Raw genomic sequence first — 57,671 nt, 5'->3', positions numbered from 1 at the left:
TCGACAGCAGGAACCTGCGCCGCCCCGGTGCGACCGCGGGCGCCGCCGCCAGGGACCACAGCCAGCGGAAGGCGGTGACACCGGCTACCAGGCTCGCCAGCGGGGCGAGCACCGACCACGCGGTCGTCGTCGGCCTGGCCAGCACCGCGGCGATGCCGAGGAGGCCGAGCAGCGCGGCGGCAGCGATGCCGGGCCACGGACTGCGGCGCGACAGCAACCCCGCCACCACGCCGAGGCCCGCGAGCACGACCGCCATGCCACCGAGCAGCACCAGCTTGTCGTTCTCGCCGAACGTGCGGATCGCGAAGTCCTTGACCGGATGAGGGGTCAGGTCGATCGCGGTGTTGCCGACCGCGAGGAACGGCGAGGCCAGCGGACTCACCAGTCCCGCGACGAGATGCCCTGCCGCCAACGCCACGGCCACCGACACAAGGCCGATGAGGACGGATCGTGTTGCCTTCACATCTGTTGTTCGGAGCAGACCGCTGCGTGGATTGGCGCACACGCAAGGGTTTGTCGAAGTCCGCAGTAGACGCACACAGCACTGGGCACCCACGCCGGAGACGTGGGTGCCCAGTTGTCCTGCGGGTGATGTCAGGCAGGCATCAGAACCGAGTCGATCAGGTAGACGGTGGCGTTGGCGGTCTTCACGCCACCACAGATGACGTTGGCGTCGTTGGCCTTGATCGCGTTGCCGGAGCCGGTGACCTTCACGGTGCCGGTCTGCACGGTCTTCTGGTCACCGGCGATCTTGTCGGGCGAGATCTGGCCGGGGACGACGTGGTACGTGAGGATCTTGGTCAGCAGCGCGTCGTCGGTCTTGAGCTTCTCGATGGTCGCGGCGTCGATCTTCGCGAACGCCGAGTCGACCGGCGCGAAGACCGTGAACTCGGCGCCGTTGAGCGTCGAGACCAGGTTCACCTTCGGGTTCAGCTTGCCCGACACCGCGCTCACGAGCGTGGTGAGCAGCGGGTTGTTGCTCGCGGCGACGGCGACCGGGTCGGCGGCCATGCCCGACACCGAGCCGGCACCGGACGGAACCTGCTTCGCGTAGTCAGCACAGCCGGGACCGACGAGGTCCTTGGCCGGGTCGGCCATCGCGGCCGAGGACTGGGTGGTCGTGGTGGGCGCGGCGGCGCTGGAAGTGCCGCCGCTGCTGGCCATGTCACCCGAGCCGCACGCCGCGCCGAACAGGGCGAGCGAGACGGCGCCGACGGCCAGGACGGTGTTGCGGACGGTCATGTTCATGACGAGACATCTCCAAGGGGTGATCGAGCAGTTGCTACCGGTGATTCGCCGCCCCCCGGGAAACGGATGGGTGTGGTTATGAATCCGTTACCAACCACACCGTCCACAACAGACTGACGAGCGGTTTTCCAGGGCGGTTGGAAGAAGTTCCGCCGGCTTTCGACGTGATGACGCAGTCCGGACCGATCCATCGGCGCCCCTGCTGCGAACACCTATAGGACAACAGCCGAGGAGAGGACCTGGGATGCCAGAGCGTGAGCGGGCACTGCAAAGCCTGCAGAGCACCCCTCGTGACGTCGGCCCGACCGCCGACGACCTGCTCGCGCTGGTCGCACGGGGCGACGAGGCCGCGTTCGAACGGCTCTACGACGTGATGGCCGGTTCGGTGTTCGGGCTGATCAGGCGTGTCGTGCGGGACCAGGCGCAGTCGGAGGAGGTGTTCCAGGAGGTGATGCTCGAGGTGTGGCGGACCGCGACCAGGTTCGACCCCGACCGGGGCAGCGCCAACACCTGGATCCTCACGCTGACCCACCGCCGGGCCGTGGACCGCGTCCGGTCCGCCCAGGCCGCCACGCACCGCGAGGACCGGGCGGCCCGCCTCGACCCGGCCAGGCCGTTCGACGAGGTGAGCGAGCAGGTCGACGGACGGCTGGAGCAACGCCAGGTGCGCCGCTGCCTGAGCTTCCTGACCGAGCTGCAGCGCGAGTCCGTGCTGCTCGCCTACTACCAGGGCTACTCCTATCCGGAGGTCTCGAGCCTGCTGGGCATTCCGCTCGGCACGGTCAAGACCCGGATGCGCGACGGCCTGATCCGACTGCGGGACTGCATGGGGGTGACCGGATGAGGACCACATCCGCTGATCTGCACACGCTCACCGGCGCCTACGCCGTGAACGCTTTGTCGGACCTCGAACGGACCGCTTTCGAGGCCCACCTGACCCGGTGCCAGAGCTGCGCGGTCGAGGTCACCGAGCTCGCGGCCACGGCCGCGCGGCTGGGCGCCGCGGTGGAGTTCCTGCCACCGCCCCAGCTCCGTGCCCGTGTGCTCGCGGCAGCGGCCGAGACCCGCCAGCTGTCCCCGCACACGGCACGCGTGCCGGACCCGCGCCGCAAGCGCTGGGCGGGAGGGCTGCTCGCGGCCGCCTGCCTCGTCGCCGCGGTGTTCGTGACGGTGGACTACTCGCAGTCCGGCCAGGAACGGCAGCTGGCACAGCTCTCCAGCGAGTACAGCCGGTTCTCCGACTTCCTGTCCACGCCGGACGCGAAGCTGATCAACGGCAGGGCACCGAACGGCGCCACCGGTACCGCCGTCGTGTCGGCCAGCCGCGACGAGGCGCTGTTCCTCGCCAAGGACCTGCCGCAGGCACCCGACGGTCACACCTACCAGCTCTGGCTGATCGGCGCCGACGGGCCGCACTCGGCCGGGCTGCTCGACTCGCGGTCGTCACCGGTCGTCGTCAGCGGCCTGACCGGTGCGCAGGAGGTCGCGCTGACCGTGGAGCCGTCGGGAGGGTCGAAGGCGCCGACCACACCGAAGGTGATGGCGATGCCGCTCGCGTGAACCAGGGCGCCGGTTGTCCTGGATCCGTGTCAGCATCCCGCGCATGATCGGACGCTGGCACGGCCTGGTGGTGGACTGCCCTGATCCGCGGGGCCTCGCGGAGTTCTACGAGAAGCTGCTCGGGATGGTCCGGGTGCAGGACGACGGGAAGTTCGTCGTCATCGGTGACGCCCCGGACCGGCCTGGCGTGGCGTTCGCACGGGTCGAGGGCTGGCGACCGCCGACGTGGCCGGACGAGACCGCGCACATGCACTTCGACGTGCGGGTGGACGACCTCGCGGCGGCGGGCGAGGAGGTGCTGGCCCTCGGTGCGCGCAGGCTCGAAGGCGGTGGCGAGCGGTTCCACGTCTACGCGGATCCCGCCGGCCACCCCTTCTGCCTCGTGAGCTGGTAGGGCTGCCGACGCCCGTGTGACCCGCCTGGTTGGTAACGACTTCATGGGCCGTGCATGACTTAGTCGCCGCGATCAGGCATTCTGCGGAAATGGCACTCCGGCAGGCGAGCGACTTCGCCCAGTTGTCCACCGAGATAAAGCAGGCTGGCCTGCTTGCTCGGCGGCGCGGTTACTACTTCATCCGGATCGGCGTGAACCTCGTGGTGTACGCGGCGGCCTGGGTGGCGTTCGCGCTGCTGGGCGACTCGTGGTGGCAGCTCGCGGTAGCGGTCGTGCTGGCCGTGATGTCCACGCAGCTCGCGTTCATCGGGCACGACGCGGGCCACAAGCAGATCTTCGCCTCGAAGAAGTGGAACGAGATCACCGGCTACGCCCACAGCGGCCTGGTCGGTGTCAGCTACGAGTGGTGGGTGGGCAAGCACAGCCGCCACCACGCCAACCCGAACCACGAGGACGAGGACCCGGACGTCGACATCTCGGTGCTGGCGTTCACGCAACGGCAGGGAGCGGCCAAGCGTGGACCGCTGCGGTGGATCGCCTCGCACCAGGCCGTGTTGTTCTTCCCGCTGCTGTTGCTGGAAGGCTTCGCACTGCACTGGCACTCGATCAAGTACGCGGGCCGCGAGCGGACCGTGATGATCGCGAACGTCGTGGTGTACCTCGCGGTCGTGTTCTGGGTCCTCTCCCCCGTGTACGCCGTCGCGTTCGTCCTGGTGCACCAGGCGTTGTGGGGCTTCTACATGGGATGTTCCTTCGCCCCCAACCACAAGGGCATGCCCGTGCTGTCGGCGGGGCACTCGCTCGACTTCCTGCGCAAGCAGGTGCTGACCTCGCGCAACATCCGTGGCGGCTGGTTCACCGACATCCTGCTCGGCGGGCTGAACTACCAGATCGAGCACCATCTGTTCCCCAGCATGCCGCGACCGAACCTGAAGCACGCGCAGGCGATCGTGCACAAGTTCTGCGAACAGCACGGGATCTCCTACGCCCAGTGCGGCCTGTTCCGCTCCTACGGGTACGTGCTGCAACACCTGCACGAGGTCGCTCAACCGATGCGCAAGGCCACGGTCTGATCCACGGATGTCCTGAAGTGGACGAAGGCTGACCAAAACGCTCGCCCGGCCCGCACGACGCTGGTTTCCTCGGTTGAAGGACCGAACTGGGGGAACTGGACATGCGGAAACATCTGTTAGGCGTGCTCACGGCAGGTATGGCACTGGCTCTGGTCGCCGGCGGGCAGTCGGCGGCCGAGCCCGCCGCACCGCTCTTCCAGCCCGACCCGATGCTGGCGTTCCTGCCGGCGGAGGCGAAGGTCGACTGGGCGGCGGTGCAGCGGAACCGGGAGTCGCGCAAGCAGTCGCGGGTGGCCGCGAAGAGCGCGGGCCAGCCGTTGACGTACTCCGAGAAGGAGACCGGGCAGGGCGCCAACGACGTGCCCTCGCAGGCCGAGCACGTGGCCGGGTTCGGGACCGGCAGGGGCAAGAACCCGAAGCTCACGCTCACCGGTGACCTCGCGGGCGACCCCACGATCCCCGTGGCGGCTCCGTTCGCCGAGACCAACGACGCCGTCCCGCTCGCGAGCGGCACCGGTGTGCCCGCCCGTGAGAGGGCCGTGCGCACCAGCGGCAAGATCGGCGACGGCCCGTACGGCAGCGGTGGCGACGGCAGCGGTGACCACGACTTCTACAAGCTGTCCGGCGGCGCCGAGGGGCGGATCGTCCTGCTCGAGACGGACACGCCGTCGGGCGACCTGGACACCCTGCTCGCCGCGTTCGACGCGACGGGGCAGCTCCTGGACCAGCACGACAACCTCGCGGGCAGCACCGACAGCAGGCTGCGGGTCCCCGTGGCCGCCGGGCAGGACGTCTACGTGATGGTCGCGGCGGCCGGACCCGGCGGGATCCCGGCCGACCCGATGAAGCCCGGCACCGGCAAGCGCGTCCTCACCGAGGGCGCGTACGACCTGACCATCGCGACCGGCGGGGGCCCCGCGGACAGGGACCACTTCTCCGTCGACCTCAAGGCCGGTGACGTGCTGGGCGCGTCGGCGGCGGGCAAGGCGACGAGGGTCGTCGTCCACGACCCGGCCGGGCGCGAGGTCTTCGGTTCGTCGCAGGACTTCAGCTTCCTGTACGCCGAGAACTCCCCGATGCCCGCCGGTGGCAACGCCGTCGCGGACTTCGTGGCGCCGAAGGACGGCCGCTACACCGTCGGCGTCGAGAACGGCACCGGCCGCTACGACGTCACGGTCGAGGCCTACCGTCCCGGCTCGGAGCTCAACCAGCGTCCCGAGGTGCTGACGGTCTTCCTCGACTTCGACGGCGCGCGGGTCAACACCCGGATCTTCGGCGTCGACCCCGCGGGCAACAAGGACCTCTCGCCGCTGCGGAAGTTCCTGCCAGGCTGGGGTCTCACCGGCGCGGACGAGAACGCCGTGATCGACGGCGTGGTCGCGACCGTGCGCGAGAACATCGAGCACGACCTGGCCGCGAAGGGCACCAACAGGCGGTTCGCCGTGCGGATCCTCAACAGCCGTGACCACGCCGACCCGTGGGGCCAGAAGAACGTCAGCCGCGTGGTCGTCGGCGGCTCGATCGCCGAGTCCGGCATCCAGACCGTCGGCATCGCGCAGTCGATCGACGCGGGCAACTTCGGCAAGGAGGAGACCTCGCTGGTGCTCCTCGACGTCCTCAGCGCGCCGGCCGCCCAGACGCGCACCTCGCTGAACGGCTACATCACACCGGCCAGCGACAAGATCGCGTTCATCGGCCGGGCGATCGGCAACATCACCGCGCACGAGGCGGGGCACATGTCGGGCAGCTGGCACCAGGACCAGTTCAACGCGCTCGACGCCATCATGGACCAGGGCGGCAACCCGAAGGGCATGTTCGGCGTGGGCCCGGACGGCATCGGCGGCACCGCGGACGACGTCGACGTCGACTTCCACGAGGACGTGCTCAACCCCAACGAGGGCTTCACGGGGATCGAGGACTCCCTCAACCGCACCGCGTGGGCGTACACCCGAGGCGCCAACTGACGGTCCGATTCCCGCCAGAATCCCGGCCGCGGTTCCAGCAGGCTGATCGGCATGGGATCACTTGAGGGGAAAGCGGCTCTCGTCACCGGCGGGAGCCGCGGCATCGGGGCCGCAGTGGCCGAGAAGCTCACGGCGCTGGGCGCGCGTGTCGCGGTCACGTACCAGAACACCAAGCCGGACAACGGTTTCGCGATCCGGGCGGACAGCGCCGACCCGGACGCCGTCGTGGCCGCGGTCGAGGAGACCGCGGTCCACTTCGGACGGCTCGACGTACTGGTGAACAACGCGGCGGTCTTCCAGGTCGGACCGCTGGAGGAGATCGGCCGGGAGGAGTTCGACCACACGATGGCCGTGAACGTGCGCGCGCCGTACCTGGCGGCGCGCGCGGCGGCACGGCACATGCGTGAAGGTGGCCGGATCATCAGCATCGGCAGCAATGTCGCCGTGTACGCGCCGTTTCCCGGCTTCGCCCTGTACTCGGCCAGCAAGACCGCGCTGATCGGGATGACGAAGGGCCTGGCGCGTGAACTGGGTCCGCTGGGCATCACGGCGAACATCGTGAACCCCGGCCCCACCGACACCGACATGAACCCGGCCGACGGGCCGATGGCGGACACGATCCGCGGCCTGACCGCGTTGGGGCGCTACGGGAAACCAGCGGAGATCGCCGCTGTCATCGCGGCTCTGGCTGGTGAGGCCGGTGCGTACGTCACCGGCGCCAGCATCAACGCAGACGGTGGCTTCACCGTCTGACGGGCAATCAGGCCCAGGTGACCGGCAGGGCGTGCACGCCGTAGATGTTCATGTCGGTCCTGAGCTTCACCTCACCGGCCGGCACGGCGAGTTCCAGTGAGGGGAAGCGGCGCAGCAGTCCCTCGAACCCGGCGCGCATCTCGATGCGGGCCAGCTGCTGGCCGAGGCACTGGTGCACACCGTGCCCGAACGCGAGGTGACCACGGGCGTTGCGGTGCACGTCGAGCGTGCCGGCGTGCTCGTAACGCTCCGGGTCGTGGTTGCCCGCCAGCAGCGACAGGACGACCATCGAACCCTCGCGGATCGTCTCGCCGAAGAACTCGATGTCCTCTGCGGCGTAACGGAAGAAGACGTCGGCGACGGCGAGGTAGCGGAGCAGTTCCTCGACGGCGTCGGGGATCAGTTCCGGGTTCGACCGCAGTGCCGCCAGCTGGTCCGGGTGCTCCAGCAACGCGAAGGTGCCCAGCGCCAGCATGTTCGCGGTCGTCTCGTGGCCCGCGAGCAGCAGCAGGAACGCCATGCCGGTCAATTCCTCGAGGCTCAGGTCCTCGTCCTGCGCTAGATCGGACAGCAGGTCGTCCCCCGGTTCGGCGCGCTTGCTGGTGACGAGCTCGTACAGGTACGTGTTCATCGCCATGTACGCGGCCATCTTGTCCTCCAGGGTCACCTGCCTCTCCATGAACTTGGAGGAGTTGTGCTGGAACGTGTCGCGGTCGGCGTACGGCACGCCGAGGATCTCGCAGATCACCAGTGACGGCACCGGGAGCGCGAACTCCTTGACGAGGTCGACCGGCGGGGTGAGCTCCGCCAGCAGGTCCAGCTGCCGTTCGGTGATCTCGACGATGCCCTCTTCGAGGGCCTTCATCCGCTTGACGGTGAACGCTCCGGTGAGCTTGCGGCGCAACCGGGTGTGGTCCGGCGGGTCCATGCTGATGAACAGGCCGGGCGTCTGCGGGACCGGTTCGGTCATCTCCGGCATGCCGGGCGTCGGGAACGGCACGTGGATGATGCCGAGGTCCTGCCTGCTGCTGAACCTGGTGTCCGCCAGCGCCTGCCGGACGGCCTCGTAGCCGGTGACGAGCCACCCCTCGTGGCCGTCGGGGAAGAGCATCGGGCTGACCGGGCGGGTCTCGCGCACCAGCGAGATCTGGCTGGGCGGGACGAACGGCGTGACGTCGCGCTCCATGGGAAGGCCTTGCAGCATGATCGGTATCTCCTTCAGCGGGTGGATTCGCGGTTGAAGAGCTTCTTGGACCAGAGGTAGCCGCCGACCCCGATGACGAGGCACCAGGTGAAGGCGAGGTAGCCGCTGTTGCCGATCGGTGTGCCCATCAGCAGACCCCGCAGGGCGCTGATGAACGGGGTGAACGGCTGGTACTCGGCGAACCAGCGCAACACGGCCGGCATCGAGTCGGTGGGCACGAAACCGTTGCCGAAGAACGGGAGCAGGATCAGCGGCAGGCCGACGTTGCTCGACGACTCGACGGACTTGCTGGCGAGGCCCAGTGCGGCGGACAGCCAGATCATCGCGAACGACATGGAGACCAGCAGCCCGATGATCGCGAGCCAGCCGAGACCGCTCGCCTGCGGGCGGAACCCGATCGCGACCGCGACGCCGAAGACGACGGACATGGCGAGGACCGTCTGGACCAGGCTGCCGACGACGTGTCCGGTGAGGACGGACACCCTGGCGATCTTCATGGTGCGGAACCGGTCGACGATCCCCTCGGTCATGTCCATCGCGATCGAGATGCTCGTGCCCTGCACGGCCGCGGTGATCGACATCAGGATGATCGTCGGCGTGACGTAGTTCAGGTACTCCCCCCGCCCGCCGCCCGGTCCGCCGAGCCCGGCGCCCAGCGTGCCGCCGAAGACGTAGACGAACAGCAGCAGGAACACGACCGGCATGATCAGGAGCTGGAACGTCAGCGACGGGTAGCGGATCATCCGCGTGAGGTTGCGGCGCACCATCGTCGCCGAGTCGGTCAGGACGTAGCTCATGACTGGACCACCTTGTCGGGGCTGCCGGTGAGGGCGAGGAAGACGTCGTCGAGGTCGGGCGTGTGGGTGCTGAGCGAGTCGACCAGGACCGAGTTGTCGTCGAGCCGGTCGAGCAACGCCTTGAGCGAGCGGACACTGCCGTCGCTGGGCACGCGCAGGGCGAGCGCCTCACCGTCACGGGAGGAGTCGCCCACGATCCGGATGGCGGCTTCGAGGTGCCGGGGATCGGTGAACTGCAACAGGACGTGACCGCCCGGGATGCGGCGCTTGAGCTCGTCCGCGGTCCCCTCGGCGACGATCTTCCCGTTGTCCAGCACGGCGATCCGGTCGGCGAGCTCGTCGGCCTCCTCCAGGTACTGGGTGGTGAGGAAGATCGTGACGCCGCTCGCGACCAGTTCCCGCACGATCTGCCACATCGTGCGGCGGCTGCGCGGGTCGAGGCCGGTGGTCGGCTCGTCCAGGAAGATCACCTGCGGCGACCCGACCAGCGTCATCGCGAGGTCGAGCCGGCGCCGCATGCCACCGGAGTAGGTCGACGCGGACTTGTCGGCCGCGTCCACCAGGTCGAACTGCTCCAGCAACTGCTCCGTCCTGCGCTTGCCGTCCACCTTGCCGAGGTGGTGCAGGTCGGCCATGAGCTTCAGGTTCTCGCGGCCGGTCATCAGGTTGTCGACGGCGGAGAACTGGCCGGTGACGCCGATCGCGCCACGAACGGCGTCCGGGTCGCCCGCCACGTCGTGACCGGCGACGGACGCGCTGCCGCCGTCCGCGCGGATGAGCGTCGAGAGGATCTTGACGGTGGTGGTCTTGCCGGCGCCGTTCGCGCCGAGCAACGAGAAGACGGTGCCGCGCTGGACGTTCAGGTCGACGCCTTTGAGCACCTCGTTGTCGCCGTAGGAGCGGCGCAGGCCGGTTGCCTTGATCGCGTTCATGGTGTTCCCCTCAGCTGCGGCGGACGGTGATGTCGCCGAAGGACGTGTGGGCGGTGACCTTGACGGTCTCCGTGGAGCCGCCGGGGCCGTCGCTGCCCTCGAGCGTGTTGGTGACGCGGCCGAACGAGGTCTTGGCGTCGATCCACGCGGCGGTGCCCTGGGCGATGCCGATCTCGATGCCGCCCATCGCGGTGTTGAGCGTGACGGTGTCGCGGACGACCTCGCCGACGTTGATGGAACCCATCGCGGTCCTGGCCTCCGCCGGCCCACCGGCACGTTCGACGGTGATGTCGCCGTTGGCGGAACGCGCCTTCAGCTCGCCCCCGACCGTGCCGGCGTCGATGTGGCCGTTGGAGTTCTTGGCGACCAGCGCGCCGTGGACCGTGCCGATGCGGATGTGGCCACTGCCGGTCTTGACGTCGGCGTTGCCCCTGACCTCGCCGACGTTGACCACTCCGGCGCCGGTGTCGGCCTTGAGCGGCCCGGTCCGGTCGAGGTGGATGTTGCCCGCGGACATGTCGACGTCGGTCACGCCGAGCACCCCGGAGGTGCGGACGCTGCCCGCCGACACGTCGGCGTCCACCTTGGACCCGGCCGGCAGCTCGATCACGACGTCGACCGCCCTGGTCTTCTTGGAGAAGTCGAACGTCCGCTTCGGCCCGCGCACCGTCAGCGTGCCGTCGGCGTAGTCGACCTTGGTCTTCTGCGCGGCTTCGACGTCCGAGGAGTCGGCCGGGTCGGAGGGCCGCACCTCGACGTTCGTGTCGGTGCGGTCGCTCGCGACGATCTGGACGTACCCCGCGTAGACGTCCAGCAGTACGGAAATCGGTTCTGGCGTTTCGTAAGAAGGCATGGCTGTCCCCTCAGAAGGTGTCGGTGGAACATCCCCGCAGGTCGGGGCGAAGTGAAGGAGAGGTGGAGCTATCGGACCCAGCCGACGAAACGCTGCGGGGCCGGGAGGCCGCCCGTCAGCGTTTCGGCGGTGGTGTCGCGCTTCGGGTTCAGCTGCGCCGACGCGGCACGTACGAGCCACGCGTTGACCGAGCGGCCCTCCTTGGCCGCGGCCTCGTCGATCGCGGCCTTGAGCGGTTCGGGCAGCCGGACGTTGATGCGCACGGTGGTGCCGTCGTCGAAGCCGGCCGCCACGTCCTCGGCGGGGGCGGCAGGGGCGGGCTCCGGCGCGACGGCGGCGGGCTGCTCCGGCGTCCGGCGCGTCACGACGAACTTCGGATCACGGCCCCGCAGCAGCACCTGCACCGAGTCCGGTGCCAGGTCCGCGGTGATCTCGTCGGCGGCGGCGGACAACGCTTCGAGCAGCGCCAGCCGGATCGCCGACTCCATCGTCACGGTCAGCCGCTCGACCAGTGCGCCCGCTTCCTCGCCACCGGTTTCGACGGCGGTGAGCAGCTCGCGGCCGAGAGAAGCCACATACGGGGTCAGATCCATGGCATCACTATGGCACACGGTGGTGCCACCAGCAAGTAATTCTGGCTCAGATTGATGCCACTTTGGCTCAGTGCAGGTCAGAGGCCTTCTTCACCGAGCAGAGGTGAGGGCGTCGGCGAACGCGGCGAACGTCGGCGTCCCCTTCTGCCCGTCCAGCACCGCGAAGACGACGTGGTCGAAGAAGCGGTTGTCCCGCAGCGCGATGCGGAAGACCTGGGCGACGGTCGCGGGGTCGTTGCCGAAGACCCCGCATCCCCAGGCGCCGAGCACGAGCCGGCGGTGGCCGTGCGCCGCCGCGACGTGCAGCACGCGGATGGCCCGCCGCAGCAACGCGAGCGGGATGTCGTCGGTGCGTTCGGGCTGGTTGCGCAAAATCGCAGACCGGTTCGGCGCCGCGGCGGTGAGGAACGAGACCTCGTACGGCTGCGGCAGCAGGGTGCCCTTGTCGTCCTTGAACACCGGCACGCGCGGCGAGTAGATCACGCGGTCGCTGTAGGTGAGGTCGTCGTGGGCGCGGTGGTAGGCGTAGAAGTCACCCGCGGCGCGCAGGCAGGGGTAGATCGCCGACGCACGGGCGATGCTCTCCTCCTGCGCCTGCGCGCCGTTGAGGAACCCGCCCCCGGCGTTGCGCGCGGAGGCGAAGTTCAGTGCCGCGACGTCACCGCCGAGGCGCCGGGTCGCCTCCAGCGTAGACTCGTTGGTGACGTCGATGTGCACACCGGAAGTCTCCGCGGGCAACGACAGCACCTCGTCCGGCAGGTGGAGCCGGGTTCCCGCGACGGCGGGAGCGACGGCGATCGAGACCTCGCCCGAGGCGGTGGAGTAGGAGCCTCGCTCCGCGATGGCGACGGTGTCGTGGGCGATCGCGCGCAGTCTGCTGCTCATGGTGCCCCCGAGTCTGGCTGGCGGCACCACGCGCGCCAAGCGGTTAAATCCGGGCGTAGACCTCGGCGACCGCACCGAACGCGGCCTTGGGCTCCCACGACAGGTCCTCGAAGACCTTCACGATGCCGGGGCTCGCCATGTCGAGGTCGCGGCTCGGGTCGTGCGGCCGGTGCGTGTAGTTCTTCAGCGCGAACAGGTATATGAACGCGCCGTCGACGCCCTCGGCTTCGAGGGTCTCCAGCACCTCGCGCAGGTAGGTGGCCTGCTCGGCCTCGTCGCGGACGTAGCCGTCCTTCACCCGCACCGGCAGCCCGGCCTCGTCGTGTTCGACGATCTCCATGCTGCGCGGCGCCACGGCGCCGGAACCGCGCCAGGCCGCCGTGGTGAAACCCGTGATGGCGACCGGCTTCCCCTGCGCCACCACGTTCCTGATGCTCGCGGCGTACACGTCGGCGACCTCGGCGGAGCGGATCAGCTCGAACGACCTGATGTCGAACAGGTCCCAGTCGGGGTTCTCGAACGGGATGCAGGCGTAGGTGAGCCTGCCCCCGAAGCGTTCCCGCACCAGCGCGACGGCCTCGGCGAGGAACTCGTTGAGCCTCGCGCCCGCCTCCCGCATACGTTGTGGCTGCCCCAGCAGCTGCGACAGGCGATCCGTGACGTCGTCGCCGGGCAGGAAGCCGGAGTTCATGATGCTGAGCTCGACGCCGGTCACGAACACGACCTCGGCACCGGCCAGCCGGATCCGCTCGGCTCGTCGCGCACAGTCGGCGAACAGGTCCAGGACCTCGGCAGGCGTCAGTTCCAGCGGGTAGGGCGAGAACCAGATCTCCAGCCCGAGCCCGGCGGCGATCTCCGCGGCCCGCTCGAGCCGTTCCGGATCACCGCCGACCAGGTGGACGGCGTTGCAGTGCAGGTCGTCCCTGATGACGGTCAGGTCCCGCCTGACCGCGTCCAGGTCGAACTCCTGCAGCGAGATCTCTCCGTGGCGCACGAAACCGGTGTCGTACGCGATGCCTTTGGCGCGCATGCCACCGACAGTAAGCGTCAAAAGTGCGTGCGCGCAAGTTTGCGTCTACGCAGTTACGATGGCCAGACGAGCAGCACCGGGCAGAGCGCGTGGTCGACGACGAACCGGGTCGCCGGACCGAGGCTGCGCGGACCGGCGTGGCTCACGTCGCCGTCGCGGCAGAGGACGAGCAGGGACGCTTCCCGAGCAGCCGCAACGACTTCGTGCTCGACGCGGCCGATGCGCGCTTCCGTCGCGCACGGAAGCCCCAGGCGTTCCGCGGCCGCGTCCAGGAGCCGCGCGGCATGGCCAGCGGCGAGGTCGTCCACGCGGGCGCCGGGGTCACGCGAGGGGTGGCCGCGGCCGAACAGCCCGGCGAACGCGCCGTGTGCCGCGCCGGGCACGTCGTGGTCGCTGACGTGCAGCAACAGGAAGTCGCCCGAGTAGGTGCGGGCCGCGTCGACGCAGTCCTGCCAGGTGTCGTCGGCGATCCACACGACCACCGTCATGGTCATCCTCCGATCACGTGCAGGGACGCCCACAGTGCCACGACGGCGCCGACCAGGGTGGCGGGCACGGCGAGCAGACCGAGCTTCGTGAACTCCGGCAGGTTCACCTCGGTGTCGTGGTCGTGCACGATCCGCCGCCACAGCAACGTGGCGAGCGACCCGGCGTAGGTGAGGTTCGGGCCGAGGTTCACGCCCAGCAGCACCGCGAGCACCACACCCGGCCCCATCGGCGCGACCAGCGGCAGCAGCACGAGCACCGCGGGCAGGTTGTTGATCACGTTGGCGAGCACGGCGGCGACCGCGGCCACCCCGAGCAACGCCGGCAGGCCGTTGCCACCCGGGATCGCGAGCCGCAGGACATCGTCCAGCCCGTTGTCGACCACCGCCCGCACGACGACGCCGAGGCCCAGCACGAACGTGAGGAACGGCAGCGACGCCGCCCGCACGACCTCGACCAGCGTGGTGCGGCACCGGACGAGCGCGCGCACCGCCATGACGAGCGCACCGGCGCAGGCCGCCCACGCCGGGTCGACACCGGTGGCGGACGCGACCACGAACCCGGCCAGCGTCAGTCCGACCGTGGCCAGCGCGAAGACCGGCAGCTCCTGGTGCGGCTGCTCCTGGGGCGCGTGCACGGGCGCGTCGAGATCGGTGCGGAAGAACCGCCGGAACACCACGTACTCGGCCGCGATCGCCACGACCCACGGCAACGCCATCAGCGCCGCGAACCGCGTGAAGCTCAGCCCGCTCGACGCGAACGCCAGCAGGTTCGTCAAGTTCGACACGGGCAGCAGCAGCGACGCGCTGTTGGACAGGTGCGTGCACGCGTAGACGTGCGGCTTCGGCCGGACACCGAGCTGCGCGGCCGTCACGAACACCACCGGTGTCAGCAGCACGACCGTCGCGTCGAGACTCAGCACTGCCGTCGTCACCGAGGCCGTGACGAACACACCGCCCAGCAACGTCTTCGGCCTGCCGCCGGACGCGCGTGCCATCCAGGCACCGCAGGCCTGGAAGAGTCCCTCGTCGTCGCAGAGCTGCGCGAGCACGAGGATCGCGGCCAGGAACCCGATCACGGGTCCCAGCCGCACCGCCTCGTCCACCACGTGGTCGAGGGGCAACGCCCCGGCCAGCACGACGATCACCGCCGCCGGTACCGCGACCGCCGCCTCCGGCCAGCCCCACGGCCTGACGACCGCGCAGACCAGCACGGCGACCAACAGCAGAACGGACAGTGCCAGCACGGGATCCTCCTGCGCCGGCACCCATCCGGCTGACTCCTACATCTTGGCCGCCGCCGACTTTATGGCCTGCCGGATGCGGAAGTACGTACCGCAACGGCACACGTTCGCGATCCGGTCGACGTCCTCGTCCGAAATCTCCTTCTTCGTCCGGAGCAACGCCGCCGCGGCCATGATCTGGCCCGGCTGGCAGTAGCCGCACTGCGCGACGTCCTGCTCCAGCCACGCCTCCTGGACCGGGTGCAGGTCCTCACCGGACGCCAGTCCCTCGATCGTGGTCACCTCCTGCCCGGCGCACTCGGCCACCGGCGTGACGCACGGCTGGATCTCCGCACCGTTCAGGTGGGACGTGCAGGCGCGGCACACACCGATGCCGCAGCCGAACTTCGGGCCGCGCACGCCGAGCTTGTCGCGCAGCACCCAGAGCAGCGCCAGGTCCGCGGGAGCGTCGACGGTGACCGGCTTCCCGTTGACGACGAACGTGTAGGTAGGCACAGGGGACGCTCCTTCAGCGCGGGAACGGCTCGAAGTCGACCGGGAAGATGATCGGGAAGCTGCGCGGCACCACGCCGGTCGCCCGCGCGTAGGCGTTGGCGATCGCACCGACCGCGGCCGGCACGCCCAGTTCGCCCGCGCCACCCGGTTCGCCCGTCGCCGGCATCACGAAGATCCGCACGTCCTTCGGCGTGTCCTTCTGGCGCGCGTAGTGGAACTGCGAGTACGAGCCCTCCAGCGGCAGGCCCTTGTCGATGTGCAGGCCGGCGCGCAACGTGGTGGAGATGGCGTCGGTCAGGCCGCCGAGCATCTGCGCTTCGAGACCGCGCGGGTTGATCGGGCGGCCGACGTCGACCGCGATCACCGCCTTGACCACGCGCGGGTTCTGCGGGTCGCGGGCGTCGATCTCTACCAGGCAGGCCGTGCACGACTTGTACTCGTCGTGGAAGGCGATGCCCTGCGCGAAGCCCTTGGGCATCGCACGGCCCCAGTCGCCCTCCGCCACGACCTTGTTGAGCACGGCCCGCTGACGGGCCGTCTTCAGATACTCGCGGCGGAACGCGACGGGGTCCTTGCCCATCTTCGCCGCGAGCTGGTCGACCAGGACCTCCTCCGCACCACGGGTGTTCGCCGAGTAGACCGACCGCCAGGACCCGGTGTGCATGCGCAGCGGCACCTCGTTGAGCAGCGAGGTCACCACGCCGAAGTTGTACGGCACCTTGCACGTCGTGAGGAACACCGTCTGCGCGAACGACAGGTTGCCCGCGACCGGCAGTGACGCGGCGGTGGCGGTGAGGACCTCGCCGAGGCCGTGCCGGAAGTCCGTCTCGACCGAGGCGACGCGGTGCTCGAACGTCAGCACGTTGCCGAGCGCGAACGTCGCGCGCAGCTTGTGGTGGCTGGCGGCGCGCGCCCGGCCGTGCCGCATGTCGTCGGTGCGGCTCCACATGAGCTTCACCGGGCGGCGCAAAGCTTTGGAGATCTGTGCGGCCTCGATCGCGGCGTCGAAGAACAACCTTCGCCCGAACGAGCCGCCGCCCTGCATCACGTGCACCGTCACCGCGGACTCGGGCAGGCCGATGGCCGCCGCGATGGTCTGCCGCGCCACGATCGGCGACTTCAACCCCGCCCAGATCTCGGCACGGTCGTCACGAACGTCCGCGATCGCCGAGTTCGTCTCCATCGGCGCGTGGCTGACGAACGCGAAGTCGAACTCCATGTCCAGGTGCTGGGTCAGCAGCGGCGGCACCACGAACGGCAGTGTGGCGGCCTTCAGCTTTGCGCGGATCTCCTTGTCCGACAACGCGTCGATCGTGCCGGGGTTCCAGGTGACCTTCAGCGCGTCCCTGGCGGCCATGGCCTGCCCGAACGTCTCCGCGACGACCGCGACTCCGGTCGGCACGACCCCGATCGCGAGCACGCCGGGCATGGCCCTGGCCACCGCCGAGTCGACCGACTTCACCGAGCCGTTGATCGTCGGCGGCCGGCGCACGACCGTCGGCATCGCGCCCGGCACGTCCTGGTCGAGCGTGTACCGGAACTGACCGGTGACCATCGCGCGGGCGTCGATGCGTGACTGCGGCGTGCCGACGAGCCGGTGTTCCGAGGCCGGTTTCGGTTGCGCGGCGAAGACTCCGGTGAGCTGCGCGGCGGCGGACGTCAGCAGTCCGTACAGGACGGGCCGTCCGTCCGGGAGGATCACCGCACCGTCGCGAGTGGACAGTCCGGAGACCTCCACGCCGTGCTGCTCCGCCGCCGCCGCGAGCAGCCGGGCCCGTGCGGCCGCTGCGGCCTGACGGATCGGGCCGTACACCGACCGCATCGTGTTGGAACCGCCCGTGAGCTGGTTCATCAGCAACTCGGGCCGCGCGTCGGCGAGCGTGACGCGGACCTGGCCGAGGGGAAGGTCGAGCTCCTCCGCGACGAGCATCGCGCAGGCCGTGGTGATGCCCTGACCGACCTCGGCGCGGGGCAGGTCGAGGGTGACGACGCCGTCCTCACCGACGCTGAGCACGGCGAGCGCGCCCGCGGTCGGAGTACCGGCCAGGATCAGGACGTCGCCGAGATCGAGGATCTCGGCCGGTTGCGGCAGCGTCGGGATGACGGCCTCGGCCGTGCCGGGAACCGCGACGGTGAGCACCGGCGCGGCCACCAGGAACGTGAGGAACCGCCGACGACGAACCGGTGCCCCGGCTGCAGGGACCGGGACTTCGTTGTCACAGGTCATGTACTCGTCAACGACATCTGGCGGACACGGGTACGACCGTCAGCCGAACGGGTGCACGACCGAACAGCGGACCACCGTAACTGCGCCTCCACCGAGGACGATTCGCCGTACATGAGACGAATAGCAGTACTGCTGCTGGCTCTTGTCCTGGTCTCTCCCACTCCCGCCCTCGCCGCGGACAACCCGGTGGCGATGATCTTCTCGCCCACCGCCGGGGTCTCCGTCCCGCTGAACCAGCCGTTGCTCGTGATCGGCGGCGCCGTCAACGGCGAGTCGGGCGGTATCACCGGGGTCGACTTCTCCACCGACCACGGCACCAACTGGACCCCCGCCGACACCCGCGGCGAGCGGTGGACGGTCCTGCTCTTCCCGTCCGTCCCCGGCCCGCTGACGATCCACGCCCGTGCCCGCACCGCGTCCACGACCGGCCCGACCACCGTGTCCCGGACCATCCACGTCGGCGGCACAACGGTTCCCGCACTCGAGCACGAGACCTCGCTCTTCCTGCACGACACGCACGACCCGGCGGTCAACGACCCCGACGAGCAGCCCGTCGAGATCGGCATGCGCGTCGCGGTCGACCGTCCCGGCTCGATCACGGCCCTGATCATCAAGCGCGGCGACTACACCGGTCCCGTGACCGCACGGGTCTGGTCGAACGGCACGCTGCTGGCCGAGCAGGAGGCTCCCGGCGCGGCCCACAGCCAACGGATCACTTTTGCCGCACCGGTTCCGGTGGTCGCGGGCACCGAGTACGTCGTCTCGTACTACACGCCGTCAGGCGGCTACAAGGCGACGGAGAACTACTTCGTCGGCAACCTCGCGCAGACGCCGTTCAAGATCCCGGTGAACGCCGGTGTGTACAGCTACAGCGGCGGTTTCCCGGCAGACACGTGGTTCGGCAGCAACTACGGCATCGAACCGGTCTTCCGTCCCTAGGCGTCCGGCACGACCTGGCGCTTCAGCACCTTCTCGGCGCCGCCGGTCGCGACCAGGAGCCTGATCAGCGCGCGCTTGACCTCGTCACCACCGTGCACGTCCAGCTCACGCCGGAGCCGGCGGCTGTCCTCGACCAGCCGCCGGCCCCGGTCGGTCAGCTGAGCGCGCCGGATCCGGCCGTCCACGCGGTCCGGCACGCGCCGGACGTAGCCGAGGCGTTCCAGCTCCAGCAACTGCTTCGAGGCCGCCTGCTGGGTGACGCCGAGCAGCTCGCCCAGCTCACCCACCTTCGGCTCGCTCTCGACGAGGTGCTGGATCAGGTACCCGTGCGAGACCCGGACGCCCTCGTGCCCGATCTCGCGCAGCCGCTTGAGGATCGCGTCGTTCGCGGAGCTGCCGGTGAGGTAGGCGAGGGTCGCCAGGTCGATCTCCATCAGGTCCACCACGCGATCCTCACATTGACAACCAAGGTTGTACAACTATGGTTGTGAGTATGGGTCCAATCGTTCTCGCCCACTCGCACACTCTGAGCTCCTCTCCCCGCCACCTCCGGCGCAGCAACCGGTCGTGCGACGCCACGACGACCGCGCCGGGGTAGTCCGCGAGCGCCGCTTCCAGCTCCTCCACCAGCGCGGGCGACAGGTGGTTGGCCGGCTCGTCGAGCAGCAGCACGTCGAACTCCCGGCTGAGCAACCGGGCGAGCGCGAGCCGCCGCCGTTGCCCGACCGACAACGCGCCCACGGGGGTCGCGAAGTCCTCCCGGCGCAACAACCCCAGCGCACGATCGATGACGTGATGGCGTTGCTGGACGAGTTGTCCGCACACTGCGGCGGCGACTGGTGGGACGGTTTCTACGCCGACCGCTCCCGCGAGGTGCCGTTCTTCGTGACCAAGCCGGACGAGAACCTCGCCGCCCACGTGGAGCGCGGCCTGCTCGTGCCGGGCCGTGCGCTCGACGTCGGCCGCGGTCCCGGTCGCAACGCGGTCTTCCTGGCGCGCAACGGGTTCCAGGTCGACGCCGTGGACATCTCGGCCACCGCCATCAGGTGGGCGGAGGAACGCGCCGAGGGCTTGGACGCCCACTTCCGGCACGGCGACGCGTTCGCGTCCGAGGGCTCCTACGACCTGATCTACGACTCCGGCTGCTTCCACCACCTGCCACCGCACCGCCGCGTCAGCTATCTCGCCCTGCTCGACCGCGCCCTCGTCCCCGGCGGCCACTTCGCGCTCACCTGCTTCACCGCCGAGGAGGGGACCGCCGCGCCGGACGCGGACCTGTACCAGCGGTCCGGCCTGTCCGGCGGCGTCGGCTACTCCCCGGACGAGCTGCGCTGGATCTTCCAGGACCTCACCGAGGTCGACCTGCGCCGGATGTCGGAGGAGCCGCCGGACTCCCCGTGGTTCGGCAGGTCGTTCCTCTGGACGGCCCTGTTCCGCAAGGACGCGCAGAAAACGGACGCACGTGTCCGGCAGGCGGAATAGTCGGGTGTCGCCACCTGCGAAAGTAGGATCAATCCCCTGCTCCAGTAGGTGATCCAAGGCACAAAACCGGCAGTATCGTCAGCCGCGTGACGCCGGCCTACGCGTCGATGGCGTCCGTCGGCGTCATCGGTCCCAGCGTGATCGTGATCGCCGTGCTCGCGGGCCTCTACGCGGGCACGCGGCGCAGGCTCGCGCGGGCATCCGCCGAACTCGCCGAGCGGGAACGCGAACTGCAGGCCGAGCAGGCCCGCGCCGACGAACGCACCCGGCTCGCCGCCGAGATGCGCGACGTCGTGACGCACCGGCTGAACCTGATGGTGCTGCACGCCGGCGCGTTGCGAATGGCCGCGAGGGACGACGGCGTGCGCCAGGCGGCCGAGGAACTGCGCACCGCGGGCTGCGAGTCGCTGGCCGAACTGCGCGACCTCGTCGGCGTGCTGCGGTCCGGCCGTGCCGCCCGCATCCCGGACGTGCTGCCGGACCGGCTCTCCCGGCTCGTCGCCGACTCGGCCGCCACCGGCCTGGAGATCACCCTGACCGAGCACGGCGACGCGGACACCATCTCCCCCGCCGTGCGCCGCACGATGTACCGGGTCGTCCAGGAGTCGCTGACGAACGTGCACAAGCACGCGCCCGGCGCCCTCACCGAGATCACCATCCACTGTGGACCGAGCAGTGTCCGCGCGGTCATCCGCAACACCAGGCCGACGGCCGCACCGGGCCTGGTGCTGGCCGGTTCCGGCAATGGGCTGCTGGGCCTGCGCGGCCGCGTCGAGATGGTCGGCGGCACCCTCACCGCGGGCCCCACGGACGACGGCGGGTTCGAGGTGGACGCCGTGCTGCCCGCGTTCGTGCCTACGTGACCTCGTCCGAAGCGCGGACCGCCCGGCAGGCCAGGTGCACCGCCAGCCGCTCGTCCGGGTTCAGCAGGCTGACCCCGAGCAGCTGCTCGACCCGGTTGATCCGCTGCGACACCGTGTTCCGGTGCACCTTGAGCCGCACGGCCGCGGACGAGGTCACCGACTCCTCGTCCAGGTAGACGGCGAGGGTGCGCAGCAGTTGCCCGTCCTCCACGCCCGCCAGCGGTGCCAGCAGGCGCGCGGCCTGGTCGACCAGCGCCGGGGTCTCGGCCGCCATCGACAGCAGGCGCCGCACGCCCAGTTCGTCGACGTGCACGACCTTCGCCGAGCCGGTCATCGCGGCGGCCTCGCGGGCCTCGGCCAGCGTCCTGCCCACGCCGGTGACGCCGTGGTGCGGCCGTCCGATGCCCGCGACGAGCTGACAACCACCGAGCACCTGAGCGATCTTCGCGGTCAGCTCGCGGTGCTGCGACTGCGGCGGCTCGGAGTCGTTGGTGAGCCAGAACGACCAGCCCTCCGCGCCCTCGACCAGCTGGCCGTGCAGGCCTCGGCGGGACAGCTCGACGCGCAGCCGTTCGGTGCCGGTGGTGTCGGGCACGCCCGGCGCGGCGGGCACCACGTAGACGCCCGTGTGCCAGCCGTCGAGGCGCCACCCGGCCAGCACGGCCTGCTGCACCAGCTGGGGCGGCACGTCGTCGCCGGAGGCGAGCAGTTCGGACAGCAGCGAGCCGCGGGAACGGGCCTGGCGCTCGGCTTCCAGGCGTTCGGCGGCGACCCAGCTGCCCAGCGCCCACGACGCGACCTGGCTGATCTGCAGGACCGTCTCGGCCCAGCGCTTGTTGCGGCCGCGCGCGTGCGAGACGAGCCACAGGTGCACGTGCCCCGTCCGGTCGGTCTCCACCGGCACGGCCACGGCGAAGCCCTCGGGCAGCTCGGCGGTGGCGGCGACGGAGCCGGCCAGCAGCTCCGCGGGCAGGCCGGGCGGCGACACCCCCTCGATCGCGGTGCCGTCCGCGCTGATCACGGCACACGTCACGTGCAGCTCGCCGGACAGGATCGTGATCACGGAACGCGGATCGGGCCTGCTGCGCCCCAGCCGCGCGGTGACGGCGTTGAGCAGCCGGGCCGCCGCGACCTCAGGACGCCGCACGGCCGTGCGCAACGCGTCCGCGACCAGCAGCGGGTCGTCCGCGGCGACCTGCAGCAGGGGTACGCCGAGCCGGTTCGCGAACGAGATCGTCGCGGCGGAGGGAGTCTGGTACGCGCCGGTCGACGGCCGCACCAGCACGACGGCCCGCACGTCCGCGCTGTACGCCCGGCGCAGCGCCACCTCGACGAGGTAGGGCTGGTGTCCGGTCAGGATCACCAGGTCTCCTGCCGAGCACGCCTCGACGGCGGTCATGTCCGCCGCCAGCCGCACGTCCGCGACCTCGGTGCCCGCACCGCGTTCGCCCGCCAGCAGGGTCACGTCGCCGAAGACGCCGATCTCCAGCAGATCGCGCACGGTCAGGGAACCGGCGTCGCCGATCACCCGGCGTCCCGGAACGGCACGTAGTCGAGGTCGTAGCCGAACGCCCGCGGGTCGACCCTGCCGAGCATCTCCGCGGGCAGCCACTGGGCGGGGGATGGGAGCGCTATCACGTCGACGACCGCGCCGAACCCGAGTCGTTCGGCCGACAGCGGGTGGCCGGTCTCGGCGTCCAGGCAGCACAGCAGATCAGGTGTCGTCACGAGCGCTTCGCCGTCCGCGAGCGCGACGAGGTACTCCCCCTGCATCTCCAGGCGCACGTACGCATCGTCGGCGTCCAGCCGCCGCAGCGCCACCGTTCCGCGAGGGAAGTCGCCGACCGACTCGCGCCACACCTCGACGACTTTTCCCCGTGTGACGAGGAAACCACCGGAGGCCTTGGCCCGGTCGCCGACGGAGTCCGCGTGCCGCGACCAGATCTCGCCCAGTTCCAGGGCACGGGCGAGTGAGCCCGTCACGCCCGCCTCGACCGCGTCCGCGAGCTTCAACGGCTTCGCGACCATCATCGCCCAGCCGCCGAAGTCGACCATCACCGTGCGGGCGAGCTTCTCGATGCCGGTCGAGTCGAGCACCGCCCGGTTGCCGCTGGGTTCGGTGATGGCCAGCGGGGTCGTGGGCAGGCCGGCCGCGTCGTAGGTCGTCTGGTCGATCCGCGGGAACGCTCTCCCCATGCCGTCGACGTCCACGTACGGCAGGCCCAGCCGTGCGGCCAGGAGCAGGGGCAACAGGCCGTTGCACCCGCCTATCTCCCACCCGATGACGGCTGTGGCGGGCGTGGGGTCGTGCGCCTGCAACGCCTTCAGGGCTTCTTCGGCCTCACGGCCAGACGGCAGCTTCTCGATCATCACGGTCGGTGCGCCGAGCAGCCCGACCCGCGCGCCGTAGCCGTCCGGGTCGGCCTCCCCCGGCTCCAGGACCGTGACCGGTCCGCTCTGCCGCATCTCGTGCCGCAGCATCGCGGCGAACGCCTGGGTCTCCTGCTCGCCGCCCCCGCCACCGCTGCCGAGCATGACCACACCCAGCGCGAGCCGGTCCACCTCGTCGGGCTGCAGCAGGTGCATGGGCGGGACTTTAGTGGCCGAGCAGCAGATCACCCACCGCACGCGCTCGCACGCGGCTCGCGTTCCCCGGCAGGTACGCGAGCGGGACCTCCTCGATCTCGACGATCCGCACGGTGCCGGCGTCCGCGCCCGCCGCGACCGCCTTGTCGACGGCCTCCTGCCGCGCCGCGTCGAGCACCTCGCCGCGCCGCGCCGGCTCCATCGTGAACACCCGGTCGACCTCACCGCCGACCTGCGCGATCGCGGCACCGATGGCGTTGGCGAACGCGTGGTGCTCCGGCCTGACGATGCCGCTGACGCCCTCGATCCCGTCCCGCACGAGCACACTGCCACCGCCGACCAGCACGACGGGCAACGGCGCCGGGCTCGTGCGCATGCGGTCGACCTGCGCGGCGATCCGGTCGCCCACGTGGTCGAGCACCGACCGCACGAGCGTGCGGTCGAGGTGCCGCACGAGGCTCGCGTCGCCGATGTCGGCGAGTCCCGCGGCGACCGCGACGTCCGTCGCCGTCAGCGTGTCACCGCCGAACACCAGGGCCTGCCGGGACAACCGGAACCCGACGCTGTCCGGGCCCACCTGGACCTCCGGCCGCTGCCGCACGACGCTGCCGCCGCCGAGGCCGATCGAGCGGACATCGGGCATCCGGAAGTTCGTGCGCACGCCGCTGATGAGCACCTCGGACGACGCCTCGCGCGGGAAACCGTTGTGCAGCACGCCGATGTCGGTCGTCGTGCCGCCGACGTCGACCACCGCGCAGTCGTCCGTCCCGGACAGGAACGCGCCGCCGCGCATGGAGTTCGTCGGCCCGGAGGAGAACGTGGCGACCGGGTAGCAGCGCGCGTACTCCAGGTCCATCAGCGTGCCGTCGTTCTGGCTGAGGTACAGCGGGGCGTCGATGCCTTGTGCCGTCAGGGATTCCACGAGCCCGTCGGCGATCTGCCCGGCGAGCACGCGCAGGGTGGCGTTGATGATCGTCGCGTTCTCCCGCTCCAGCAGGCCGAGCCGCCCGATCTCGTGCGAAAAGCTCACCAGCAGCCCCGGCACCTCGGCCGTGAGGACCTCCGCGGCCCGGCGTTCGAACTCGCCGCTGACCAACGAGAACACCGAGGTGATGGCGACCGACCGCACGCCTTTGTCCGCGATGTCGGCGGCGACGGCGCGCAGCTCGTCCTCTTTGAGCGGCGAGATGACCCGGCCGTCGTACTCGTGGCCGCCGTGGCACATGTACGCGTACCCGCCGATGGCCTGCCGCAGCGGTTCGGGCCAGTCGACGAACGGCGGAAGTGCCGTGGTGGCGGGAAGTCCGAGCCTGACGGCCGCCGTCCGCGCCAGCCCCCGGCCCTCCACGACGGCGTTGACGAAGTGCGTCGTGCCGATCATGACCGCGGTGATCGCCGCCGGTTCGAACGCGTGCCGCAGCCCGCCGACCGCCTCGATGATCCCCGTCGTCACGTCGGCCGTCGTCGTCGCCTTGCACACGGCCAGGACCCGGCGGCCCTCGACGAGAACGGCATCGGTGTTCGTGCCGCCGACGTCGATACCGATGTGCATGTCCACCCCTCAGGCGGCCGACGCTTCCTCGACCACCTTACGGTTGGTGGCCCGGCGCGTCCTCATGCGCAGCAGGTCCAGCCGCCCGGCGCAGACGTACAGCGCGAACGCGAGCACGAGTGAGTTCACGCTGGCCTGTCCGAACGGCAGCACTTCGCCCAGCACAGCCGAAGCGGGCCAGATGAGCACCGTCGCGGGCACCCACGAGGGCGCCGAACGAGGCACGTGCGGCCGCGTCGAGATGATCTCGTTGCGCCACCGCCGCACGACGAAGTACTCGGCGACCATGATTCCGGTGACGGGCGGGAACACCACGCCCAGCAGCGCCAGGAAGTGGCTGAACTGGTGCGCGATGCCCGCGGCCGCGAGAACACTGCCCGCGCACCCGACGATCACCGTCACCTGCGCCCGGCTGATCCGGAGCGCGAACACGGCGTCGAAGAAGTTCACGAGCCCGAGCGAGGCCGAGCGGAGGTACCAGTCGTTGATCTTCAGCACCGCCGTGATCACGATCAACGCGCCGATCCACCCGCCGGACGCACTGATCACACCCACGACGTCCGTGGTGCCGAGCCCGTGCGCGAGAACCACTCCGGCCAGGCCGATGACCCACTCACCGGCCGTGATCCCCAGAACCGTCTGCTTGACGACGTCCCGCTCGTCGCGGTGGAAGCGCGTCAGGTCCGGCGAGATCACCGCCCCGACGATGAAACTGCCGATGACCAGCGTGATCGCCGTCAACATCCCGATCGACGACCCCGGCGGCGGACTGCTGAACGTGGCGCCGACATCGTTGACGTTGCTCAGCACGAGATAGAGGAGCAACAACAGGAACGCGGGCACCGCCACGTACGACGTCCACGCCATCCACCGCACGCCATAAGCCGCGATGATCGTGATGACGATCCCGAAGAGCAACGACCACGCCGGCGCCGGCAACACCCCCGCGACGCCCGCGAGCATCGCCCCGGCCAGTCCCGTCTGCACCCCGAACCACCCGGTGCACGACAGGGCGATGATCATCCCGAGCATGGCCGAGCCGGCGTGCCCGAACCCGGTCCACCGGCTCAGGATCGCCGTCGAGAGCCCCTCCCGCTGCCCGATGACCCCGACCGTGATCGCCACGGCGTTGAGGAGCACGGCCCCGATCGTGAGCGCGAGGAACGCGTCCCAGAACGTCATGCCGAAGCCGAGCGTCGCGCCCAGCAGCAACTGGCTCAGCGCGGTCGTCTGCCCGAAGCGCTGGGTCGCGACTGACAACCACGGGTGCCGTGCCTGGTCAGGGACACGACTGAGGGCCTGGTCATCACTCCCGGCAAGAGCGGCCACGACCATCCCTCCGCCCTGTGATCGACCACCCGGACAGTAATAGCCGACCCACGATCGAGCTACAGACAATGTGCACAGTCGGATGAATCATCACGTTGCGACTCGCACAGGCACCTAATTCATCGCGAGTGCGATTCGCCTTCGCGCGACCAACCGGGTCTGGTGCACGTCCATGCTCACCCCGAGCCCAGGCCGCCGCTCGAACCGGTCGTAACTGCGGCTGAGCAGCCAATGAGCGGCCACCGGCGTGATCAGCTCCAACCGCATCTCGTCCCGCAGCCGAGCCAGCGCCTCCTCCACCTGCCGCGTCAGAAACGCGTGCCGCGTGAGGCTCCCACTGATTTCATCGATCATGAAAACCATGGCATGAGGCGAGTCGCCGTACGAATAGCTGCACAGCAGTGCCAGATATCCCGCGTCGATCGATCGGTCACCGATCCAGCACTCCCCGAACGTGAGCGCTCCCAGATCCCACCTCGGTTCAGCCTGACGACGCGCGGCCTCCTGAGCCCACACCCCAGATTGCCCGGGCAACAGGTGCCCCAGCGCCGTCAGCAACGCCGCACTGCGCCGGCTCGGCACCTCCCCCAGGTGCCGGACGACGACCTCCCACAGCTCCTCGTTGTCCGCGAACGGCCCCACGAAGGCGCTGACGTGGAGCTCGACCTCCAGCGGATCAGTGAACTGCGGCAACGGGCGCCCGGCATCCACCACCGCCTGCTGCATGGGGGTCAGCCTCGTCCGCATGGCGGGGAGATTAGGCCGATCGGCGCAACGCGGTCCGTCAGTCGTCCAACGCCACCACGTGGATCACCCCATCGTGATCACTTCGCGCAGCCCGTCCACCAGCAGGTCGCCCGGTATCTCGAACTGAACCCCGCCCCGCGCGGTCACCAGCACCGTGACCGGCTGCTCCAGCGCGTCCACGACGACGGCCAGCTCCACCCCGCGAAACCGGTGCCAGTGCGGCGGCCAGTCCCGTGGCCGCGCTCGTTCCGACGCGAAGACGTCCACGACGTCCCCGCGCATGACGAGATGCTTTCTCGGTTCGCGAGCGGGATCGGCAGGCAGCACGAGTTCGGCCGCCAGCACCGCGTCGACCAGTTCCGCTTTGTCGGCGTACCCGCGGTGCACGAGGTACATCAACGACTCGAGGTCGTTCTCGAAGGTGATCTCCCCTGCCTGATATCGGGGATTCGGCACGTACTGATCAGTGATCTCGCCCCGCACATCCACGAGATAACGCCCGATCACCGCCTCGGTGGAGGCACCGTCGTGGGCCGGATCGACCACGTGCAACCAGCTGTTGGGTGCGCGACGGGCACGTTCCCGCATCTCCCGAGTGATGAACGGCTTCACCATGCACGCATTGTGCCGAACCGTGCGCGCAGAGTTCGTACGAATGCGATCATTCGATCGTGACCGATCCGCACGCGTTCCTCGCGAACTTCGAACAGCGCCTGCACCAGGCCCAGGAACAGGCGAACGCCATTCAGACGGCGTTCCGCGAATCCCGCACCGAGGCCCAGAGCCCCGACGGCTCGGTCATCGTCACCGTGGGCTCCGGCGGCCGGATCGAGTCACTCCAGCTCACCCCACGCGCCGACGACCTCGGCCACACCGCCCTGGGTCGCACGATCATGGACACCATCCGCCGCGCCCAGGTGGAGGCCGCCCGCAAGATCGAGGACACGATGCGCCCGATCCTCGGCGACGGCGAGGGCATGGCCTTCCTGCGCGAGCAGGTCGAGCGGGGCATCGCCGTGATCGACCCGGCGGGCACCGTCGCCGAGCCGCCACCCGCCCCAGGCCGTCCCGCACCACCCCGGGGCGATGACGACGACTTCGGCGGAAGCTCGGTGCTGCGATGACCGGCTTCGCGGCGCAGTCCGAGGCCATCGCGGCCCACGGCAAGCAGATCGTCGGCGGGCTCTCGCCGTCCCTGCAGGAGGTCACCTCCGCCTCCCAGGTGAGCCTGGGCCCCACCGTGATGGGTGAGCTCTGCCAGCGGTGGTCGTTCATCTTCAACGACGAACTGGACAAGGCCAAGTCGCTGCTCGCCGAACTGCCCAAGGCGTTCGAGGCCACCGGCAACAGCCTCTGCTCCACCGCGGAGACCTACCAGCAGACCGACGAGGGCAACCGCGACGCACTCCGGGGAGTGCACGGATGATCAAACGCGTCGCGATCGCCGTGGTCCTCTGGGTCGTCGCCCTCTACCTCGCCCAGGCGGGCCCCCGCTTCTTCAACAACGAGGCGGGCTCCGGTGGAGAAACCAAGGGCTACGCGGAGAACATCTCCTGCTCCAGGAACTGGTGGGCGTTCGGAGCGCTCTGGCGCTGCGACGCCACCATCGTCTCCAACGAAGGCGAGCGTTTTCACTACAGCAACGGCAGTTCCTCGCTCACGCCCACCGACATCGGCAAGCGCGTTCCGATGACCATCAACCCGGTGCGGTTCAGCAGGTCGTACGCAGCGTCCGACGAATGGGCACTCGCCGAACGACGCGAACCCGTCAAAGCTCTCGCCGCGCTCAGCATCGTGATCCCATCGGCGATCGCGTTCCTGATCACCCTCCGCATGTTCCGGAAGAAGAAGCCTGGCGGCGCGGAAGAACAAGAGCAGCCTCGGCCGAACCTGGAGACGAACCCGTGAGCAACCCGTTGATCGCCAAGAAGGAGGACGACAAGAAGTTGTTCGCCGGGGCCGGCTTCGTGGACACCGGTGAGGACCTGGTCAAGCACTTCACCGATGGCAAGGAAATCGACCCGGTCGCCCTCGGCATCGACAGCGCCGCGATGGTCCTCGACGTCGCCGGCCTGCTCACCGACCCGCTCGGCACTCTCGCCTCGTCCGTCGTCGGCTGGATCATCGAGAACGTCGGGTTCGTCCGCGAGCCCTTCGACAAGCTCGCGGGCGACCCGCCCGCGATCGAGGCGATAGGCAACACCTGGGAGAACATCGCCAAGCGCCTGAGCGAGGAGGCCACCACCTACAGCAACCAGGCGAAGTCGCTCGCGGACTGGACCGGCGACGCCGCCGAGGCGTACCGGACCCGGTGCGGCACCCTGGTCGCCCAACTGGAGGGCTCTTCGGCCGCAGCATCCTCCGCAGCGAACAAGATCAAGGTGGCCGGCGCTATCGTCGCCGCCACCAGGGCGTTGATCCGCGATCTGCTGGCCGACCTCGCCGGCACCCTGCTGATGTGGGGCATCCCGGCCGCCGCATCGGCCATCCCCACCGCTGGGGCGTCGATCGCCGCCTTCATCACCCGCGCCGTCACCAAGGCCGTCGAGATCGGCACCAAGATCGCGCGTTTCCTGGCGAAGCTGTTCAAGGCGCTCGACAATCTCGGTTCCTTGGCGAAGAGCGCGGGCGACGCCATGCGGAGGCAGGCCGACGAACTGGCGGCACTGAGCAGGCAGATGCCGAACAGCCGCTACGGCAACCAGCGCGCGGCGGAAATGGCGTCCGACTCCGCCACGAAGGTGTCCAGGGCCGACACGCTCGACAACGTCGGCGAAGGACTCGGCAACGCGAGCAGGCGCGTGCAGGACGGCGTCGAAAACGCGATGAACAAGGTCGACGACCTCGCCCAGCGCACGAGCCGGAAGGTCGACGACTGGGCGAACCGCGTGAAGGAGAACGGTCCCGCGCGCAAGCAGAAGGTCAAGGACTTCTACGACAAAATGAACCAGCCGCCGCTCACCACGCGCAAGGAGAACATGGGCGATCCCGGCTACGCGGCCGGCCGCGCCGCGGACCGCGTGGACTCACCCATGAGCAAGGGCGTGCTCGACGGTCAGAACTGGGTGCGTGCCGTGGCCAGCCGGGACATCAGCCATCTGATGCCGAACTACGGCGATCTGGTCCACCCGGCGAAGGAACTGGGGAAAGAGCTGAACAAGTCGGTGGGCAACGGAGGTCACCAAGACCCCAAAGACAACAAATGACGAAACGGATTGCCAGGGAATCGTTGTCGTGAAAGGACATCACCAGCGGTGGCTCGCCCTCGCCTGGCTCACCCTCTGCCTGTACGGCGCCGCGTTCCTCCTGCTGTTCTGGGAGGACCACGGCCCCCGAGGCTCCGCGGTCGCCCAAGCCGAGAACATCCAGTGCGAGCGCAACTGGCTCCTCCTGGGCACCCGCTGGAGCTGCAGCGCGATCGTCACCGACACCCACGGCGTGCAGACGCGGTTCACCAGCGACTCCTCGCTGCTGACCCCGGCCGACACGTCCGTACCCATGCAACGCCTGGGCCCGCTCGACTTCACACCGGCCCGCGCGTCGTTCACCCCCGCACCGTGGCCGACCATGGGCGCCGTCGTGCTCATTGGCGCCGGTCTCCTCGGCGCCGGCATCTGGTGGCAGAACAGCCGTTCGCGCCGCGGCGGCCTGCGGGCGGAGGTGAGCCGCCTCCGCGGGCACGCCCGCTGGTACGCCGGAGCAGGTCTCCTCGCCTTCGCCGGGGCCCACTTCACCTACGGCCTGCTGATCGCCGCCCGCGCTGACTTCTGGCCCCGGCCCGCCGAGGGCACCGGTGTCGTGACGTCCTGCGACCGCGACTGGCGATACCTGGGAGCGTCCTGGCGCTGCGCCGTCACCATCACCCCGGACACCGGCGGCGAGGTAGTCCAGACCATGAGCCACTCGCAGTTCACCGCCGCAGATGCAGGCACGCGCAGACCGGTCACCTTCACGGGATCGACCTGGGAGTCCGTGGACCGGCCCTACGAACACCGGTTCGCCAAGACGCTGATGGTCCTGCTGGTCGCCGGCGGTGTCGCGCTGGTCGCCAAGCCGCTCTACGACAAGTCGCGGATCCACGGCCTGGAGAACCCCGGCCTGCCACCGCGCTTCATGCCCGTCAGGTGATCAGGCCCGGCAACCTGGACCGGTGACGCTCAAGCATCGACGGCTTGGCGCCCCACGGTGATGTCCGCGCGGTCGGCGGCCGCGCGACCCGCATCCCACCCCGCACCGTTGGTGACCGTCGCCGACCTCTGGACGAGATCGCTGAACATCTCCCGGAACGTCTCCTCGACCACCCGGGAACGCTCGGCCAGTACCGGGAGCAGCCGCTCGTCCTCGACCGGGTCGTGGACCCGATCAGCGGCCTCCCGGAGCCTCTCCCCGATCCGCGTGGCGTACGAGATCAGGAAGGACTGCCGGAACGACCGGGTGCGCGACGTGCCGGCACGAGTGGCCTGGCTGCCTTCGGCGACCATCGCGCGGGTGGCCTGGACCAGCAGCGAGGTGGTCAGCAACTCGGTGATCTCCAGGTCCATCGACTCCCCGACCAGCGCGACGAACCCGATCTTCGAGTAGAACACCGCCCGGCACCGGTTGGCCCTGGCGATCGCGGCCACCAGATGCGACTTGGCGTCGACATAGGGCGCGTCGAGCCACATCCGCGTGGAGGCCGCAGTCTGCTTCCGATGCTCGTCGGCGTCCAGAACGGCCCGTTCGAAGGCGTGCCGGTTCATCAGTTCCTGTGCCTTGGCCGACAGCGCCTCGGCCTCCTCAGGGAATTGCGTGGACTCCGCCTTGGCCAGCAACGCCCGTACCCGCGCCAGCACCTTCTGGTCCACCCCGCTCACCGACGCCGACGAGCGCGCGGACGCCGACCCCGGCGTCGGAATGATGACCGGCAGCTCGGGCAGCTTCATCAACTCGGCCAGCAGGGCGATCGCGGTCCGCAGCGCACGGTCGAGATCAGCCCCGTGGCGATCCGCCCACTGCAACAGCCGCGGAACGCCGTGCTCCCACCAAACCTCGGCGCCGAGCTCGCGCACCTGCGCCGTCCACCGCTGGTCCACAGTGGACGGAGCGTGTTTCGCGGTGTCCGCGGCGATCTCGTCGACCAGCAGGTTGCCCACCGCCGCGTCGGCGGTCCGAGCGAGGTGTTCCCGCACGTCGACGGGCGTCCAGCCCCGCTTCCACACCATGTCGACCGTCGCGGCGAGAGCGATCCCAGCACCGATGGCCACCGTCCGGCGGTCGGCGACAGGCGCACGGCCCGCGAGGTCGGCCACGGTTCCATCCACCAACTCCGTGTCGGAATCATGGACGTAGGCGGCCTGCAACAGTCCCTCGGCCACCATCTCCGGCGCCACGACAGGGGGCATGGCCCACGGCTCGTCGTACTCGTCGAAGTCCTGCCGGGATGGCGTCGGGCCACGAGTCGCCTTGGCCTTCTTCTTCGCAGCCCGCTTCTCGCGGTTGCGCTTGCCCACGCCGACCCTCCCTGCGGTAGTCGTCACATCGACGTGCTCAAGGGTAGCGATCCGGTGCGACAGTGCTGAGACGCCCCGTGTCACAGGCTGAGCAGAAGAGTGAATACATGGCTTCTGTGAGCCTGGTGAGCCGAAAGCGCACGAAGAAGAACGACAGGCGTGGCCCCGCACCGAAACACCAGACCACCTCCAATTCAGGCTTCCCCCAGCCAACCGAGGTGAAGCTGCCGTCACCGAGCCGGGAGCCGGTACGTTCCGGATCAAGATCACACTGGTCGGGTCCGACCCGCTGATCTGGCGACGGATCGAAGTACCCGCACAGACGACGCTCGAGTCGCTGCACCGGATCATCCAGAGCTCGTTCGAGTGGGATAACAGCCACCTCCACCAGTTCGAGGTCCCTTCCGGGGTGGTGAGCAACGAGCAGTCGGCAGGACTGCCGGAGCCGGGAAGCACCCTCCACTACGTCTACGTCTACGTCTACGTCTACGACTTCGGCGACGACTGGGTGCACGAGATCTTGCGGCTCTCCGCGGCGTTGATCGATTGCCGGTAACCTGCTGACTGCGGCCCGACGGGCACCGAGCGCGACCGAACAAGTCACCTCGTCGTTGCCCCCACCCGCACGTGTATTTCGCGTGCCCAAGTGGGGGAACATTCGTGGCTCTCGTCCGCCGCAGTGCCGAGGCACTGCTCGCCGATGCCCTGGCCGACCGGCTGCACACCGTGCTCGCGGAGCAGGCGCGGATCCAGTTCGAGGCCGGTGTCGGCAACGGCGAGGTGCGGTCCTGGCGCAACAGCCTGCCCGCGTTCCTTTCCGATCTCGTGGACGCCGGCCTTGGCCACGTCGAGGTGTTGCTGGAACACAAGCTGCCGCACAGCCCGATGCGAGTGGACGTGGTCCTGTGCGGCCAACATCCCGGGCACGGTGCGCCGTCCTACGTGCTGGTCGAGCTCAAGCAGTGGTCGAAGGCCGAGCCGTACGGCGAAGATCTGGTGCGAATCGACCACTACACCCAGCCCGTGCTGCATCCGGTCGAACAGGTCCGCAGGTACTGCGAGTACCTCGTGGACTCGACGCCGGCGCTCGCCGAACAGCCGGATTCGGTGCACGGTGTGGCGTACCTGCACAACGCCCGCGAGGCCGGGGTCTGGCGCATCTCGCAGTACGCGGTCGACGAGTTCGGCGAGCTGTACACCCTGGACAGCAAGAGCAAGCTGGTCGACCGGCTGCGCGCACTGCTCGACCGCGACTCGGCGACGCGGGACGGCGCCCGCCAGGCTGCCGACGAGTTCCTCGGCATGCGTCACGCCCCGTCGAAGCCGCTGCTCGCCGCAGCGGCCAAGGAAATCCAGGAACGCGAACAGTTCCTGCTCCTGGACCAGCAGCAGGTCGCGTACCGCCTCGTCACGATGGCAGTGGACAAGGCCCGAGCCGCACGGACCCAGACCGTGGTGATCGTGCTCGGTGGGCCCGGCTCCGGCAAGAGCGTCATCGCGCTGAGCCTGCTCGGCGAACTCGCTCGGCAGGGCAGGGAGGTCTTCCACGCGACCGGTTCCAGCTCGTTCACCAACACCATGCGCAGGCACGCGGGTCACCGCAATCCGCGAGTGCAGAAGATGTTCAAGTACTTCAACAACTTCATCGAAGCCGAGCCGCGCGACCTCCACGTGCTGATCTGCGACGAGGCCCACCGCATCAGGGAGACCAGCCTCAACCGCTACACGAAGCGGGAGGTCAGGGACAAGGCGCGCAGGCAGATCGAGGAACTGATCGATGCCGCCTGGGTACCGGTCTTCCTCCTCGACGAGAACCAGACGGTGCGGCCCGGCGAGATGGGATCTCGATCGGAAATCGAGGCGGCTGCGGCGGCCGCGGGTTGTGCCGTGGAGGTGGTGGAACTCGGCGGTCAGTTCCGCTGCGGAGGGTCGGAGTTCTTCGACGCCTGGGTTGCCAAGTTGCTTGGCATCAAGGGGAAGCCCACGCGGTGGTCCACCTTGGTCACTCGCACCGACGACGAGTTCGTGGTCCGCAGCGCGGAATCGCCACGAGAGCTGGAGTCGTGGTTGCTCGACCGGCAGGCCAAGGACGGCGGCACGGCTCGCATCGCGGCCGGGTACTGCTGGAAGTGGAGCGATCCGGTCACCGAGGACGGAACGAAGGTGCTGGTGCCGGACGTGCGGATCGGCGACTGGCACCGGCCGTGGAACGTGAAGCCGGAGAAGCGGGTCCCGGACGCGCCCGCCTCGCACTTCTGGGCCAGTGACGAACGCGGGTTCGGGCAGGTCGGCTGCATCTACACCGCCCAGGGGTTCGAGTACGACTGGGCCGGCGTGATCTTCGGGAACGACTTCGTCTGGCGCGGTGACCACTGGGAGGCGCGGCGCGAGCACTCACACGACCCCGCTGTGAAGAAGGCCGACGAGCTCCACTTCGCCCGGCTGATCCGCAACACCTACAAAGTGCTGCTCACCAGAGGCATGCGCGGTGTCTGCGTGTTCTCAGAGGACGAGGAGACCCAGGATCACCTCCGCTCGATGACGGGATAAGACCGGCTCCGGGCGTTTGGTGCCGAAACTGTCGGACCCTCCTGGCACACTGGGCCGCATGCCGGACTTCCAGCCGTTCGCGCACCTGACCGCGCCGAACGTCGACCTCTATCGCGCCGTGATGGGGGCGTTCGTGCGGGCCAAGCGGCGCTTCGTCGTGCACCTGCGCCCCGAAGATGTGCACGAGGAGCTGGAGGCGGACCTCGCGGCGGTGACGGACGCGCTGAGCAGGCTGAAGGACTGGGGAAACCTGCGCGCCGACCCGGACACCAGCCGCGTCACGACGGTCGAGGACTTCCACCGCGCCCGCTTCCTCTACCAGCTGACGACGGCGGGTGAGGCGGCTGAGCAGGCGCTGCAGACGTTCGACGAGGCGCTCGGGCGGCGTGGTGCTCTGCAGGCGGTGGCGCTCACCGACATCGTCACCCAGCTGAGGGCCCTGCTGGAGCTGGCCCGGACAGCAGAGCCGGATCCGGCCAAGGTGCACCTGCTGCTGCGCGGTCTGGTCAGCCGGTTCACCGACCTCGCTGACAACGCCCAGGCGTTCATGGGCTCGCTGCAGCGCTCGATCGACCTGCACGACGTGGACGTCGACGCGTTCCGCGCGTACAAGGACCAGCTGATCGACTACCTCGAACGGTTCATCAAGGACCTGGTGACCACTGGTGCCGAGATCGCGGGCCTGGTGGCGGAGATCGACCACGCCGGCGCCGGCCGGTTGCTCGCGATGGCCGCGGGGCGTGAGGCGGAGGACGCGGCGCCTGGCGCGGACCAGGAGCGTGACGCGGAGTTCGAGCGCGGGCTCGCGCTGTGGCGGGACCGCTGGCTCGGGCTGCGGCAGTGGTTCGTCAGCGAGCACCAGCATCCGAGTCAGGCGAAGTTGTTGCGGGCAAGGGCACGTGCGGCGGTTCCGGCGCTGCTGCAGGTGGTGGCGGCGCTCAACGAACGGCGGGCCGGGCGGTCGGACCGGTCCGCGGACTTCCGCACGCTGGCACGGTGGTTCGCCCAGGCGCCGGACGAGGCCACGATGCATCGGCTGTGGCGTTCGGTGTTCGGGTTGTCCTCGTCGCGCCATCTGACAGTCGACGCGGACACGCTGGCCGAACGGGAGGAGCAGCCGGTGGCCCCGAACACGCCGTGGCACGACGCACCGCCGTTGCTGATCAGCCCGCAGCTGCGCAAGACCGGCAGCTACGAGCGCCGGGGCAAGCCCAACAAGATCGTGGATCGGACCGAGCAGCGACGGGTGCTCGCCGAACGTGCCGCGCGTCAGGCCGAGGAGACCGAACTGGCGCGCAAACGCCTGCTGACGCACCGGCCGACGAGGCTGAGCGAGGTCGGCACGCTCGACCCCGCCGAGTTCAGGCTGTTCCTGGGGTTGCTCGGCGACGCGCTCTCGGCGCGCGGGCCGGACCAGTTCCAGGTATCCACGACCACGTCCGACGGCACGCTGGAGATCAGGTTGACCGTGCTCGACTCGGGCGTCGCGGAGATCCGCACGCCCCATGGGACGTTCAGCGGGCCGGATCATGTCATCGAGATCATCGACCTGATGGCGGCGGAATCCGAAGAGTGGTCGGCATGATCCGGTCGCTGTCGGATGCGCTCAGTGCCTCGCACGTCGAGGACCGCAGGAAAGCGGCCCGCGCGCTGCTGCGGCGGCCATTGCTCCGTGCGAGCAGTCAGGCCGACGAGTACCGGCTGGTGCGCAAGCACGAGGCCGAACTGCGGGCGTGGTTCGACCTCAACACCGGCTGGCGGCTCGTCGTCGACAGCGAGGTGGCGCGCCTGGTGAAGGTCGCCGCGACCACGGACGACGCCAGCCATCCCGCCAGGGACACGCGGTCGAAGCTGCCGTTCACGCGGCGGCGGTACGTGTTGACCTGTCTGGCGTTGGCGACGCTCGAACGTGCCGACGCGCAGATCACGCTGGGGCGGCTGGCCGGACAGGTGGTGATGGGGGCGGCCGATCCCGAGTTGGGCGTCGACTTCACGCTCACCGGCCGTGAGGAGCGCTCCGACCTGGTCGCGGTGGTCCGGTTGCTGCTCGATCTCGGCGTGCTGAGCAAGGTCGCGGGCGAGGAGGACGCGTTCGTGCGCGACACCGGCGATGTGCTGTACGACGTGGAACGCCGCGTGCTGGCCACGATGCTGGCGACCCGGCGTGGGCCGTCCACGATGGACTCCCTTGATCTCGCGGAGCTCACCGCGGAGGTCGTGCCGGACAGCGACGAGCTGCGCAACCGGGCGATCCGCCGTCGGCTGACCCGGCAACTGCTGGACGAGCCGGTGCTCTACTACGACGAGCTGGACGAGACCGAGCTCGCCTACCTGACTCGTCAGCGTGCCGCGCTCACGCGGCAGGTCAGCGAGCTCACCGGGCTGGTCGCCGAGGTGCGGGCGGAGGGCATCGCGATGATCGATCCGGCGGACGACCTCACCGACGTGCGCATGCCGGAGAGCGGCACCGAGGGTCACGTCACCCTGCTCATCGCGGAATACCTCGCGGCGCAGGGAGATGAAGCTGTGCCCATCAGCGCTCTGCACGACCGCGTCCGCGTGCTGGCCCAGGAACATCGGTCGTACTGGCGCCGCAACGCCACCGAGCCGGGAGCCGAGAGCGAACTGGTCGAGCAGGCCCTCACCCGCCTCGTCGCCCTGCACCTGGTCCACCGAGATCACGACCAGGTGAGTGCCCGCCCCGCGCTCGCCCGTTACGCGCTCGCCGAACCGACCATCACCACCACGAGGTGACCGACGTGCTGCCCCACCCCGCCCGCACTCGCTGGCAGCCGCTGCGCGCCGGCCTGGTCGACCTCTTCTACTACGACCAGGAGGAGTTCCGGTTCCGCGACGGACGCCTGCTGCTGCGCGGCAACAACGGTACCGGCAAGTCCAAGGTCCTGGCGCTGATGTTGCCGTTCCTGCTGGACGGCGAACTGTCGCCGCACCGAGTGGAGCCGGACGCCGACCCGAAGAAGCGGATGGAGTGGAACCTCCTGCTCGGCGGCGCGCACCCGCATCCGGAGCGCCTGGGCTACACCTGGCTGGAGTTCGGCAGACTGCACGAGGACGGGACCGCGGAGTACCGCACGATCGGCTGTGGGCTGAAGGCGGTGGCCGGTCGCGGTATCGCACGGCACTGGTTCTTCGTGACGTCGCAACGGATCGGGCAGGACCTCTCGCTGGTCGACGCCACGACCACCGCGCTCGCGCGTGACCGGCTCGCCGACGCGCTCGGCGAGCACGGCACCGTCTACGACAGGGCACGCGAGTACCGGCGCGCGGTGGACGAGGCTCTGTTCGGGCTGGGCGAACAGCGCTACGCCGCTCTTGTCGACCTGCTGATCAACCTGCGAGCGCCGCAGTTGTCCAAGCGTCCCAACGAGAAGGCGTTGTCGAACGCGCTGACCGAGGCACTGCCGCCACTGGACCAGGCGGTCATCGCCGATGTCGCGGAGGCGTTCCGCAGCCTGGAGGAGGACCGGGACGCCCTCACCGCGATGACGGAAGCGCGTGACGCGGCGGAGTCCTTCCTCACCCACTACCGGCGATATGCCTGTGTGGCGTCACGTCGCCGCGCGGCACTGCCACGCAATGCCCAGTCCCACTACGAGCGCATCAACCGCGATCTCAGTGCCGCGCAAGAAGCGCACACCCAGGCGCAACAGGCACTCGACGCGGCCGAAGAACGACTCACAGAGCTCGACCAGCACGCGGTGCGCCTGCGGGCCCGCGACGAGGCGCTGCGGGCGAGCCCCGAAATGCGCAGCGCACGCGAGCTGGAACGGGTCGCCCTAGAAGCCCAGCGGCTGGGTCGTGACGCAGGCCGGCTGGCGGGAGAGGCCGCCAAGGCGGCCGAGACCGTCGGCTACCGCACCAGACTGGCCGGCGAAGCGGCGGCGGTCCTCGGTGAGGCGGCCGGTGCGCTGGAAGACTGCCGCACGGTGGCAGGTGACGCGGCTCGTGCCGCACTGCTGGACGAGGCGGTGCTGGCCGATCGCACGGAAGCGGACCGTGCCGCCGAACGCCAGCACCGGGCCGTCCGGCACGTCGACGCGCTGATCACGTCCGTCGACCAGGCACGGGCGAGGCTCGATCAGGCGAGGCAGCGGGTGGACGAGCTGGCGGCGGAGGCTGATGCCCTCGCCGAACGGCGCGCCGAGGCCGCCGGCACCGTTCTGGAACAGGGCGGCGCGCTGCTCACCGAGGTTCGCCGGCATCTCGCGGCCACCGTCGAGCTGCGTGCCGAGGTGCCCGCCGAACTGGACCTCTGGGTCGAGACCCTGGACGGTCCGAATCCGCTGAAGGCAGCCGTCGACGCCGCCGGTCACGCCGCGAGCGCGGCACTGGCCGATGCCGAAGCGCGCGCCAGGGCACGTGAGTCGGCTGCCCGCCGGCGCGGCACCGAGCTGAGCGACGAGATCACCAAGCTGGAGGCGGGCGAGGACAGCCTGCCGCCGGTTCCCCACACCCGTGGCGCCGGCCGCGACGACAGGCCGGGCGCGCCTCTGTGGCAACTGATCGACTTCGCCGACGAGCTGCCCGGCGACCAGCGGGCGGGACTCGAAGCCGCGCTGGAGGGAGCCGGGCTGCTGGATTCCTGGGTGACCCCGGACGGCGAGCTGATCTCTCCCGACACCGAGGACGTGTTCCTCCGTGCCGCCGAGGTCGAACCGGCGAACCTGACCTCGGTGCTGCGCGCCGACGAACGGGTGTCCGCCATCCTCGCCACCATCGGCCTGGAGAGCGGGACGAACTGGGTCGATCTCACCGGCCGGTTCCGCGTCGGGGTACTCGAAGGCGCGTGGCACAAGTCCACGGCGGAGTTCATCGGCCGTAACGCACGTGAGGCCGCCCGGCTCGCCCGGCTCGCCCAGTTGCGCGCCGAACTCCTTGTCGTGCAGGAAGAACTGGCCACGATCGCGGCCGAGCAGAACACCTTGCGCGAACGACGCGCCACCCTTGCCGGCGAGATCACGGACTGCCCGGACGACACGGCGCTGCGCAAGGCGCATGCGGCCATGCACGCGCTCGACGGCGAACAACGCCGTCTCACCGAACGCCGGAGCGTCGCGGAGGAGAAGCGCACCGAGGCCGGCACGGTGCTCGGCACGGCGGAGCACCGGCTCGCCGAGGAAGCCGCTGACGTGGGCCTGCCGGCCACTCGCGGGGAGTTGGAGGCGGTCTCGGACGCCCTGGCCCGCTACCGCGTCGCCATCGCCGCCCTGTGGCCCGCTCAACGCCGCCACAGCGACGCGGTCCGTGATGACGAGCGTGCACGCGCCGAACTCACCACCGCGACCGAAGACCACGCGTCCTGGCGGGAACAGGCGACGGAAGCGGCGTTGGCGAGCGAAGCGGCGGCCGAACACCACGAGACCCTGGCGGCCACCGTCGGTTCCGCGGTGGCCGAGCTGCAACGGCAACTCGCCGAGGTGGTGGAGGCGCTGCGACAGTGCGTCGACGATCGCAAGGCCGCGGACAACCGCCGCACCGAGGCGCTCACGAACCGGGGCAAGGCCGAGGGTCAGCTCGACACGCTCGGCGCGCAGCTGGAAGAAGCGACGGCCGGCCGCGCGGAAGCAGCGGAGGCCCTGCGGCGTTTCGCGACGACCGGGCTACTCGGCGTGGCGCTGCCCGAGCTGGACACACCCGACCCGGCGACGCCGTGGGCACCGGACCCGACCGTGCGGCTGGCGAGGCAGATCGACCGCGAGCTCGCCGGCCAGCCCGACGACGACCAGGTGTGGGAACGGGTCCAGCGCAAGGTCAACGACGAGTTGAAGACGTTGACGGACACGTTGTCCCGGCACGGGAACTCGGCGACGGCCCGGCTGCTCGATGACGGCATCGTCGTCGATGTGCTGTTCCAGGGCCGCACGACAAGCACGCCGGAGCTCACCGACGCGCTGCGCGTCGAGGTGGCCGACCGTGGCCGGATCCTCGACGAACGCGAGCGCGAAATCCTGGAGAACCACCTCGTCAACGAGGTCGCCAGCACGCTTCAGGAACTCATCTCCGCGGCGGAGGCGCAGGTGGCGCGGATGAACGGCGAACTGGCCGACCGCCCGACCAGCACCGGCATGCGGCTGCGCCTGCAGTGGCAGCCCGCCGAGAACGCCCCGACCGGCCTGGCCACCGCCCGTGAACGCCTGCTGCGCCAGACGTCCGACGCCTGGTCCGACGAGGACCGTTCGGCCGTCGGGGAGTTCCTGCAGGCCGAGATCGCGAGCGTGCGAGCCCGTAACGCGTCAGGGACGTGGCTGGAACACCTGACCGAAGCGCTGGACTACCGCAAGTGGCACAGGTTCGTCATCCAGCGCCATCAAAACGGTCAGTGGCGCACCGCGATCGGCCCGGCCTCCGGTGGCGAACGGGTGCTGACGGCGAGTGTGCCGTTGTTCGCCGCGGCGTCCTCGCACTACGCCTCCGCCGGCAACCCGCACGCACCCAGGCTGGTGACGCTGGACGAGGCGTTCGCCGGGGTCGACGACGACTCGCGGGCGAAGTGCATGGGTCTGCTGGCGGCGTTCGACCTGGACGTCGTGATGACCAGTGAACGCGAGTGGGGTTGCTATCCCGAGGTGCCGGGACTGGCGATCGCCCAGCTGTCCCGGACCGACGACATCGCGGCCGTGCTGGTGACCCCGTGGGAGTGGACCGGCCACCGCCGGATCAGGGTGGCCACCGGATGACGCGGCTGCACCGCCTGCTCGGTGGCGACGAGCTGGCCTGGTTCGTCGCACGGGTGCGCAAACGCATGGAACGCGGCGAGCCACTCGACATCGCCGTGACCCTGACGAACGCGACGGAGGCCCAGCGTCAAGCCGTGCATCGCCTGCTCGGCCGTGCACCACGTCCAGGCCGCGCATTGACCGTGTCGTTGCCTGCGGTCGACGAGTTGCTGCGCCGATCCGGCGCTCATCCGGGCGGTCTCGGCTCGGCTGTGCTCGAACTGACCGGCCCGCTCCCGGCACCGATCGACCTGGAAACTCTGTGGGCCAGGGCGTTCGAGGCGCTGGATGATCCACGTCTCGCCGAGTGGGCACTCTCGCTGCGGATGAGTGGCCAGGTCAAACGCCTGGCTCCGACCCCGCAGGACGCAACCGATCTGTTCACCACGTTGAACGTCGTCGTGACGAACCTGCCGTCGCCTGGCGAACCGATCGGGCGATTCGCGGCACGGATGACAGGCGATGCCCATGCTTTGGACGATGACCGTCCGCTGGCGACACTGGCGCTTCGTGCCGCACGGGCCCTGAGCGGCCTGCCGGATGGCAGCGGCGCCGAATGGCGTCGGGAGGTCTGGGCATCGGTCGGTCTGATGCGCGACGAACTGTCGACAACAGTCATCACCCTGGGCTTCAGCGGCCATCAGGGCCTGGAAGCGTGGCTCGGTCAACCGGTGCACCTCACCCTGCGCCAACTCGTCCGTGATCCGCCTCGTCTGGCCGCACTGGACGTGTTCGTCTGTGAGAACCCGGTCGTCGTCGCGACCGCGGCCGACCACCTCGGGCGTTCCTGCCCGCCGTTGGTGTGCACCAGCGGCCAGCCCAGCGCCGCCGTGATGCATCTGCTCCGCCTGATCGTCTCCGCACGCGGCACCCTGCATTACCACGGCGACTTCGACTGGGGCGGCATCCGCATCGCGAACGTGCTGCACGATCGCGTGCCCTTCACGCCGTGGCGCTTCGACACCGCGTCCTACCTCGCAGCCGGTGAGGTGGGCCGTCCGCTGACAGGTACACCGGTCGAAGCACGCTGGGATGCCGCCCTGGCACCGGCGATGAGCCATAAGAGTCGTCGCATCGAGGAGGAACTCGTGCTGGACGACCTCCTGAGCGATTTGGAGGCCTGATGGCCTCCAACCCTGTCACCCGAAAGCCCTACTACGCCAGCTACGGTGGCACAGGTGACGACGTTTCCACCGGTGCCCGCGGACCTGTTCCGCTTCACCACGACCGACCAGGCGGAGCTGCACACTGCGGTGATGCGCGTGTTCGGGGTGGCGAACGAGTGCCTGCAGACCGTCCTCACCGCCGATGACGTGCAGCAACGGCTGCGGAGCGTCGGCTGGTCCGAGCAGGTGACGGACGAGGAGCTCACCGCGTCCCTCACTGCTCTGCGTGGGTGGGGCCTGCTCGACGCGTCGCAGCACCGGTACGGCCTCACCCGGTTCGGCGAGGCCGCGTACGCCGGCGTCCGGCACGCCGTCCACACGCTCACGACCGATGGTGCGCTGCAGACCGTCGTGCTCGACGCCATCGCGGACCACCTCGACGAACTGCGGAAGCCGCTGGACGATCGCCAGGCGTTCACCACGCTCACGCAGCTCGAAGGCCATCTCGAAGCCTTCAAGACGGGCACCACGCGGTTCAACGCCGACCTGCAAAGGCTGCTGAGGGACGACCAGGCCGACCTGGCCACGTTCCAGGACGTCAAGCGCACGACGGTGACGTACCTGCGTGACTTCATCGCGGAACTGGACGCCCGCAAGCAGAAGATCCGCGAGGCCGTCAGCGCCATCGACTCCGCCGAGCTGCACGAACGCGCGCGCAACGGTGCCGGGCTCGTCCCCGGCCAGTGGCTGCAGCAACGGAAAGAGCACTGGAGCAGCCTCCGCAGCTGGTTCTGCGACAACCCGCCGCGCGTCGAGGAGCTGCAGGACGTGTCGCGCAAGGCGATCGTGCAGTTGCTGCGGGTGCTCGACCGGATCAGCGAGCAGCGCAAGAAGCCCACGAACACCGCGGCCGACTTCAGGGCGCTCGCGCGGTGGTTCGCGCGGACCGAGACCGAGGACGAGGCGCACGAGCTGTTCAACGCCGCGTTCGGGCTGTGGCCTGCGCGGCACGCGCACCTCGCACACGCCGACGGTGAGCTGTTGCCGAGCGGCGAGGCGTGGCACAACACGCCGCCGGTGCCCGTGTCGCCGCAGCTGCGCGCGACCGGGAAGCAGGAGCACATCGGTGCCACCGGCAAGGTCCGCAACGTCGACGAGGTGCGCCGCAACCGCCGTGAGCAGGCGGAGAGGGAACGCGCCGAGCTCGAGTACGCGTGGTCGCAGATCCAGACCGACGGCGCGATCCGGATCTCCACGCTGACCAACCTCGACCACGACACGTTCCACCGCCTGATCGACCTGGTCGGCAGGGCGCTGGGCAGCGATCCGGACAGCACCGGCACGCGCACGGCCGGCACCAGCGACGGGCGGATGCAGATCAACCTGCGCAACGCGCGCGGCTGGGCGACCATGACCACCCAGAAGGGCACGCTGAGCGGGCCCGACTACGTGATCGACGTGCAGAGCCGATGAGCCGCACGGGAAACCAGCTCGCACGGCTGGAGAGCGAAGAGGTGGCGCGTGGCGTTCGTCTGCTGCTCGCGCGTCCGTTGCTGACCGCGACGCAGGACCACGACGGCTTCGACCTCATCCGAAGGCGCCGCGAACCGATCACGAAGTGGTTCGACTACTACTGCGGCTGGCGCGTGATCGTCGAGCCGCGCGCCGGCTACGCGCGCCTCTTCAAGGTGACGCAACGGCCCGACCGCACGCGGCCGGCGTTCGACCGGCGGCGCTACACGCTGCTGTGCCTAATGTGCGCGGAACTGCTGGCGGCGCCGGTGAGCTCGCTCGACGAGCTGACCACCCGCACGAAGCACGCCGCCGCCGAGGACGGCATCCAGTTCGACCCGGCCAGACGCAGCGACCGCAACGCGTTCAACGACGTCCTGACGTTCCTCGAGGACCAGGGCGCCGTCGAGACCGGCGAACACGTCCGCGCGGACCCGACGCTCATCACTCGTCTGCTGGCCGCGCCGGTGCCGCCCTCCACAGTGGACACGATCGCCGGCCTGACCCGCGAGACCCGCTACGACACCGCGCACCGCAGCCTGTGGCAACGGCACTCCGTGATGCGCAGGCTCATCGACGATCCCGTGCTGTACAGGGAAGAACTGAACGCGAGCCAGCTCGGGTTCCTGACGTCCCCCGCCGGGCGCAAGGTCGTCCAGACGGGCATCCGGCTCGCCGGGTGCACGCTGGAGGAACGCGCCGAGGGCTATCTCGTGGTCGACGCCGACGCGATCGCCACGGACACGAGGTTCCCGGACGACGACAACCACGCGAAGGTCGCCGCGTTGTTGTTGCTCGACCGGTTGGCACAGGGTCCGGCCACCACGGAGGACCTGGTCGAGGAAGTACGCGAGCTGCTCACGAAGTTCCGCACCTGGGCGAAGGCCTACCAGTCGGACGGTGGCGCGGGCAGGCTCGCGGCGGACGCGCTCGAACTGCTGGCGGCGTTCGGGCTCGCGCGCACGGACAACGGCACCGTTCACAGGCTGCCCGCCGCAGCCAGGTACGCGGTCGAGGAGCTCAATGACTGACCGGTGGCAACCGAGCCGCGCCGGCATCATCAACGTCTGGCGCTACTACGACGAGATCTTCTCGTTCTACCAGGGCAGACTGCTGCTCAGAGGTCCCAACGGCACGGGCAAGTCGAAGGCGCTCGAGCTGCTGCTGCCGTACCTGTTCGACGCGAACCTGCGTCCGCACCGCCTGTCGACGTTCGGCAGCGCGGACCGCACGATGCACTGGAACCTCATGGGCGAGGGCAACCAGGGCAGCACGCGCGTCGGGTACGTGTGGCTGGAGTTCCAGCACGGCGAGCAGTGGTTCACGTGCGGTGCGCGGCTCCAGGCCACCACGAACACGACGAACGTCACCGCCACGTACTTCACGACGTCGCTCAGGATCGGTGACCTGGCGCTGGTGAACGAGGCCGGGCGCCCGTTGACCAAGACCGATCTCATCGCCGCGATCGGCGATCATGGCGTCGTACACGCCTCACCGGCCGACTATCGCCACACGGTGCGGACGACGTTGTTCCCCGGCGTGAGCGAGCAACGGTACGACTCGCTGATCACCGCGCTGCTGCAGCTGCGCACGCCGAAGCTGTCCGAGCGGCTCGACCCGAGCGTGCTGTCCTCGTTGCTGTCCAAGGCACTTCCGCCGCTGGACCAGTCCGATCTGACCGAGATAGCCGAGGGGTTCGAACGGCTCGACCGCCAGCGCGAGGAACTGCGGCGGCTCGACGAGGAGATCTCCACCGCCGAACGGCTCGCGGACGTGCAGCGCGTCTACTCCCAGCGCGTTCTCGGAGTGGCCGCGCGGACGCTGGAGTCGGCGACCGAGCAGCTCGAGAACCTGACGCGGGCCGCGCGGATGAGCGAACACCGCTACCAGCGGCAGATCACGCTGACCGACGAGGCGTTCGAGCAGCTCGCGGCGCTGGGACGTGAGGCGAGCGCGGTCGACGCCGAGATCTCCGGCATCTCCGACCTGCCCGCGTACCAGGAGGGCAAGCAGCTCGACCTGTTGCGGCAGCAGCTTTCCGCGGCGAACCAGCGCGCTGCGGAGGCCATCGCGCACGCCGTGAAGCTCCGTGCACGTGCCGTTGCCGACGAGGAACGGGCGGAGCAGGCCAAGTCCGATGCGGCCGCACGCGCCGATGAGCTCCGACGCTCCGCAGTGATCGCACGGGAAGCCGCCGAGCACGCGGGCATGCCGTCGGTGTTCGAGGAGATCGAGACGCACGCCGACGCGCGGTCGGGCCGTCAGCTGCTCACCGCGGCCATCGAGTCGCGGTCCACCGAGATCAACTCGATCAGCCGCGCCGTCGCCGCGCACGAGAAAGCCGTCGACGCACGGAATGCCGCACGCCAACGGCTCGAGGAGACGCGTGACGAGCTCGACCTCGCCACGGAAGCGGAAGCCGCGGCGCAGCGGACGTTCGAGCAGGCGTTTGCGAAGTTCCGGGCGGACTTCGACACGTGGGCGCACGGCTGTTCCGAACTGAACGTCTCCGAGTACGGCGAGGTCGTCGAGGCCGCCGCACGCGCTCGCGAGGAGTTCAGCCGCATCGAGGCGCGGCTGGAAGAGACGCGCACGGCGTTGAACGGCCAGCTCTCGCAGTACAACTCCATCCGCGAAAAGCTCGCCAATCAGGTCGACGTACCGCCGCCCGCGCCGTACACGCGTGACGACGAGTACCGCTCTCACGCCGCGGGCGCCCCTCTGTGGCGTCTGGTCGACTTCCGCCCTGGCACGCCACTGCCCGTGCGTGGCGCGGTCGAGGCGGCGCTGGAGGCATCAGGCCTGCTCGACGCGTGGATCACGCCGGACAACTCGTTCGGCACGACCGACCGGGACCGTTTCGCCGAACCGTCGCTGGCACCTCCCGCTCCCGGCTACACGTTGCTGGAGGTGCTCGTCACCGACGACGAGCGCTGCCGCCAGTTCCTGGAGGGTGTCGCGTTCGGCGACACCGCCACCGGTCACGCCGTCGCGATCGGCGCGGACGGGACGTGGCGCCTGGCCAACGCGCACGGCCGCTGGACCAAGGACTTCCCCACCTACATCGGTGCGGACGCCCGCAAACGGGCCCGCGCGGGCCGGATCGCCGAGCTGACCGGCCTGATCGAGCAGCTCGCCACCGATCTGTCCGGTGTGGACGCCGCGCTGAACCAGATCGCCGTGCGCCGCGCGACGCTCGCCGGTGAGATGGCCAGGCAACCCTCGAACGACCCGATCGAGATCGCCGAGGAGCAGCGGACGAAGGCGCAGCTGCGGTGCGCGGCGAGGAAGGACGCCGTCGCGGCCGCGGCCCAGCGGGTGGCGGACGCCGAGGCCGTCGTCGCCCAGCACCCCGCCACCACCGAGGTCCCGGACGCGGACGCGCTGGCCGCGTTCGCCACCGCGGCGCACCGCTGGCTGGACGACCGCCACGACGCGTTCACCACCGAGGCGCTGTCGGTCGAGGCCGGCAGCCGTGCCTCGACGAGCGGCGCGCTGGCCGACGAGGCCGAGGAGACGACGGCCGCACGTCAGCAGGAGGCCGCCGACCTGGCCATCACGCTGGAGACCGTCGAACGTGCGGCGGGCTCCGAGTTCCAGGCTCTGGACCAGCAGCTCATCACGTTGCGCGCCAAGGCTCGCGCACTCGCCGAGGAACGCGAGCTGCTGCAGGACAAGCAGACGGGCCTAGCGCGCACGCTCGGCACGTTGGAGGAAAAGCGCAAGATCGACACCGCACGCGCCGCGGAAGCCACCGTCGTGCACGAGGCGGCCGAAGCGCGCTACCGGCACCTGACCAGCGGCCACCTGCCCGCCGACGCCGGTGAGGTGCCCGACGAACCGGTGGACCCGCGCCTGATCCGCGACTCCGAGTCCCGTCTCGGTGCCGCCGTGCACCAGGCACAGCACCAGCTGGCCGGACGCATCGACCTGTCGCTCGACCCTGACGACGACGTCACCGTGCTGACCGCGACGCTGGACGGCGCGCGCATGGGCGCGCACGCCCTGCTTCAAGCACTGCAGGCCGAACGCGACCGCGTGCGCACGCACATCACGGACGGCGAACGAGACCTCTTCGACCAGACCCTGACCGGCGACACCCGAAGGCACATCGCCCAGCGCATCCAGGGCGCCTCCGAGCTCGTCGGCACCATGAACCAGCGCCTGGAGCGCGTCCAGACCGCCTCCGGCATCCGCGTACAACTCGACTGGCAGGTCGATCCCCAGCTGCCACCGGGCACCCGAGAGGCCCGCGACCTCCTGCTGCGCTCAGACCTGAACGACGACGAACGCGCGTCACTGCACCAGTTCTTCCGCGAGCGCGTGGAAGAAGCACGCGCGCACGACTCCGCCACGGGCTGGGAACAACAACTAGCCCAGGTGCTCGACTACACGACGTGGCACCAGTTCGTCGTAAAGGTGGACCGAGGCGAAGGCTGGGTGCCGGTCACCAAACGCGTGCACGGCGCGTTGTCCGGGGGCGAAAAGGCCATCGTGCTGCACCTCCCGCTGTTCGCGGCGGCGGCCGCGCACTACCACGCCACCCCGACCGCACCCCGCCTGATCCTGCTGGACGAGGTCTTCGTCGGCGTCGACGCCACCAACCGCGGCCAGCTGCTGGAACTGCTGGTCAACTTCGACCTTGACCTGGTGCTCACGTCGGACCACGAGTGGTGCGACTACCGGGAGCTGACCGGCATCGCCATCCACCAGCTCACGACCGGCACGGACGGGGACGACGCCGTCACGACCGTGCGCTTCACGTGGGACGGACACAGCCTCACGGCCGACGACTAGCTCCCGAACTCGATGCCGAAGACCTGAGCGGCGGCGACCACACCGAGCGTTATCCCCGGTCCCCAAGGACCAGCGCGAGTTCGCCGCGGGTCGTGATCCCGAGCTTCGCGTACGTGCTGGACAGGTGGTTGTCGACGGTCCGCACGGAGATCACCAGCGAGGCGGCGATCTCCTTGTTCGTGAGTCCCCGTGCGGCCAGCACGGCGATCTCGCGTTCCCGCTTGGTGAGCGGCGCCAACGTCATCCGGGCGAGCGCCGGCGTTCGCGCTCCCTCGCACAGGGCGATCAGCCGGCCGGCCAGCGCGCGGTTGCCCGACTCGGCGGCGGCTTCCGCCGCGTACAGCAGGTATCCGGCTTCCTCGAACCGCGCGGACCTCCTCCAGCGCCGTGGAGTCGTTGCGCACCAACGCTTCCGCGTGCGCCGCGTACACCGGGACCAGCAGTCCGGTCGTCGTGGCGGCGAGCTCCCGCAGCCGTTCCAGGGCTTCGGAAGCGTGTCCGAGCCGCACCGCCTCGTGCAGGAAGATCGCCTCGGCGGCGAACTCGCAGTGCGTCCTGGCGTCCTCGGCCGCCTCGAACGGCGACGTCCCGCCCGCCCAGATCCGCGCCTGCCACAGCCCGATGCCGTACGGGCGCATTCCCGGCGGCGCCAGCGCTTCCGCTTCGGCGAGCAGCGCACGCGCGTCGTTGCCCAGCAAGGCCTCCACGTGGGCGAGTTCGCAGAGCCGCACGAACGGCTGCGTGGGCCGTGCCTCTCGCAGCAAGCGCCGTGCTTCGAGCAGCCGGCCACCAGCTCGTGCCAAGCCTGCGCACGACACGGCCCAGATCGACCGCATGGAGTCCCACTCGGCCTTCTCGCGATGCGCTTGCACGGCAAGACGTTCCGCACGGGCCAGTTCACCGTGCATGGAGTACACGAACACCTCGGAGAACAAGTTCATCTCGGCGCCCAGCCCCACCTCGGGGTTCGGCGGGACCACCGGGAACGAACCTGTGTAGCGGCCCTGCACCACGTCGATCATCGCGAGGATCGCCGCCTCACCCGGATCCGCGGGCGAGAGCAGCGCACGAGCGTCGTCGTACTTGCCGGCGAAGAACAGGAACACGGCCCGCGCCACCGGCATGATGATCATTTCTGCGGCTTCCTCGGTGCGCCCGAGTCCCCATCCGAGGTTCATCGCGTGCATGGTGCGACGAGACGTTCGCCTACCCGCTGCCGATCACCGTCATCTGTGAACTCCTAGGTGTGCCCGAAGAGGACAGAGACGAGGTCCGGAACCTGTCCTCGGAGCTGCTCACACCCGCGACCATGGCCGAGGCCTTCGGCAGGTTCGCCGCGTACGTGGAGCGCCTCGTCGCCATCAAGGAGCCCGGTGACGACGTCATCACCGAGCTTCGCGACGAACCGAACCTGGTGATGAACCTCGTGTTGCTCATCACAGCGGGCCACGAGACGACTGTTCAGCTCATCGGCAACGGCCTGCTCGCCCTGCTGCGCGACCCAGCCATGTGCCGGTCGCTGGCCGGCGATCCGATCATGATTCCGGAGGCCGTCGAGGAGTTCCTGCGCCTCGACGGTCCACTGGCCATGGGGGTGGGTCGTGTCGCCACTTCCGACGTGGTGATCGGAGGGGTCACGATTCCGAGATCTCCACAGGTCGCCGTCTCACTAGGAGCGGCGAACCGGGATCCGTCCCGGTATCCGGAGCCGGACGTGCTGCAGCTGGGCCGAGACCCACACGTCGCGTTCGGTTACGGGGTCCACTACTGCGTGGGGGCGCGGCTGGCTCGCATCGAGGGTGAGATCGCGTTCGGAACGCTCCTCCGGCGTTTCCCTGAACTCGTGCTCGCCGCTGAGCCCGAGTGGAGGGAGTCGTTCATCCGAGGCTTGGGATCATTTCGCGTGCGACCGAAGCCCTGACGGCGGCACGGGCGGCCGACAGGTCGTCGACCGCGTAAATCTCGGGACAGGACGCGATGACGAGGTCCTTGTCCGACGCGACGGTCAGCAAAGAAACTTTCTCCGTCAACGACTTGGCTTGCCGGACAACTCCCTTGGCATCGACGCGGATCAACGTGACCCACGTCTCTGACCAGGGAAAGTCCGCTACGGCGCTGGATTTCCGCAGGCCTTCCACATCGAACTCGGCAAATCTGGGCATGACACCAAGATAACGAGTCGAGGTTGCGGAAAGTCAAAGATCACCCTTTCACCGCAATGCAGCCAGCAGATGGGACAGGTTGACGCCAACGGCGTCCGCCAACCGGCGCACGACTTCCGGAGCGGGTGCCAACGGGTGCGTCTCGCGGGTGAACGGCAGGCCTTCACCGCCTGAAAACTTCGATTGCGGCGTAACGGGCGCGAGGATCGGGTAGACGCGCCAGCGCGGCACCTTCGAGTCCGCCATGGCGAGCGTGTTCTCGTGCCACAGCATCACGGCCGATGACCGGATGTTGCGCGCGAGGACGCAGCCGTGGCCCGTGAGCGTGATCGCGCGCGCAGCAGCCCGCACCGCGTTGCGGAACTCGCCCTCCACCACCCACACACCGTTCATGAACTCCGCGGTGAAGCCTTCCGTCTCCAGAGCGGCGATCGTTTCGGCGTGCTGGTCGTCCGCTGCGGCCGTGGCGAGCTCGATGACCTCCTGCACCTCCGAGGCCGTCACGACGCGCGCACCGCCCGATGTGGAGGCGTACAGGAGCCGTTCCACGTGACGGTCCTCCGCGTAGGCAGCCCACTCCTGGGCCTTCTCCCACGCCGATCGTGCGATGACATCGGCCTCGGAACCGCCACGCAAGCGTGCGTCCTGCAGCAGCTGTGCGAGCACCACGGCGATGACCGAGCTCAGCAGTGCGTCGTCACGTGACTCGTCGTCCGCGGGCACGAGAGAGATGACCAGGTCGCGCAGATCGGCACGCCAGCTCTCGTCGCCCGCCCACACGCCGATGGCGAGCAGGTTCAGGTAGTGGTCCGCGAGGGCCATCCGCACGAGCAACGGCTGAGTGCCCGCCTCTCGTGCGTCGCGGCGTGCGGTGACCTTCATCTGCTGTCGTTCCGCAGGATCCACCACGCTCACGCGGATCTTGTCGAGTTCGTCGAGGAAGTCGTCCCACCGGTCATCCGAAAACCGGGCGAAGACGTCGTCCACCTGATACCTCCAGCTCAGAGTCGAGCGACGGACTCGAGTACTCGTCTGGTGCGCGCCACCTCGTGCGCGCGAAAGACCGCGGCGCCCGCCAACGCCGCGATCACGGTCGCGACGAGGGTGCCCTCGACGCGCTCGTGCAGTTCCACGCCGAGGGTCTCCCCGACGAAGTCCTTGTTGGACAGAGCCATCAGCACGGGCCACCCGGTCGCCACCAGCTCGTCCGTGTGCCGCACCAGCGCGAGGCTGTGCCATGTGTTCTTGCCGAAGTCGTGTGTGGGGTCGATCAGCACGCTCTTGCGAGGCACACCGAGTGCGACCACCCTCTCCGCTCGCGACGTCGTCTCCGCGATGACGTCCGCGACGAGGTTCGGGTAACTAACCCTATGCGGACGCGTGCGGGGCACCGCACCGCCCGTGTGCGAGCAGACGTAGCCGGCGCCGTACTCCGCGGCGACCTCGGCCAGCTGCGGGTCCGCGCCCGCCCACGTGTCGTTGAGCAGGTCGGCACCGGCCTCGCAGACGAGGCGGCCGACGTCCGCGCGCCAGGTGTCGCTGCTGATGATCAGTTCCGGGTAGGCGGCGCGCACGCGGGCGATGAACGGCACGACGCGGCGCACTTCCTCGCCGGAGTCGACCAGATCGCCGGGGCCGGCCTTCACACCGCCGATGTCCACGATGTCCGCGCCCTCGTCCACGACGCGGTGCACGGCCTCCATGGCCACGTCCTCGGCGTAGGTGGCGCCCTTGTCGTAGAACGAGTCCGGGGTGCGGTTGATGATCGCCATCACCAGCGCGTGGTCGCGGACGACGGTCCGGCCGCGGAACTGGAGTTCGATCACATCCCGTGTCTACCAGGTGGTCCCCGTCCTTTGCACATGGCGGACGTCTCATACTGCATGGCGTGGAACTGGTGAAAGCGGTCGATGCGCTCTGGCAGCGCGGCTGGCTGCCGTACGACGTGCGCGAGATGGTGTCGCGTTCACTCGATGAGTCGGCCACCTCTCTCGTGGTGGACGTGATCGCTTTGTCCTGTTCGCCGCATGCTCCGGCGACGGTGCATCCGCGGTGGCAGCGACAGCTGGAGGAGATCGGCGCCTCGGTGTGGTGGGAGGGGCCGCTGATCGAGGCGTGGGCGACGCGTCACATCGAGACGCTGTCGTACGCGAACCGCACGGCCGCCGAGCTGTTGAAGTTCCTCGGACGGATGCCCTCGTTGCCGCAGATCCTGCCGTTGCCGGGCGACGTGCTGATGTCGGCCGTGCGCGCGGGGCTGGACCCGAAGGTGCTCAACCGGGTGCGCGGCCTGCTCGCGAAGGCCGAGTCGACGGCGTTCCCCGAGGAGGCGGAGGCGCTGTCGGCGAAGGCGCAGGAGCTGATGAACCGGCACGCGCTGGAGCGGGCGATGCTCGACGCGGACCTGCCGGCGGAGGCGACGTCGCGGCGGATGTGGCTCGACAAGAGCTACTTCAAGGAGAAGTCGCAGCTCGTGCACGTCGTGTCGGAGGCCTTCCGCTCGCGGGCGGTGGCTTATGACAGCTTCGGATTCATCGCTCTCGTCGGTGACGAGGTCGACCTGGAGAGCGTGGAACTGCTCTCGACGTCTCTGCTCGTGCAGGCGACACGGGCGATGGTCGCCGTCGGCGGGCGGGCCGGCAAGGGCAGCGAGGCGCGCTCGCGACCGTTCCGGAAGTCGTTCCTGGTGTCGTACGCGTCACGGATCGGGGAGCGGCTGGAGGCGATGGCGGCCGCACCCGCTGCCCCGGACGACCCGATCGCCTCGGACGAGCGGTTGCTGCCGGTGCTCGCGGACCGCAAGCAGGCCGTGGACACGCTGTTCGAGCAGATGTTCACGCGGACGCGCACCTCGCGCGTGACGGTGCGGTCGGCCGCAGGGTGGGGTGCGGGGCGTGCCGCCGCGGACGCCGCCGACATCGGAACCGCCCGAAAGTCCGTGACCTCGGGCTAGGGCGTGGCCACCACCCCTTCGGGTGAACTCCCCGCATCACAACGGTCCCAGGCGCCCCCACCCCGGAAAAACCGTCGGACCCCCTCCCTAACGTCGATCCCATGACATCCACCTTCAACAACGAGATCAAGCTCGGCGAGGTCAACTACCGGCTGAGCGCAACGACCGACTCCGACGAATCGATGGTGCTCGACCTGCTCGGCTCACTCGACTCGGGCGAGGTGGTCGCGGACGGCCGCCTGCGCCTGCCGGTAGAGGGCGGCGTCACGATCGGCAAGCTCCTCGCGCGGGTCCTGGGCGCCCACTCGCGCCTGCGCAGCCGCCCGTCCCGCCACGCGAACGCCAACCAGCCCTGGACCGAAGCCCTCGACACCGACCTGCGCGCCGCCTGGCTCACCCCGTCCGGGACCGACTCCCCGAAACTGATCAGGTCCCTGGCCGACGCCATGGAGCGCTCCCCCACGGCCATCCGGGCCCGCCTGGCCAGGGTGGGCTGCGACCCGGACGTGCCGGGCCGCGAACTCTCCGCGACAGCCGCCGTGCTCCTAGGGGCGAACTCAGGGGGCACTCAGGGGAAGACCTGATTCGCGGACCTCACGGTCCAGCGGACTCTGGTGTGACACGCATCAGAGTCGCAGGGGGTACGCAGTGGAGATCGACGGCTTGTTCACCGCACTGCTCTTCGGAGCGGTCATCGGCGGCCTGGGCCGCTTGGTGATCCCGGGCAGGCAACACGTGTCGCTCCTCGCGACCGTCCTCGTGGGCATCGTCGCCGCCCTGCTGGGCACCGCGGCCGCCACGGTCCTGGGCGTGGCCGACACCGCGGGGATCGACTGGATCGAACTGGCTCTGCAGGTGGGCCTCGCCGGCGCCGGCGTGACCCTGTGGGCCAACCGTTCCAAGCAGAAGCTCGTCCACTGAACCCAGGGCAACCGACAGACCCGAGCCACTCGCCCTCCGCGCGCCCCCAAGCCACCGCGCCCGGACCGCGCAGCGCCCAACGGGTCCGCCGCCCGAGCGCTCTTCTGTCTACTCCTCGGGCTTCAGCGCCAGGTAGGCCGGGCGCAAGAGGCCGGCCAGGGACGACTCGCCCACGGTGATCGGCACACCGTCGAGCTGATCGAGTACCGCGTCCGTGCGCACCACCGCCGTGGGGTCTCCGAGGTGGAGGGTCGACGTGGTCTGCCGCTGCCAGAACGTGTCCAGGCACCTCGTCAGCGGCGGCGCCTCGTCACGGACCACGGCGGAACGCACGGTGCCGCGCAGCGCGCGGAGACGGTCGAGCAGGTCCTCACGGCTGCGGCCACGCCAGGCGAGGATCTCGAAGGGATCGTTGTCGAACGACTCGGCGAGGAGGTAACAGGTGGCGGCGAGGTGCTTGCACGGCACCTCCCAGTCCGGGCAGCTGCAGTCCATCGTCAGCTCGCGCTGCGTCGCGGGGAAGAGCCGCAGGCCCAGCGAGGCGAACAGCGTTTCGATGTCCGCGGGCATCTCTCCGGCCAGCAGTTTCGCCGCGTACAGGGCCTTGCCGGCCAGCGCGTGCTCGATGCGCTGCCACTCCTGGCCGGTGAACGACTTGATCGCGATCCGCGTCTTGTACGGCGTGGGGCGCGAGCCCTGCACCAGGGCGATGACCATGCTGGTGGACAGCGACAACGACAGCACCTGGCCCTGCCGCGCGTAGTTGCGGCCTCGGGTCAGGCGGCCGCCCATGCCGAACGACTCCAGCACCTCGATGAACCGGCGCGACCACCAGGTGGCGCCGATGTCGCCGCGCCTGCTCTTGGCCTTGAGGCCGTTGTCCACCTTGATGGTCTTGCCGTACCGGGGCCCTTCGCCGGACCAGTGCTCACTCACCGACGGCCTCCCCGGACAACGTCAGCAGGTCGCGCAACTGCGCGGTGGACAGGTCGGTGAGCCAGTTCTCACCGGCGCCGACCACCAGCTGGGCCAGGGCGCGCTTCTCCTCGATCATGGCGTCGATGCGCTCCTCCAGCGTGCCGATGCACACGAACTTGCGCACCTGCACGTTGCGGCGCTGGCCGATCCGGAACGCGCGGTCGGTCGCCTGGTCCTCGACCGCCGGGTTCCACCAGCGGTCCAGGTGGATCACGTGGTTCGCGGCGGTGAGGTTGAGGCCGGTGCCGCCGGCCTTGAGCGACAACAGGAACAGGGATGGGCCCTTGCTGTCCTGGAAGCGCTCCACCATGCGGTCGCGGGCCGCCTTGTTCGTGCCGCCGTGCAGGAACATCACCTCGGTGTCGAAGCGCGCGGCCAGGTACGGCACGAGCATGCTGCCGAACTCGGTGAACTGCGTGAAGCACAAAGCTTTGTCGCCCTCGGCGAGCACTTCCTCGAGCACCTCCTCCAGGCGCGCGAGTTTGCCGGAGCGGCCGGCGACGCGGGAGCCGTCGCCGAGGAAGTGGGCGGGGTGGTTGCAGACCTGCTTGAGCTTCGACATGGTCGCGAGCACGAGTCCCCGCCGCTCGACGCCCTCGTCCGCTTCCTCGATCTTCTCGAGCATGTCGTTGACGACGGCCTGGTAGAGCGAGGCCTGCTCGGGGGTGAGGTTGCAGAGCTGGCGCATCTCGACCTTGTCCGGCAGGTCGCTGATGATGCGCGGATCGGTCTTCACGCGGCGCAGCACGAAAGGGTTGGTGATCTTGCGCAGGCGGGCGGCGGCGTCCTGGTCGTTGTGACGTTCGACCGGCACGGCGAAGCGGGCGCGGAACGTGTTGACCGTGCCCAGCACACCGGGATTGGCGAAGTCCATGATCGACCAGAGCTCGGCCAGGCGGTTCTCGACGGGCGTGCCCGTGAGCGCGACGCGGTGACGTGCCTTGAGCTGGCGCACCGCCTGGGACTGGCGGGTCGCGCTGTTCTTGATGTTCTGCGCCTCGTCGAGCACCACGCGGTCGAAGGTGAGCTCGCTCAACGCGTCGGCGTCGCGGGCGGCCAGGGAGTAGGTGGTGAGGATCAGGTCGTGGCTCTCCACGGCTTCGCGCAACGCGTCACCGTTCAGGCGGTCCGCGCCGTGGTGCACGTGCACCGAGAGGTCCGGGGTGAACCGCGCGGCTTCGCGTTGCCAGTTGCCGACGACCGACATCGGGCAGATCAGCAACGTGGGTGG

Annotated in this window: 55 protein-coding genes and 1 pseudogene (2 of these 56 running past the window's edge); 28 read left to right on the top strand and 28 right to left on the bottom strand. The window is 69.6% G+C overall.

The features are described from left to right. Both LX88_RS18325 and LX88_RS18320 read right to left on the bottom strand, forming a co-directional pair. On the bottom strand, positions 1-424 hold the 5' end (the start) of the coding sequence (locus LX88_RS18325) for a molybdopterin-dependent oxidoreductase (protein ID WP_308203450.1). Its footprint begins 1,040 nt before the window's first position; 424 of the gene's 1,464 nt are visible here — the first part of the coding sequence; it begins with the start codon at positions 422-424; its stop codon lies off the left edge, out of view. A 170-nt stretch (positions 425-594) separates the two neighbouring features. After that, on the bottom strand, positions 595-1,248 hold the full coding sequence (locus tag LX88_RS18320; protein WP_258948986.1) for a fasciclin domain-containing protein: 654 nt from the start codon (positions 1,246-1,248) through the stop codon (positions 595-597). 244 nt (positions 1,249-1,492) lie between these two features. Between LX88_RS18320 and sigK the strand changes: the two genes are divergently transcribed. The 6 genes from sigK (at position 1,493) to LX88_RS18290 (ending at position 6,992) form a co-directional block, all read left to right on the top strand. After that, positions 1,493-2,092 (top strand): ECF RNA polymerase sigma factor SigK, encoded by a 600-nt coding sequence (sigK, locus tag LX88_RS18315; protein ID WP_258948985.1) that lies wholly within the window; start codon positions 1,493-1,495, stop codon positions 2,090-2,092. After that, positions 2,089-2,808, top strand: a complete 720-nt coding sequence (locus tag LX88_RS18310; RefSeq protein ID WP_258948984.1) for an anti-sigma factor — start codon at positions 2,089-2,091, stop codon at positions 2,806-2,808. Before sigK ends, LX88_RS18310 begins: the two co-directional genes overlap by 4 nt. A gap of 43 nt (positions 2,809-2,851) precedes the next feature. Then, on the top strand, positions 2,852-3,202 hold the full coding sequence (locus LX88_RS18305) for a VOC family protein (RefSeq protein ID WP_258948983.1): 351 nt from the start codon (positions 2,852-2,854) through the stop codon (positions 3,200-3,202). An 89-nt stretch (positions 3,203-3,291) separates the two neighbouring features. Next, on the top strand, positions 3,292-4,275 hold the full coding sequence (locus tag LX88_RS18300; RefSeq protein ID WP_258948982.1) for a fatty acid desaturase family protein: 984 nt from the start codon (positions 3,292-3,294) through the stop codon (positions 4,273-4,275). A gap of 101 nt (positions 4,276-4,376) precedes the next feature. Beyond that, positions 4,377-6,239: a hypothetical protein gene (locus tag LX88_RS18295; RefSeq protein ID WP_258948981.1), complete on the top strand. Its 1,863-nt coding sequence runs from the start codon at positions 4,377-4,379 to the stop codon at positions 6,237-6,239. A 51-nt stretch (positions 6,240-6,290) separates the two neighbouring features. Next, complete coding sequence (locus tag LX88_RS18290) at positions 6,291-6,992, top strand: SDR family NAD(P)-dependent oxidoreductase (RefSeq protein ID WP_258948980.1); 702 nt, start codon at positions 6,291-6,293, stop codon at positions 6,990-6,992. Positions 6,993-6,999: 7 nt separating this feature from the next. Here LX88_RS18290 and LX88_RS18285 read toward each other — a convergent pair whose 3' ends face one another. From LX88_RS18285 to LX88_RS18235, 11 genes are all read right to left on the bottom strand, one after another. Continuing rightward, the gene (locus tag LX88_RS18285; RefSeq protein WP_258948979.1) at positions 7,000-8,196 is read right to left on the bottom strand and encodes a cytochrome P450; all 1,197 of its coding nucleotides are present in this window, start codon (positions 8,194-8,196) and stop codon (positions 7,000-7,002) included. A 14-nt stretch (positions 8,197-8,210) separates the two neighbouring features. Beyond that, complete coding sequence (locus LX88_RS18280) at positions 8,211-8,993, bottom strand: ABC transporter permease (protein ID WP_258948978.1); 783 nt, start codon at positions 8,991-8,993, stop codon at positions 8,211-8,213. Further along, positions 8,990-9,925, bottom strand: a complete 936-nt coding sequence (locus LX88_RS18275; RefSeq protein WP_258948977.1) for an ATP-binding cassette domain-containing protein — start codon at positions 9,923-9,925, stop codon at positions 8,990-8,992. Before LX88_RS18275 ends, LX88_RS18280 begins: the two co-directional genes overlap by 4 nt. Positions 9,926-9,935: 10 nt before the next feature. Then, complete coding sequence (locus LX88_RS18270; protein ID WP_258948976.1) at positions 9,936-10,778, bottom strand: DUF4097 family beta strand repeat-containing protein; 843 nt, start codon at positions 10,776-10,778, stop codon at positions 9,936-9,938. A 68-nt stretch (positions 10,779-10,846) separates the two neighbouring features. Continuing rightward, positions 10,847-11,371 carry a ribbon-helix-helix protein, CopG family gene (locus LX88_RS18265; RefSeq protein ID WP_258948975.1) on the bottom strand — a complete coding sequence of 175 codons (525 nt, stop codon included), beginning with the start codon at positions 11,369-11,371 and terminating at the stop codon, positions 10,847-10,849. A 90-nt stretch (positions 11,372-11,461) separates the two neighbouring features. Beyond that, positions 11,462-12,256 (bottom strand): TIGR02452 family protein, encoded by a 795-nt coding sequence (locus LX88_RS18260; RefSeq protein WP_258948974.1) that lies wholly within the window; start codon positions 12,254-12,256, stop codon positions 11,462-11,464. Between the two features lie 43 nt (positions 12,257-12,299). Further along, a complete protein-coding gene (locus tag LX88_RS18255) occupies positions 12,300-13,286 on the bottom strand; it encodes a glycoside hydrolase family 113 protein (RefSeq protein ID WP_258948973.1) in 987 nt (328 codons plus the stop codon). Between the two features lie 53 nt (positions 13,287-13,339). Next, the gene (locus LX88_RS18250; protein WP_258948972.1) at positions 13,340-13,774 is read right to left on the bottom strand and encodes a universal stress protein; all 435 of its coding nucleotides are present in this window, start codon (positions 13,772-13,774) and stop codon (positions 13,340-13,342) included. 2 nt (positions 13,775-13,776) lie between these two features. Then, positions 13,777-15,018 (bottom strand): SLC13 family permease, encoded by a 1,242-nt coding sequence (locus tag LX88_RS18245; RefSeq protein ID WP_258948971.1) that lies wholly within the window; start codon positions 15,016-15,018, stop codon positions 13,777-13,779. A 36-nt stretch (positions 15,019-15,054) separates the two neighbouring features. Next, positions 15,055-15,510, bottom strand: coding sequence for a (2Fe-2S)-binding protein (locus LX88_RS18240; protein WP_090068538.1), 456 nt, complete (start codon positions 15,508-15,510; stop codon positions 15,055-15,057). Positions 15,511-15,523: 13 nt separating this feature from the next. Next, a complete protein-coding gene (locus LX88_RS18235) occupies positions 15,524-17,737 on the bottom strand; it encodes a xanthine dehydrogenase family protein molybdopterin-binding subunit (protein ID WP_258948970.1) in 2,214 nt (737 codons plus the stop codon). 111 nt (positions 17,738-17,848) lie between these two features. On the opposite strand from LX88_RS18235, the gene LX88_RS18230 reads away from it, so the two are divergent. Beyond that, entirely contained in the window at positions 17,849-18,676 is an 828-nt protein-coding gene (locus LX88_RS18230) for a DUF4082 domain-containing protein (protein ID WP_258948969.1), read from the top strand. Here LX88_RS18230 and LX88_RS18225 read toward each other — a convergent pair. Next, the gene (locus LX88_RS18225; protein ID WP_258948968.1) at positions 18,673-19,110 is read right to left on the bottom strand and encodes a MarR family winged helix-turn-helix transcriptional regulator; all 438 of its coding nucleotides are present in this window, start codon (positions 19,108-19,110) and stop codon (positions 18,673-18,675) included. The two genes, LX88_RS18230 and LX88_RS18225, sit on opposite strands and share 4 nt — an antisense overlap. Before the next feature lie 19 nt (positions 19,111-19,129). Beyond that, positions 19,130-19,456 (bottom strand): annotated as a pseudogene (locus LX88_RS18220) (ATP-binding cassette domain-containing protein); the annotation flags it as partial. A gap of 15 nt (positions 19,457-19,471) precedes the next feature. Here LX88_RS18220 and LX88_RS18215 point away from each other — a divergent pair. Both LX88_RS18215 and LX88_RS18210 read left to right on the top strand, forming a co-directional pair. Next, entirely contained in the window at positions 19,472-20,158 is a 687-nt protein-coding gene (locus LX88_RS18215; protein ID WP_258949205.1) for a class I SAM-dependent methyltransferase, read from the top strand. An 86-nt stretch (positions 20,159-20,244) separates the two neighbouring features. Beyond that, positions 20,245-21,021: a sensor histidine kinase gene (locus LX88_RS18210; protein WP_258948967.1), complete on the top strand. Its 777-nt coding sequence runs from the start codon at positions 20,245-20,247 to the stop codon at positions 21,019-21,021. On the opposite strand, the gene LX88_RS18205 is transcribed toward LX88_RS18210, so the two are convergent. The 6 genes from LX88_RS18205 to LX88_RS18180 all read right to left on the bottom strand — a co-directional run bounded on the left by LX88_RS18205 (position 21,014) and on the right by LX88_RS18180 (position 27,850). Further along, positions 21,014-22,549, bottom strand: coding sequence for a helix-turn-helix domain-containing protein (locus tag LX88_RS18205; protein WP_258948966.1), 1,536 nt, complete (start codon positions 22,547-22,549; stop codon positions 21,014-21,016). The two genes, LX88_RS18210 and LX88_RS18205, sit on opposite strands and share 8 nt — an antisense overlap. Beyond that, positions 22,546-23,607, bottom strand: a complete 1,062-nt coding sequence (locus LX88_RS18200; RefSeq protein ID WP_258948965.1) for an S-methyl thiohydantoin desulfurase family protein — start codon at positions 23,605-23,607, stop codon at positions 22,546-22,548. The genes LX88_RS18205 and LX88_RS18200 overlap by 4 nt, the downstream gene beginning before the upstream one ends. A gap of 10 nt (positions 23,608-23,617) precedes the next feature. After that, positions 23,618-25,159 carry a hydantoinase/oxoprolinase N-terminal domain-containing protein gene (locus tag LX88_RS18195; RefSeq protein WP_258948964.1) on the bottom strand — a complete coding sequence of 514 codons (1,542 nt, stop codon included), beginning with the start codon at positions 25,157-25,159 and terminating at the stop codon, positions 23,618-23,620. Positions 25,160-25,168: 9 nt separating this feature from the next. After that, positions 25,169-26,419 (bottom strand): purine-cytosine permease family protein, encoded by a 1,251-nt coding sequence (locus LX88_RS18190; protein WP_258948963.1) that lies wholly within the window; start codon positions 26,417-26,419, stop codon positions 25,169-25,171. 183 nt (positions 26,420-26,602) lie between these two features. Then, positions 26,603-27,214 (bottom strand): hypothetical protein, encoded by a 612-nt coding sequence (locus LX88_RS18185; RefSeq protein ID WP_258948962.1) that lies wholly within the window; start codon positions 27,212-27,214, stop codon positions 26,603-26,605. 84 nt (positions 27,215-27,298) lie between these two features. Then, positions 27,299-27,850, bottom strand: a complete 552-nt coding sequence (locus LX88_RS18180) for a hypothetical protein (protein WP_258948961.1) — start codon at positions 27,848-27,850, stop codon at positions 27,299-27,301. Positions 27,851-27,906: 56 nt separating this feature from the next. Between LX88_RS18180 and LX88_RS18175 the strand changes: the two genes are divergently transcribed. From LX88_RS18175 to LX88_RS18155, 5 genes are read left to right on the top strand one after another with little or no spacing between them, the layout of a single operon-like run. Next, positions 27,907-28,359 (top strand): YbaB/EbfC family nucleoid-associated protein, encoded by a 453-nt coding sequence (locus LX88_RS18175; protein WP_258948960.1) that lies wholly within the window; start codon positions 27,907-27,909, stop codon positions 28,357-28,359. Continuing rightward, on the top strand, positions 28,356-28,661 hold the full coding sequence (locus LX88_RS18170) for a hypothetical protein (RefSeq protein ID WP_258948959.1): 306 nt from the start codon (positions 28,356-28,358) through the stop codon (positions 28,659-28,661). Before LX88_RS18175 ends, LX88_RS18170 begins: the two co-directional genes overlap by 4 nt. Next, positions 28,658-29,143 carry a DUF6346 domain-containing protein gene (locus LX88_RS18165; RefSeq protein WP_258948958.1) on the top strand — a complete coding sequence of 162 codons (486 nt, stop codon included), beginning with the start codon at positions 28,658-28,660 and terminating at the stop codon, positions 29,141-29,143. The genes LX88_RS18170 and LX88_RS18165 overlap by 4 nt, the downstream gene beginning before the upstream one ends. Beyond that, complete coding sequence (locus LX88_RS18160; protein WP_258948957.1) at positions 29,140-30,441, top strand: WXG100 family type VII secretion target; 1,302 nt, start codon at positions 29,140-29,142, stop codon at positions 30,439-30,441. The genes LX88_RS18165 and LX88_RS18160 overlap by 4 nt, the downstream gene beginning before the upstream one ends. 28 nt (positions 30,442-30,469) lie before the next feature. Further along, positions 30,470-31,363: a DUF6346 domain-containing protein gene (locus LX88_RS18155; RefSeq protein WP_258948956.1), complete on the top strand. Its 894-nt coding sequence runs from the start codon at positions 30,470-30,472 to the stop codon at positions 31,361-31,363. Positions 31,364-31,392: 29 nt separating this feature from the next. Here LX88_RS18155 and LX88_RS44315 read toward each other — a convergent pair whose 3' ends face one another. Further along, entirely contained in the window at positions 31,393-32,724 is a 1,332-nt protein-coding gene (locus LX88_RS44315; protein WP_258948955.1) for a DUF2786 domain-containing protein, read from the bottom strand. Between the two features lie 103 nt (positions 32,725-32,827). On the opposite strand from LX88_RS44315, the gene LX88_RS44310 reads away from it, so the two are divergent. From LX88_RS44310 to LX88_RS18105, 9 genes are all read left to right on the top strand, one after another. Beyond that, on the top strand, positions 32,828-33,280 hold the full coding sequence (locus LX88_RS44310) for a plasmid pRiA4b ORF-3 family protein (RefSeq protein ID WP_308203452.1): 453 nt from the start codon (positions 32,828-32,830) through the stop codon (positions 33,278-33,280). Between the two features lie 104 nt (positions 33,281-33,384). Next, positions 33,385-35,274: a DNA/RNA helicase domain-containing protein gene (locus LX88_RS18140; protein WP_258948954.1), complete on the top strand. Its 1,890-nt coding sequence runs from the start codon at positions 33,385-33,387 to the stop codon at positions 35,272-35,274. 58 nt (positions 35,275-35,332) lie between these two features. Continuing rightward, a complete protein-coding gene (locus LX88_RS18135; RefSeq protein ID WP_258948953.1) occupies positions 35,333-36,859 on the top strand; it encodes a TIGR02677 family protein in 1,527 nt (508 codons plus the stop codon). Continuing rightward, entirely contained in the window at positions 36,856-38,028 is a 1,173-nt protein-coding gene (locus LX88_RS18130; protein WP_258948952.1) for a TIGR02678 family protein, read from the top strand. Before LX88_RS18135 ends, LX88_RS18130 begins: the two co-directional genes overlap by 4 nt. Then, entirely contained in the window at positions 38,025-41,972 is a 3,948-nt protein-coding gene (locus LX88_RS18125; protein ID WP_258948951.1) for a TIGR02680 family protein, read from the top strand. The genes LX88_RS18130 and LX88_RS18125 overlap by 4 nt, the downstream gene beginning before the upstream one ends. Then, positions 41,969-43,135 carry a TIGR02679 family protein gene (locus LX88_RS18120; protein WP_258948950.1) on the top strand — a complete coding sequence of 389 codons (1,167 nt, stop codon included), beginning with the start codon at positions 41,969-41,971 and terminating at the stop codon, positions 43,133-43,135. The genes LX88_RS18125 and LX88_RS18120 overlap by 4 nt, the downstream gene beginning before the upstream one ends. A gap of 54 nt (positions 43,136-43,189) precedes the next feature. Beyond that, complete coding sequence (locus tag LX88_RS18115) at positions 43,190-44,590, top strand: TIGR02677 family protein (RefSeq protein ID WP_258948949.1); 1,401 nt, start codon at positions 43,190-43,192, stop codon at positions 44,588-44,590. Then, positions 44,587-45,660 (top strand): TIGR02678 family protein, encoded by a 1,074-nt coding sequence (locus tag LX88_RS18110; protein WP_258948948.1) that lies wholly within the window; start codon positions 44,587-44,589, stop codon positions 45,658-45,660. The genes LX88_RS18115 and LX88_RS18110 overlap by 4 nt, the downstream gene beginning before the upstream one ends. After that, positions 45,653-49,426 (top strand): TIGR02680 family protein, encoded by a 3,774-nt coding sequence (locus LX88_RS18105; protein ID WP_258948947.1) that lies wholly within the window; start codon positions 45,653-45,655, stop codon positions 49,424-49,426. The genes LX88_RS18110 and LX88_RS18105 overlap by 8 nt, the downstream gene beginning before the upstream one ends. 49 nt (positions 49,427-49,475) lie before the next feature. Here LX88_RS18105 and LX88_RS18100 read toward each other — a convergent pair whose 3' ends face one another. Then, positions 49,476-49,670, bottom strand: coding sequence for a response regulator transcription factor (locus LX88_RS18100; protein WP_258948946.1), 195 nt, complete (start codon positions 49,668-49,670; stop codon positions 49,476-49,478). Between the two features lie 143 nt (positions 49,671-49,813). Between LX88_RS18100 and LX88_RS18095 the strand changes: the two genes are divergently transcribed. Continuing rightward, complete coding sequence (locus LX88_RS18095; protein WP_258948945.1) at positions 49,814-50,425, top strand: hypothetical protein; 612 nt, start codon at positions 49,814-49,816, stop codon at positions 50,423-50,425. Between the two features lie 247 nt (positions 50,426-50,672). Continuing rightward, entirely contained in the window at positions 50,673-51,347 is a 675-nt protein-coding gene (locus LX88_RS18090; RefSeq protein WP_258948944.1) for a cytochrome P450, read from the top strand. Here the strand turns inward: LX88_RS18090 and LX88_RS18085 are convergent. Genes LX88_RS18085 through folP form a run of 3 tightly spaced genes read right to left on the bottom strand, consistent with a single transcriptional unit; the run spans position 51,304 to position 53,414 of the window. Next, complete coding sequence (locus tag LX88_RS18085; RefSeq protein WP_084401906.1) at positions 51,304-51,588, bottom strand: hypothetical protein; 285 nt, start codon at positions 51,586-51,588, stop codon at positions 51,304-51,306. The genes LX88_RS18090 and LX88_RS18085 overlap by 44 nt on opposite strands. Positions 51,589-51,636: 48 nt before the next feature. After that, positions 51,637-52,575, bottom strand: a complete 939-nt coding sequence (locus LX88_RS18080) for a hypothetical protein (protein WP_258948943.1) — start codon at positions 52,573-52,575, stop codon at positions 51,637-51,639. A 14-nt stretch (positions 52,576-52,589) separates the two neighbouring features. Beyond that, positions 52,590-53,414, bottom strand: a complete 825-nt coding sequence (gene folP, locus LX88_RS18075; RefSeq protein ID WP_258948942.1) for a dihydropteroate synthase — start codon at positions 53,412-53,414, stop codon at positions 52,590-52,592. Positions 53,415-53,476: 62 nt separating this feature from the next. Here folP and LX88_RS43725 point away from each other — a divergent pair, with 62 nt between their 5' ends. The 3 genes from LX88_RS43725 (at position 53,477) to LX88_RS18060 (ending at position 55,462) form a co-directional block, all read left to right on the top strand. Next, positions 53,477-54,541, top strand: a complete 1,065-nt coding sequence (locus tag LX88_RS43725) for a DUF2786 domain-containing protein (protein ID WP_307790508.1) — start codon at positions 53,477-53,479, stop codon at positions 54,539-54,541. Positions 54,542-54,642: 101 nt separating this feature from the next. Then, a complete protein-coding gene (locus tag LX88_RS18065; protein ID WP_258948941.1) occupies positions 54,643-55,125 on the top strand; it encodes a hypothetical protein in 483 nt (160 codons plus the stop codon). A gap of 64 nt (positions 55,126-55,189) precedes the next feature. Further along, positions 55,190-55,462 (top strand): GlsB/YeaQ/YmgE family stress response membrane protein, encoded by a 273-nt coding sequence (locus LX88_RS18060; protein WP_258948940.1) that lies wholly within the window; start codon positions 55,190-55,192, stop codon positions 55,460-55,462. A 108-nt stretch (positions 55,463-55,570) separates the two neighbouring features. Here the strand turns inward: LX88_RS18060 and LX88_RS44305 are convergent, their stop codons facing one another. Together LX88_RS44305 and LX88_RS18050 are read right to left on the bottom strand one after the other, a co-directional pair. Beyond that, positions 55,571-56,398, bottom strand: coding sequence for an SWIM zinc finger family protein (locus tag LX88_RS44305; RefSeq protein WP_258948939.1), 828 nt, complete (start codon positions 56,396-56,398; stop codon positions 55,571-55,573). Further along, positions 56,391-57,671, bottom strand: the 3' end of a protein-coding gene (locus LX88_RS18050; RefSeq protein ID WP_258948938.1) for a DEAD/DEAH box helicase. 1,698 nt of this gene lie beyond the right edge of the window; only the last 1,281 of its 2,979 coding nucleotides appear in the window; its start codon lies beyond the right edge, outside the window — the gene reads right to left on this strand; the stop codon is at positions 56,391-56,393. Before LX88_RS18050 ends, LX88_RS44305 begins: the two co-directional genes overlap by 8 nt.

This window comes from Lentzea californiensis, from assembly GCF_024648825.1.
GTDB lineage: Bacteria > Actinomycetota > Actinomycetes > Mycobacteriales > Pseudonocardiaceae > Lentzea > Lentzea californiensis.
Note: the sequence above shows the minus strand (reverse complement) of the source record. Positions and strands in the feature narration are given on the sequence as shown.

Excerpts from the sequence above, each read along its gene's own strand:
- LX88_RS18320 (WP_258948986.1), bottom strand. The coding sequence starts at position 1,248 with ATGAACATGACCGTCCGCAACACCGTCCTGGCCGTCGGCGCCGTCTCG.
- sigK (WP_258948985.1), top strand. The coding sequence starts at position 1,493 with ATGCCAGAGCGTGAGCGGGCACTGCAAAGCCTGCAGAGCACCCCTCGT.
- LX88_RS18310 (WP_258948984.1), top strand. The coding sequence starts at position 2,089 with ATGAGGACCACATCCGCTGATCTGCACACGCTCACCGGCGCCTACGCC.
- LX88_RS18305 (WP_258948983.1), top strand. The coding sequence starts at position 2,852 with ATGATCGGACGCTGGCACGGCCTGGTGGTGGACTGCCCTGATCCGCGG.
- LX88_RS18300 (WP_258948982.1), top strand. The coding sequence starts at position 3,292 with ATGGCACTCCGGCAGGCGAGCGACTTCGCCCAGTTGTCCACCGAGATA.
- LX88_RS18295 (WP_258948981.1), top strand. The coding sequence starts at position 4,377 with ATGCGGAAACATCTGTTAGGCGTGCTCACGGCAGGTATGGCACTGGCT.
- LX88_RS18290 (WP_258948980.1), top strand. The coding sequence starts at position 6,291 with ATGGGATCACTTGAGGGGAAAGCGGCTCTCGTCACCGGCGGGAGCCGC.
- LX88_RS18285 (WP_258948979.1), bottom strand. The coding sequence starts at position 8,196 with ATGCTGCAAGGCCTTCCCATGGAGCGCGACGTCACGCCGTTCGTCCCG.
- LX88_RS18280 (WP_258948978.1), bottom strand. The coding sequence starts at position 8,993 with ATGAGCTACGTCCTGACCGACTCGGCGACGATGGTGCGCCGCAACCTC.
- LX88_RS18275 (WP_258948977.1), bottom strand. The coding sequence starts at position 9,925 with ATGAACGCGATCAAGGCAACCGGCCTGCGCCGCTCCTACGGCGACAAC.
- LX88_RS18270 (WP_258948976.1), bottom strand. The coding sequence starts at position 10,778 with ATGCCTTCTTACGAAACGCCAGAACCGATTTCCGTACTGCTGGACGTC.
- LX88_RS18265 (WP_258948975.1), bottom strand. The coding sequence starts at position 11,371 with ATGGATCTGACCCCGTATGTGGCTTCTCTCGGCCGCGAGCTGCTCACC.
- LX88_RS18260 (WP_258948974.1), bottom strand. The coding sequence starts at position 12,256 with ATGAGCAGCAGACTGCGCGCGATCGCCCACGACACCGTCGCCATCGCG.
- LX88_RS18255 (WP_258948973.1), bottom strand. The coding sequence starts at position 13,286 with ATGCGCGCCAAAGGCATCGCGTACGACACCGGTTTCGTGCGCCACGGA.
- LX88_RS18250 (WP_258948972.1), bottom strand. The coding sequence starts at position 13,774 with ATGACGGTGGTCGTGTGGATCGCCGACGACACCTGGCAGGACTGCGTC.
- LX88_RS18235 (WP_258948970.1), bottom strand. The coding sequence starts at position 17,737 with ATGACCTGTGACAACGAAGTCCCGGTCCCTGCAGCCGGGGCACCGGTT.
- LX88_RS18230 (WP_258948969.1), top strand. The coding sequence starts at position 17,849 with ATGAGACGAATAGCAGTACTGCTGCTGGCTCTTGTCCTGGTCTCTCCC.
- LX88_RS18225 (WP_258948968.1), bottom strand. The coding sequence starts at position 19,110 with ATGGAGATCGACCTGGCGACCCTCGCCTACCTCACCGGCAGCTCCGCG.
- LX88_RS18215 (WP_258949205.1), top strand. The coding sequence starts at position 19,472 with ATGGCGTTGCTGGACGAGTTGTCCGCACACTGCGGCGGCGACTGGTGG.
- LX88_RS18200 (WP_258948965.1), bottom strand. The coding sequence starts at position 23,607 with ATGCACCTGCTGCAGCCCGACGAGGTGGACCGGCTCGCGCTGGGTGTG.
- LX88_RS18195 (WP_258948964.1), bottom strand. The coding sequence starts at position 25,159 with ATGCACATCGGTATCGACGTCGGCGGCACGAACACCGATGCCGTTCTC.
- LX88_RS18185 (WP_258948962.1), bottom strand. The coding sequence starts at position 27,214 with ATGCAGCAGGCGGTGGTGGATGCCGGGCGCCCGTTGCCGCAGTTCACT.
- LX88_RS18180 (WP_258948961.1), bottom strand. The coding sequence starts at position 27,850 with ATGGTGAAGCCGTTCATCACTCGGGAGATGCGGGAACGTGCCCGTCGC.
- LX88_RS18170 (WP_258948959.1), top strand. The coding sequence starts at position 28,356 with ATGACCGGCTTCGCGGCGCAGTCCGAGGCCATCGCGGCCCACGGCAAG.
- LX88_RS18165 (WP_258948958.1), top strand. The coding sequence starts at position 28,658 with ATGATCAAACGCGTCGCGATCGCCGTGGTCCTCTGGGTCGTCGCCCTC.
- LX88_RS18135 (WP_258948953.1), top strand. The coding sequence starts at position 35,333 with ATGCCGGACTTCCAGCCGTTCGCGCACCTGACCGCGCCGAACGTCGAC.
- LX88_RS18130 (WP_258948952.1), top strand. The coding sequence starts at position 36,856 with ATGATCCGGTCGCTGTCGGATGCGCTCAGTGCCTCGCACGTCGAGGAC.
- LX88_RS18120 (WP_258948950.1), top strand. The coding sequence starts at position 41,969 with ATGACGCGGCTGCACCGCCTGCTCGGTGGCGACGAGCTGGCCTGGTTC.
- LX88_RS18110 (WP_258948948.1), top strand. The coding sequence starts at position 44,587 with ATGAGCCGCACGGGAAACCAGCTCGCACGGCTGGAGAGCGAAGAGGTG.
- LX88_RS18105 (WP_258948947.1), top strand. The coding sequence starts at position 45,653 with ATGACTGACCGGTGGCAACCGAGCCGCGCCGGCATCATCAACGTCTGG.
- LX88_RS18100 (WP_258948946.1), bottom strand. The coding sequence starts at position 49,670 with ATGACGTTGGCGCCGCTCACCAAGCGGGAACGCGAGATCGCCGTGCTG.
- LX88_RS18085 (WP_084401906.1), bottom strand. The coding sequence starts at position 51,588 with ATGCCCAGATTTGCCGAGTTCGATGTGGAAGGCCTGCGGAAATCCAGC.
- LX88_RS18065 (WP_258948941.1), top strand. The coding sequence starts at position 54,643 with ATGACATCCACCTTCAACAACGAGATCAAGCTCGGCGAGGTCAACTAC.